This is a genomic window from Pseudomonas sp. 2848 (genome assembly GCF_003253945.1).
Taxonomy (GTDB): Bacteria; Pseudomonadota; Gammaproteobacteria; order Pseudomonadales; family Pseudomonadaceae; genus Aquipseudomonas.
The window spans coordinates 1-53,660 of the sequence record NZ_QKZD01000005.1 but is presented as its reverse complement, the minus strand read 5'-3'; the positions used below and the strand labels follow the sequence as shown (position 1 = coordinate 53,660).

The following is a 53,660-nucleotide window of genomic DNA, read 5'->3' as shown; positions in this document are numbered from 1 at the left end:
TCCGCTCCTACGGCAAGAAGGACCAGACCGACCTGATCAACAGCCTCGGCCAGGCCCTGGCGACCGCAGATGAGGAGAGCCGCTACATCATGCTGTCGTTCTTCTACAAGGCGGATGCGGACTACGGCACCGGCCTGGCCAAGGTGGCCAAGGCCGACCTCGAGCGGGTCCGGCAGTTGGCGGCGAAGCTGCAGGACTGAGCGGCCACTGCTGCCCAGATCCATTGACATGACATGAACCTGCGGGAACGGATTCATCGGGGCAGCCGGATCGCCGCGACCACCGGTAAATCCGTTCCCGCACGACGACCATGTTGTCCGGCGCGTCTTATTTTCTGGTGAGCTTGTCACCCGGCACATGCAGATACGACATCACGCTTTCGGTCAGCTCCGTGGCCAGTTTCACTGCCTCCTTGTTGCGCGCCATGACCCCGGCCACCAACCCTTCGATCAATGCCAGCACGGCGATGTTGGAGCTGGTCAGCACCGGATGATCGGCGGGCGCGTACAACACATGGTGGGCCATGGGCGCCAGCGGCGAGGCGGGTGAGTCGGTGATCGCCAGTACCGTTGCGTTGCGCTCATGGGCGAAACGCGACAGTTGCAGGGTGTCCTGCGAATAGCGTGGCAGGGCGATGGCCAGCAGCACGTCCTGCTCGGTGATCGCCGCCAGGCGGTAGGCGGCATTCTCGTTGCCACCTTCCATGCTGATTGCACAGGTGTCCCTGCAGAACGGCACCAGGGTCGAGGCGGCCAGCCCGGCCAGGTACACGCTGTTGCCGAAGCCCAGCACGTAGACCTTGCGCGCCGCGATCAGGCTGTCGACGAACGCCTCGAAGGCATCGGCCTGGTTGTTGCTGGCGGTGGTCGCCAGGTTGCTGGTGGCGCTCTGGATCTGCTCATGCAAGCCAAAGTCGCCGCCCGGGCGTTGGGCCAGCTCGTTACGCAGCTTGTCCACCGGCGAGACCATCTGTTGCAGGGTGCTCACCAGCTCGGCCTTCATGCCGCTGTAGCCGCCCAGGTCCAGGGCCTTGGCCAGGCGATTGACCGCCGCCGGCGAGGTCGCGGTAGCCTGGGCCATGTCCTCGATGGTCAGGGTCGCGGCCTTCAGCGGGTGGCGCAGGATGTACTCGGCGACCTTGCGCAACGACGGTGGCAGTTCGGCCAGGCTCTCCGACAGCTTGCGCATGACCGGCGCGGCGTAGACCGTGGTGTTCTTGGTATGGCTCGACATCCGGCGCAAGGCTCCCTGTGAATTGCCGGGTAGTGTATCCCAAGGCGCTCTGCGGCGGGCTGCCACAGCGCGCCACGGGGGTCACTTCAGGCTGCCGGCGAGGAACTGGCGCAGGCGCTCGGACTGCGGCCGCGCCAGCACCTCGCGCGGGTCGCCGCGTTCCTCGGCCAGGCCCTGGTGGAGGAATAGCAGCTGGCTGGACACCTCGCGGGCAAAGCCCATCTCGTGAGTGACCACGACCATGGTCCGGCCCTCCTGCGCCAGGTCCTGCATGACCTTGAGCACATCACCGACCAGTTCCGGATCGAGCGCCGAGGTCGGTTCGTCGAACAGCATCACCTCGGGCTCCATGGCCAGCGCCCGGGCAATGGCCACCCGTTGCTGCTCGCCACCGGACATGTGCGCCGGGTAGGCGTCGCGGCGATGGCTGACGCCGACCTTGGCCAGGTAGTGCTCGGCTTTCTCGCGGGCTTCCTTGCGGTTCACGCCGAGTACGTGCACCGGGGCTTCCATGACGTTGTCCAGGGCGCTCATGTGCGCCCACAGGTTGAAGTGCTGGAAGACCATGCTCAACCGCGCCCGCAGGCGCTGTAACTGGCGTGGGTCTGCCGCGCGCAGCCCGCCACGGGGGCACTCGCGCAGCTTGAGCTGTTCGCCGTTGACCAGGATCTGCCCGGCGTTGGGTTGCTCGAGCAGGTTGATGCAGCGCAGGAAAGTGCTCTTGCCCGATCCGCTGGAGCCGATGATGCTGATCACGTCGCCGGCATCGGCCTGCAACGAAACGCCCTTGAGCACCTGGTGGTTGCCGTAGCTTTTGTGCAACTCGTGGATATGCAGTTTGTTCATCAGACGGTACTCGCAGGGTTCAGTCGCTGAGCAGGCGACCTTGGCGGATGGAGGTGTTGCCGGCAACCTTGGCCAGCCACAGGCCGGGCTGGGCGAAGCGCAGGCGTTCACGGGCATAGAGGATGCCGTCGGTGGTGGCCCTGACCACGCTGTGGCGGTCGCTGAGCGGGTCGAGCACTTCGAACAGCGGATCACCCACGCGCACCTGCGCGCCCAGCGGCTGCAGGTAGCTGACCACGCCCGGGTGCTCGGCGTAGGCGTATTGCGCGCCAGCGAAGGGCGTGGCTTGGCAGCAGTGTTGCGGGGCAGCCGGCCAGGGGCCGCGGATCATGCCCTGGTCGGCGAGGTAGCCGAGGATCTGTTCGGCGCTGGCCTGGCATTGCTCACGCCCGGTGTCGGCCATGCCGCGCAACTCGATGGTGGTCGCAACGCAGGCCAGGGGGATCTCGGCATCAGGGTAGTACTCGCGCAGGTGCAGCCAGGGCGCGGCGCAGGCTTCGTCGAAGGCGTCGCCACCGGCGCCCTCGGCCAGCAGCGCCGCTTGCGCGCCCAGGCGGGCGGCCAGCGGACGCAACTGCGCCCAGTGGTGCGGCATGGCGTACAGCAGCATCACCGACTCGAAATCGCAGTGCAGGTCCAGCACCAGGTCGGCGTCGCAGGCGTGGCGCAGCAGCAGGCGGCGCAGGCCATCGAGCTCCGAGTGTGGCGCGGGCAGTTCATCAAGGAGCTCGAGCATGGCCCGGCGGATAGTCGTGACGTTAGCCTGGCCATCGCCGCCCAGGCGGCCTTCGAGGTGCGCGGCCAGCGCTTCGGTCAGTGCCGGGAAATCGCGATTGAAGTTCTTGCCGCTATTGAACTCGAAGCGGCCCTGGTGGGTGGCTTGGAACATCTGGCCGATACCGATCGGGTTGGCCAGGGGCACCAGTTCGATCACCGCGTCCAGCAGGCCCTGCGCCTCGAGCTCCAGCAACCTGCGCTTGAGTTCGATGGCCACGCGCATCCCGGGCAGTTCATCGGCGTGCAGCGAAGCCTGGATATAGGCCTTGCGCGGGCCGCTGCCAAAGCGCAGCACGCGCAGCGAACGCTCGGTGCCGCAGGCGCTCCAGGGCAGGGTATGGTCAATGTGCTGCATGAAAGCTCCTTAGTGCTTGCGCGGTGCCAGGTAGGCCAGCCAATGGCGCTCGGCCAGCTTGAACAGGCGCACCAGCATGAACGTCAGGGCCAGGTAGATCAGCCCGGCGGTGATGAAGGCCTCGAAAGGCAGGTAGTAGCGTGCGTTGAAGGTCTTCGCCGCCCCGGTGATGTCCACCAGGGTGACGATCGACGCCAGGCTGGTGGTCTGCAGCATCATCAGTACTTCGTTGCTGTACTGCGGCAGGGCGCGGCGCAAGGCCGAGGGCAGCAGGATGCGCCGGTACAGCGTCAACCGTGACATGCCCATGGCACGGGCAGCCTCGACCTCGCCCCGGGGCGTCGAGCGCAGGCTCCCGGCCAGCAGCTCGGCGCTGTAGGCGCTGGTGTTGAGGGCGAAGGCAAGGCAGGTGCAGAACGTCGCGCTGGAGAGGTAGGGCCACAACGGGCTCTGGCGCACGGCCTCGAACTGGGCCAGGCCGTAGTACACCAGGAACAGCTGCACCAGCATCGGCGTGCCGCGGATCACGTAGGTGTAGAGCCAGGCGGGGTAGCGCAGCAGGCACGTGCGCGAGACGCGCATCAGCGCCAGGGGGATCGCCAGCGCCAGGCCGCAGGCCAGCGAAATCAGCAGCACCTTGAGGGTCAGGGCAACGCCGTTCAGGTACAGCGGCAGGTTCTGCCAGATCAGTTGATAGTCGAGCGTCATCGGGCAGCTCCCCTAGAGTTCGGCGGCTTTGAAGCCGACCGAGTAACGTTGTTCAACACCGCGCAACAGCAGCAGCGACACGCTGGTCAGCAGCAGATACAGCGCGGCCACGGCGAGGAAGAAGGTGAACGGCTGGTGGGTGGCGTCGGCGGCGTTCTTGGCCTTGAACATCATGTCCTGCAGGCCGATCACCGAGATCAGCGCGGTGGACTTGGTCAGCACCAGCCAGTTGTTGGTGAAGCCCGGCAGGGCCAGGCGCACCACCTGCGGCAGGCTGATCCGCCAGAACACTTGCAGGCCGCTCATGCCGTAGGCGGCGCCAGCCTCGGCCTGGCCCTTGGGGATCGCCAGGAAGGCGCCGCGAAAGGTCTCCGAGAGGTAGGCGCCGAAGATGAAGCCCATGGTGCACACCCCGGCAACAAACGGGTTGATGTCGATGTACTGTTCGTAGCCCAGCGCCAGTGCCAGGCGGTTGACCAGGTCCTGGCCGCCGTAGAACACCAGCAGGATCAGCACCAGGTCGGGGATGCCGCGTACTACCGTGGCATAGACCTCGCCCAGTGCCGCCAGCCATCGCAACGGTGATAACCGGCAGGCCGCACCGAACAGGCCCAGGCCGATGGCCAAGGCCATCGCCAGCAGTGCCAGGCTGATGCTCAGCCAGGCGCCATCGAGAATGCTCGATCCATAGCCATGAAGCATGATGAAAACCCTCGTCGGCCGGCGTTACTGGCCGTAGATGTCGAACGGGAAGTACTTGCCCTGCACCTGCTGGTAGATGCCGTTGGCGCGGATCGCGGCGATGGCGGCGTTGAGCCGCGCGAGGTTGGCGGTGTCGCCCTTGCGCACGGCAATCCCGGCGCCGCGGCCAAAATAGTGCGGGTCGCCGATGTCCGGGCCGACCAGGGCGAAGCCTTGGCCCGCCGGGGTCTTGATGAAGCTTTCCTCGGTGTTGACGATATCGGCGAGGGTGGCGTCCAGGCGCCCGGAAACCAGGTCGAGGAAGGCTTCGTTCTGCGAGGCGTAGCGCACGATCTCGACGCCCGCCGGTTCCAGTTGTTCGGTGGCGAAGCGGTCATAGGTCGAGGCCCGCTGCACGCCCACTTTGCGGCCCTTCAGGTCCACCATCGGGGTGTCCAGGCGGCTGCCGGCCTTCATCGCGAACTTGCCGGGGGTGTGGTAGTACTTGTCGGTGAAATCGACCGATTTCAAGCGATCCTCGGTGATCGACATCGACGACAACACGGCGTCTATCTTGCGTACCTTCAGCGACGGGATCATGCCGTCGAACTCCTGGATCACCCACTGGCACTTGACCTGCATCTGCGCGCACAGCGCGTTGCCGATGTCGTAGTCAAAGCCGGCGAGCTCACCTTCTGGGGTGCGGTAGGAAAAGGGCGGGTAGGCGGCCTCGATGCCGATGCGCAGGCTGGCATCGTCGGCCTGGGCGAAGGCGCTGCAGGCACAGAGTGCCAGCGCGCCGAGAAGTCCGGTTTTATTCATGTTGTTGGCTCCGGTGGGGGCGTTACCAGCCATGGCCCGAAAGGAACCATGGGTTGGGTGCGGCCTGAAAATGACATGATTCATATCACAAATCAATATAGTGAAAATAAATGTGTCATGTCAGCGCTCGCCTTGAGGTCGCCGTCCTTCTTCCTGAGCTGCTCGATCTTGCGGATCACACCCAGCGTTCTGGCCTCCAGCCTGCCGGCGGTTTCCAGATACTGCTCGAGATCGATAGGACACATTGCGCTGAATTGGGGGCGGAATGCCTTCGGCTGATGCTACATGGTACGTACTGCAACTGCCTGAAAATGGCCTGAATCAGTCAATTGTTTCATGCTTGATACGTACTATTTGTGTACTGAACGGTTGGCTCGCCTGCACCACCAGATCGAGTGTGGGAATGGACAAGCATGGCGCCGGGTCGGGCAAATGAGCAGGGTCTTCTTATAAAGCGCGGGCCCGGCAGACAGCCCCCGGTATTGGGGCCGCCTCCCCAATATTCTCGGGTTGTTTGGCCAACCCGTTGATTTAAGGGCGTTTGTTTAATGGCATAACGCTTGCTTCCCCCTCCACAGAACCGTGATTCCTGTGGAGGTGCAGCATGACCATTCCCCTCGAAGGCGCTACCCCATGCGTGCCGGCATGAACCGCAAGCTGCGCCCTGCATACCTGGGCTTGCTGCTGGGCACCGCGCTGATCGGCCTCGGCGTGGCCTACGAAAAGCTCTGGTGCGACCCCCGCGAACTGCTGCAGGAGGCCGCCGATCCCCAGGCCCTGCACACGCTCAGCCGCGATGGCGTCACCGTTGAGTTCGAGGCGCGCCCTCTCAGCGGCGGTGAGCTGCGTGAGGGCGACTTTGCCAATATCCGCTTCAAGGTCAGCGACCAGACCAGCGGCCAGCCGCTGTCGGGCATGGCCCCCGGCGCCTGGCTCGACCCCGCGCAGTCGGCACCGGTTGGCGACCGCGACAGCAGTTGCAAGGCGCGCGTGGCGTTGTTTCTCAAAAGCAGCATCGGCGCTCGTCCTTTGCTCGATCTGAACAGCTACTTCCTGCTGGTGCTGAACAAGGACGCCAGCCTGACAGTGATCGACCCGACCGTGTCGGTGGGCGGGGTCACCAGCACGCTGGCGCGCATCGACCTTCCGGGGCGGCCCATGGACTGGGTGGCCACCGGCGATGACAAGCAGGTGTTCGTGTCCATGCCCGAACGCAACCAGGTGGCGTTGATCGACACCGAGACCTTCACCCGCGTGGCCACCCTGGAGGCCGGCGAGCAGCCGCTGCGGGTGGCGCTGCAACCCGACCAGCGCCTGCTGTGGGTGGGCAACAACAGCCATGACCCGGCCAAGGGCGGGGTGACGGTGATCGACGTGCCCAGCCGGGCCAAGCTCAAGTCGTTCGTCACCGGCTCCGGCCACCACGAGATCGCCTTCAGCGCCGATTCGCGCTTTGCCTTCGTCAGCAACCGCGACGGCGGCACCCTGAGCGTCATCGACACCGCCCAGATGCGCCTGGTGAAGACCCTCGAAGTCGGCCCGCATCCGTTGTCGGTGGCTTACTCGCCCTTGTCGCAGGCAGTGTACGTGGTCGATGGCCAGGAGGGCACGGTGCGGGTGATCGACGCCCGCAGCCACACCCTGCGCCACACGGTCAAGGCCGAGCAGGGCCTGGGGCCGATGCGCTTCAGCCAGGATGGTCGTTATGGCGTGGTGCTCAACACCCTGGAGAACCAGGCGCTGGTGATCGATGCCAGTACCGACCAGTTGCTCCATCGGATACCGGTGGCCGCCGAGCCGTACCAGCTGACCTTCACCAAGGCCTACGCCTACGTGCGTGGGCTGGCTTCGCCGAAGGTGAGCATGATCAACCTGGCAAGCCTCGGGCAGGGGCGCGAACCGATCGTCCAGGGCTTCGAGGCCGGCCCGGCGGCGCCGCGCCAGGCCGGCGACCTGCCGTTGGCCCAGGGGGTGAGCATTTCCCGCGACGACAATGCGGTGTTCGTGGTCAACCCGGTGGACAACACCACCTACTTCTACGCCGAGGGCATGAACGCGCCGATGTCGGGCTACAACAACCGCGGCCACCAGGCCCGCGCCGCGCGGGTCATCGACCGTAGTCTGCGCGAGCTGGCGCCCGGCGTGTACGGCTCGACGGTCAAGCTGCCGGCCGCCGGCACCTTCGACGTGGCGTTCCTGCTCAACCAGCCGCAGATCATCCACTGCTTCAGCACCGAGGTCGCGGCGTTGCCGCAGTCGGGCGTGCCCAAGCGTGCCCACGCCGAGTTCATCGGCACCGACCAGCCGCTGCTGCAGCACACCCCGTACCAGGCCCGGGTGCGCATTGTCGGCGAGGACGGCAAGCCGCGCCTGGGGCTTGGCGACCTGAGCTTGCGCTACTTCCTGGCGCCTTCGTCGCTGCCACGCAACGTGGCACTGGTCGAAGTGGGCGAGGGGCTCTACCAGGCGCCGCTGGAGCTGGCCGAGGCCGGCGCCTGGTACCTGCACGTACAGTCGCCGAGCCTCGGGCGTGCCTTCACCGAAGAAAACTACACCAGCCTGCGCGTCCTGCCGGCCGCCGAGGCGCCCACCGCTTCCCAAGGGGAACCCAGGAGTGTGCGATGAATCGTCTGCATGGTGGAAAACTGCTGGGCCTGAGCCTGCTGCTGGCCAGCAACCTGGCACTGGCCCACGCCGGCCACGATCACGGCGGCACGCCCGAGCAACCGCCGGCCGCTCACCAGGAGAAAGCCAGCGTGCGCTTCGCCGATGTGGCGCTGCTCGACCAGGACGGCATGCCGGTGCGCCTGGAGAAGGACCTGGTGGGCGATCACCTGGTGGTCATGGGGTTCATCTACACCAGCTGCACCACGGTGTGCCCGGTGGTGTCGTCGATCATGAGCAAGGTCCAGCAGCAGTTGGGTGGGCGGGTGGGTGAGGAGATTCGACTGGTGTCGATCAGCGTCGATCCACAGCGTGACGATTCCAGGCGCCTGGCCGGTTACGCCCGGGCATTCCAGCACGGGCCGGGGTGGAGCTGGCTGACCGGTTCACCCTATGCCATCAGCGAAACGCTCAAGGGGCTGGGCAGCTTCAGCGCCAACCTCAGCGAGCACCCGCCGTTGATCCTGGTGGGTGATGGGCGCAGCGGGCACTGGACGCGCTACTACGGCTTCACCGACCCCAATGTGCTGATCGGCGAGGTCAACCGCCTGAGCGCGCGTCGCGTGCACGCCAAGAGCACCGCCATCGCCGGCCAGGAGGTACAGCCATGAGCGCCCACACCTCCCGCCATGCCAGCATGCGCAGCCTTGACTGGCTGGTGCTCGGCGCCTGCCTGTGGATCCTCGCCTCGGTGGCGTTCGCCCACGAGGGCCACGCGCCGACGCCACAACCGGCGCCGCAGACCATGACCAGCGGCGGTGGCACCCGCGATGCGCAGACCTGGTTCACCGACACCGTGCTCAAGGACCAGGACGGCCGCGAGCTGCGTTTCTACAGCGATGTGCTCAAGGACAAGGTGGTGATGCTCAACGTGATCTTCACCCACTGCAACGATGCCTGCCCGCTGATCACCCGCAAATTGCGCGAGGTGCGCGAGGCCATGGGCCCGGCACTGGCGGCGCAGGTGACGTTCGTGTCGCTGAGCAGCGATCCTCTGAACGACACGCCAGAGGTACTCAAGGCGTTTGCGCAGAAGCAGGGGGTGGATGGTCCGAACTGGCTGTTCCTGACCGGCGACAAGGCCAGCGTCGACCTGGTGCTGGGGCGGTTGGGCCAGTTCCTGCCCAGCCCCGAGCAGCACTCGACGCAGTTGATTGCCGGTGACGTGGCAGGCAAGCGCTGGAGCAAGATCCGCCCGGACGCGCCGCCTGCAGCGATCGCCCAGCGCATGCAACTGCTGGCACAGCCGTTGGCGGGGCGCTGACATCATGGCCGCCGCTGCCAAGTGGGTCCTGCTCATGTTGTGGTGGTGCCTGTGCGGGGCAGTGCAACTGAGCGAGCAGGAACTCGCCGGCAAACGCCTCTACCGCGAAGGCGTCTCCAGCAGCGACGCCCAGTTGCTGGCCCGGGTCGGCCCCGGGGGCATGCGCGTGCCGGCCAGCGTGCTGCCCTGCGCCGGTTGCCATGGCAACGACGGGCGCGGCCGCAGTGAAGGCGGAGTGCGCCCGCCGAGCCTGGACTGGCAGCGCCTGGCCCTTGGCCCTGGCAACCGCGAGGCCAACAACCGGCGCTACCCGGCCTACACCGATGCCAGCCTGGCGCGGGTCATCCGCAGCGGCACCGACCCCGCCGGCAATCGCCTCGACCCGGCGATGCCACGCTTCGACCTGAGCCTGGCCGACCAACGCAATCTCACCGCCTACCTCAAGCGCCTGGGCGAGGACCGTGACCCCGGCGTGGAGGAGGGCACCTTGCGTCTGGGCACCTTGCTGCCCGAGCAGGGCCCGCTGGCCGAGGCCGGGCGAACGGTGCGGGCAGTGCTGGAGGATGGCGTCGCGCAGTTGAACCAACAGGGAGGCATCCATGGGCGACGCCTGCAACTGGTCACGCTGGACCCCGGGCAGGACCCGGCCAGCACCGCACAGGCACTGGACACGCTGACGCAACGAGAACGGGTGTTCGCCCTGGTCGCGCCCCTCGCACCACTGCTCGACAGCCGCCAGCTGGAGCAGGCCGGCCTGCCGCTGATAGGCGCCACGCCACGTAGCGGTGGCAGTGCGCAGGTGTTCGATCCCTTGCCGGGCGTGCCCGCGCAATTGCTCAGCGTGGCGCTGCATGCCCGTGATGCCCTTGGCCTGGCGCCCGCTGCCTTGCGGGTGGTGTATGCCGGCGCAGAGCAGGCCGGTGCGGCGCAGGTGCTGCAGCAGCGTTTGCTTCAACTGGGGGTCACTACCGCGCCGCCCCTTGCGTTCATGGGCCAGGCCCCGGACGGCGAGGGTATCCTCTTCCTCGGCCACGCCCAGGCGTTCACCGCGCTGGCGTCGAGCCTGGAAGCAAGCGGGCGCAACCCTTACCTGTTCGCCGCGTCGGGCCAGGTGGCTGGTGCCGTGCCGGGGTTGGCGCCGTCCTGGTCGCAGCGCGTGCTGCTGGCCTATCCCTTCGTACCCGGCGACTGGACCGCGCAAGGCCGGGCGACCCTTGCCGGGGTGCAGTTGCGCCAGGGGCTGGAGCCGCGCCAGGCATCGTTGCAGGTCACTACCCTGTGCGCCTGGCAGTTGTTGGTCGAAGCCTTGAAGCAGATCGGGCGCGACGCCAGCCGTGAGCAGTTGCTGGTCGCCCTGGAGCAGTTGCATGACATCGATACCGGCCTCACGCCTTTGCTGGGTTTCGGCCCCGGACGCCGCCAGGGCATGACAGGTGCCCATGTGGTGGAGGTAAGCCTGCCGGGCCCTGGTTTCATTGAAGTGGCACCGTACCGAGCGATGCCGGATAGCCCTTGAGATTCAGGAGAAGATCACCATGCGCACCCTGATTGCGTGCCTGTTGTCGCTGCTCGCCCTGGCCAGCCACGCCGACACCCCGGCGGCGCGGGTCAATGGCGTGGAGATCGGGGTGTTGCGCCTGGAGCGCTACTTCAGCGAATACCTCCAGGCCCAGGGGCGGGCGGTGGCGAGCATCCGCAACCCCAATCTTTACCAGCGCCTGCGCGCGCAGGCCCTGGATGAACTGATCGACAAGGAACTGCTCTGGCAGGAGGCCCAGCGCCAGGGCATAGACATCAGCGATGCGCAGGTGACGGCGCGGGTCAGCGAGGTTGAGGCGGCCTTCGGCAGCCCCGCGGTGTTCGAGCAGCGCCTGGCGCAAGCCGGCTTCGATCGGGCAGGCTTCGCTGACTACACTCGACATGAGATGGCCGCCCAGCAGGTTTTCGCCCGGCTGAGCGCGATCGAAGAACCCAGCAGCGCCGAAGTTGCGGCCTTCCATCAGGCCAACTGGCAAAGACTGCAAGGAATGCAGAACCAAAGTGATAATACTTCTGTCCTACCAGAACACGGCCTGCGCCTGGCCAGGGACGCGCTCGTCGCGCAACTCCAGGCCCAGGCCCGGCAAGCCGTACGCCAACGTTTGCGTGATTCCGCTACAGTGGAGCGCGTCGACTGAGGGGCGTGCAGGGCTTTCCCCATAGTTGGGGAAACCCTTCAGGGCAATGTGCCATCATCTTCCCCGGATATGGGGAACGGCCAGCCGCAAAGGTCTGGGGTGACCGACGAGCTTCAACGATATCAGCGACTTGAAAGCGGTAAGCAGTGAATTTTGATGCCTGGCACGAAGCATGCTCAAGCCTCTACAAGGCCGCACTTCGCAGACCGGGAGACCGGGCAGTTCATGGGAGTGGACCTTGGTGAACAGAGTATTGGTAGTCGATGACGAACAGACCCTTGCGCAGAACCTGCAAGCCTATCTGCAGGCGCAAGGCCTGGAGGTCCATCTCGCCCACGACGGTACCACGGGTATCGAAGAGGCCGAGAGACAGGCACCGGACGTGATCGTGCTGGATTACCGCTTGCCCGACATGGAGGGGTTTCAGGTCCTGGAGACCGTGCGCAGGAACAGGCAATGCCATTTCGTGCTGATCACCGCCCACCCGACCGCCGAGGTCCGTGAGCGGGCCGCCGAACTGGGCGTGACCCATGTCCTGTTCAAGCCGTTCCCGCTGATGGAACTGGCCCGCGCCGTCTTCGACCTGATGGGCATCGAGCGCCAGCGCAGAAGCACCGACCAGCCGGCCGAAGGGTACGTCGAACGACGCCAGAACAGGAACGAGTCGTTCCCCTTGCAGTTGTACGATGGCAGCTGGGTCCTGGCCGACCGCCGACGCAATGGCGACAAGCCTGCCAAACCTGACGACGAACAACTGCTCACCGGGGAATAGCGGCGCCCAAGGCCTCCAGGCCCGCGGCGCCGCCCCTGAGCGGAGTCGCAGGCCATGTCCCAGGCATTCGATAAAGGCCCACTGGACCCATCGCGGGGCTACCCCCGCGAACTCCTGGCCCAGGCCCGCCAGCAAGCCGGCCAAGAGCGTCTTCTGGCCTGCCTGGAACACCTGTCCAGCGACACCCCGGCCACCTTCACCCAGCGCCTGGCCATCACCCTGCATTACCCGGTGCTCGCCACCGAGGCCCTGTTCGCCTGCGCTCCGGCCTTCGACCGGGTCAGCCTGGCGCAGTGCCTGAAACACGAATTCGCCCTGGTCGAACACGAGGGCGAGCGGGTCGGTGTGTTCGCCGACCCCTTCGACAGCGCCCGCCTGGCCTGGATCGACGACTGCCTGCAGGGCGCGCCGCTGTACCTGGCCCACGCCGCCGACCTTGCCGCGTTCCTGGCCCGCCACGAGGAAAGCTTCCACGCTGTCGATGCCCTTGGCCACGAGGCTGAATCCGGCAGCGAGGCCGACCCGCTGCAGCGCCTGTCGCTGACCAGCATCAGCGAAGACCAGAGCCGTGTGGTCAAGCTGGTCAACTCCACCCTGTACGACGCGCTCAAGCTGCACGCCAGCGACATCCACCTAGGGATGACCGGCCAGGGCCTGACCATCAAGTACCGTATCGACGGCGTGCTCAACGGTGCCGGCAAGGCCAGCGGCAGCGCCTTCGCCGAGCAGGTGATCTCGCGGATCAAGGTAATGGCCGAGCTGGACATCGGCGAGAAGCGCGTGCCCCAGGACGGTCGCTTCAAGGTGGCCATCGGCGAGCGGCAGATCGATTTCCGCGTCTCGATCATGCCCAGCATCTTCGGCGAGGACGCGGTGCTGCGGGTGCTGGACAAGCAGGACCTGTCCGACCAGGTCAGCGGCGTGCAGCTGCAGGCCCTGGGGTTCGAGGCGCAGACCTTGCAGGCCCTGCGCCGGCTGGCCGCCGAGCCCTACGGCATGATCCTGGTCACCGGCCCCACCGGCAGCGGCAAGACCACCACCCTCTACGCCATGCTCAGCGAGATCAACCATGGCATGGACAAGATCATCACCATCGAGGATCCGGTCGAGTACCAGCTGCCCGGCGTGCTGCAGATCCCGGTCAACGAGAAGAAGGGCCTGACCTTCGCCCGCGGCCTGCGCTCGATCCTGCGCCACGACCCGGACAAGATCCTGGTCGGCGAGATCCGTGACCCGGACACCGCGCAGATTGCCGTGCAGTCGGCGCTGACCGGGCACCTGGTGTTCACCACCATCCACGCCAACAACGTGTTCGACGTGATCGGCCGCTTCAGCCAGATGCAGGTCGACCCCTACAGCTTCGTCTCGGCGCTCAATGCCGTGCTGGCCCAGCGCCTGGTGCGCCTGGCCTGCCCGCACTGCGCGCAGGCCTGCGACCCGGACGACGACTTGCTGGCCGCCTCGGGCCTGACCCGTGATGCGGTGGCCGGCTGGCGCTTCGTGCGCGCCCAGGGCTGCGGCCAGTGCCGTGGCAGCGGCTACCGCGGGCGCAGCGCGATTGCCGAACTGTTGCACCTGGACGACGACCTGCGGCAGATGATCGTCGAACGTCGCCCGCTCTCGCAGATCAAGCAGCTGGCCTGCCAACGCGGCCTGCGCCTGCTGCGCGCTTCGGCCGTGGACCTGGTCCGCGATGGCCGTACCACACTCGAGGAGATCAACCGTGTCACATTTATCGCCTGATCGGTATTGCGCGGTGCTGGGCGCCGAGGGTGTCGGCCTGGGCCAATGGCACGGCCGGCAGCATCAATGGCTGGGCAGCCGCGCGTTTGCCTGCGACGCCGCCCAGCCGACCTGGGCCCCGGCACTCCAGGCCCTGGCCGGGCTGCTGGGTGAGCATCCGGCACGCGGCGCGCAGTTGCGCGTGCTGCTCTCGGCCCGCTACAGCCGCTTCTGCCTGGTGCCCTGGAGCGATGCCATCGGTACCCCGCGCGAACTCGAGGCCTATGCCCGGGCCTGCTTCGAGAACCTTTACGGGCAGCCTCTGGACGACTGGCGCATCGTTCTTTCGCCGGAGCCGGCCGGCGCCGCGCGCATCGCCACGGCGCTGCCCGAGGCGCTGCTCCAGGGCCTGCAGGCACTGGGGCGGGAAAGCCGCCTGAGCCTGCGCTCGGTGCAGCCGTACCTGATGGCCGCCTACAACCGCTGCTCGGCGCAACTGGCCCAAGGCGACTTCCTCTTCGTGCTGGCCGAGCCGCGCCGCAGCGTGCTGCTGCTGGCTTCAGGCGGTGCCTGGCAGCAGGTGCTCGCCCAGGGCTGCGCCGACAACGACCAGGCCCTGCAGGCGCTGATCGAGCGTACCTGCGAACTGTATGGCGAGCAGTTGCCTCGGGTGTACCTGCACGCACCGGGGCGCACGGCAGCCTCGCAACTGGCCGCGGTGCAGCTGTGCGCCGCCAGCGCCGAAGCCGATCCGTTGTGCGCCATGTGGCGGGCGGTGGCCTGACATGCGCCGCCTCGACCTGGAATTCCAACCCCGCCACAGCAGCCCCCTGGCCTGGTCGTTGCTGGCCCTGGGCGGCGCCGTGCTGGCCGTGCTGGTGCTGGCCCAGCAGCAACTGGTGAGCGAGCAGGTGCACCTGGAAGGCCGCGTGCACCAACTCGAACTCAAGCTTGGCCGACGCCCGGCCACCGCCGCGGGGCAGAGCAGCGCGGTGATCCGCGAGCAGGCCGAGCGCCTGGCGCAGATGCGCAGCGTCTCGCAGCAGTTGCAGCGGCCATGGCAGCAGCTGTTCGCCATGCTCGAGGCGATGCCGCAGGAAGACGTGGCGCTGCTCAGCCTGACCCCCGATGCCCGCAAGGGCCAGGTACGCATCAGTGCCGAGGCGCGCAACCTCGAGGCCATGCTGCAGTACCACCAGCGCCTGGAGCGCAGCGCCGAGCTGTCGGACGTGTCGCTGCTCAACCACGAGGTGGTGGCCGGGCAGGTCGAGCATCCGGTGCGCTTCAACCTCACCGCCACCTGGGAGACCGGCCATGCGCGTCCGTAGCCTGATCGTCCATGAAGCGCTGCGGCGCCTGGGCCGGGCAGGGCTGGCTGCGGTGCTGGTCGGCGGCTTGGCCCTGGCGGTCGCCCTGGCCGGGGTGCTGCCCCAGTGGCAGGCAGTGCGCGAACTGCGTGCCAGCGAGGCCGATGCCAGTGCCCAGGTGCAGCGCCTGGCGCGTGGCGAGCTCAAGGTGCAGGCCAAGCCCGAGCAGCAGGCGCTGGACGACCTGCGCCAGCAGTTGCCCGGCCAGCCCCAGGCCAGCGAGCTGATCGAGCGCCTGTACCACCTGGCCAGTGCCGAGCGCATCAGCCTGGCCCGGGGCGAGTACGCCCTGGGCGTGGACCCGAAGACCCAACTGGCGCGCTACCAGATCGTCCTGCCGGTGCGCGGCAGCTACCCGCAGATCCGTGGCTTCCTCAAGGCGCTGCTCGGCCAGTTGCCGACGCTGGTGCTGGAAGACCTGGAACTGCAACGCAAGCGGATCGGTGACCGGGAACTGACCGGCCGTGTGCGCATGACCCTTTACCTGTCGAGGTCGTGATGAACACTCAGCGTGCGGTGATGTGGGCCGGGTTCCTGGGGTTGAGCGCGGCGCTGGCCTGGGCGCCGGGGCGCTGGTTCGGCGTGGTGGAGGATGAGCTGGCAGGCCCTGTCGCGGAGCAAACCCGCCCCCAAGCGACACCCACGAACGTGGCAGCGGGCTTGCCCCGCGATGAAGCCAAAAGCCCTTCACGCGACCTGTTCCCCAGCCAGCAATGGACCCCACCCCAGGCCCTGGCCACCGTCACCGAACAACCCGTGGTCACCACCCCGGAACCTGCCGCACCTACCGCCCCGACGCTGCCGTTTCGGTTCATCGGTCGCATGGGGGAGCGCGACGACCTGCAGATCTTCCTGCAGAGCGGCGAAAAGCTCTACGTCGTGCGCCAGGGCGATGTGATCGACGACACCTACCGTCTGGACCGCGTCTCGGCCACCGAGCTGAGCCTGGTCTACCTGCCACTGCATCAGCCACAGACCCTGTCTGTCGGGAGCGCACCATGAAACCGTCGAAGTTGTGCAAGCCTGCGCCGTTCGTGCTCCTGGCCCTGTGCGTGGCCATCGCCGGATGCGGCTCGAGCGCCGCGCGCAAGGACAGCCAGGAACTGATCAAGGAAGGCCAGTACGAGGCCGGCATCGCTCGCCTGGAAGAAGCCCTGCGCGAAGATCCGCGCGACACCGAGCTGAACATCGCCCTGGCCCACGGCCGCCAGGCCGCGGTCGAGGCACTGTTGACCCAGGCCGACAGCGACCGCGTGCGCCACGACTTCGCCGGCGCGCGCATGGGCTACGGTCGGGTGCTGACCATCGAGGCCAACAACCGCCGCGCCCAGGAGGGCATCCGTCAGCTGGAGCTGATCCGCACCCTCGACGACCGTGTCGCCCTTGGCCAGGCGGCGTTGCGCCAGGGTGATCTGTTCGGCGCCGAGCGCTACATGCGCGAGGTGCTGCGCCTCGACCCGCAGAACCAGAAGGGCCAGATGCTGCGCAGCGACATCGAGAACGTCCAGGCCCGTACCGCCACGCCTTACCCGCAACTGCGCAGCAAGCTGGAGCGCCCGGTCACCCTGGAGTTTCGCGATGCCGACCTGAAGACCATCTTCGAGGTGCTGGCCCAGGTCGCCGGGATCAACTTCATCTTCGACAAGGACCTGCGCCCGGACATGAAGGCCACCATCTTCGTGCGCGAGGTGCGCATCGAGGATGCCGTGGCCCTGCTGCTGGAGCAGAACCAGCTGCGCCAGAAGATCGTCAACGACAACACCTTGCTGCTCTACCCGGACTCGCCGCAGAAGACCAAGGACTACCAGGAACTGGTCATGCGCACCTTCTACCTGACCAGCATCGACGCCAACACCGCGCTGAACATGGTCAAGACCATGCTCAAGACCCGCGACGTGTTCGTCGACGAGCGCCTCAACACCCTGACCATGCGCGACACCCCCGACGCCGTGCGCATGGCCGAGAAGCTGCTGCAGTCCCAGGACCAGTCCAACCCCGAGGTGGTGCTGGAAGTGGAGGTGATGGAAGTGGCCACTTCGCGCATCCTCGACCTCGGCCTGCAATGGCCCAACACCTTCGGCGTGCTGACCAGCGACGGCAAGTCGGTGAGCGTGCTCGACCAGCTGCGCGGCATCGACTCCAGCCGCATCAGCATCTCGCCGGCGCCGCAGGCCAAGATCAATGCCCAGGACAAGGACATCAACACCCTGGCAAGCCCCGTGATCCGGGTCAGCAACCGCGAACAGGCGCGCATCCACATCGGTCAGCGGGTGCCGATCATCAGCGCCACCTCGGTGCCCTCGACCCAAGGCCCGGTGATCACCGAAAGCGTCACCTACCTGGATGTCGGCCTCAAGCTCGAAGTGCAGCCCACCGTGCACCTGAACAACGAGGTGGCGATCAAGGTGGCCCTGGAAGTGAGCAACGCCACGCCCCTGGAGGCCACGCGCCAGGGCACCATTCCGGTCCAGGTCGATACCCGCAACGCCCAGACCAGCCTGCGCCTGCACGATGGCGAGACCCAGGTACTGGCCGGCCTGGTGCGCAACGATCACAACGCCAGCGGCAACAAGATCCCGGGGCTGGGCGATATTCCCGGCCTGGGCCGGCTGTTCGGCAGCAACAAGGACGACATGAGCAAGTCCGAACTGGTGCTGGCGATCACCCCGCGCATCGTGCGCAACCTGCCGTACCAGAGCCCGTCTGACATGGAGTTCGCCACTGGCACAGAATCGGCCCTGCAGGTGCGCCAACTGGCGCAACCGGCGCCGGCCAGCGCACTGCCCGCCGACGCCCCGGCTGACGAGCCGGCCGCGGCGCCGCTGGTAGAGGGGCAGATGGCCGTGGTGCCTGCCGCCGCGAGGCCACGGCCATGACACGCCGCCAGCAGGGTTTCAGCCTGATCGAAGTGGTGCTGACCCTGGCGCTGCTCGGCTTGCTCGCCAGCATGGCCGCGCCCCTGACCGAGACGGTGGTACGCCGGGGCAAGGAGCAGCAGTTGCGCGAGGCGCTGTACCAGATCCGCGACGCCATCGACGCCTACAAGCGCGCCTTCGACGCCGGCTATATCGAGAAGCGCCTGAACGCCAGCGGTTATCCGCCGAACCTGCAGGTGCTGGTGGACGGCGTGCGCGATGTGCGCAGTGCCAAGGGTGCGAAGTTCTACTTCCTGCGTCGCATCCCCCACGACCCGCTGCGCGCCGCCAAGGATGACGACCTGGGTGGCTGGGGCCTGCGCGCCTACGACAGCGCGGCCGACAGCCCGCGTGAGGGCGAGGATGTGTTCGACGTGTATTCCAAGGCCAGCGGCAAGGGCCTGAACAACGTGCCCTACGGGCAATGGTGACGGCGATGAAAGCGAGCAGAGGCTTCACCCTCATCGAGCTGCTGGTGGTGATGGCGATCATCGCCACCCTGATGACCATCGCCATGCCGCGCTACTTCAACAGCCTGGAGGCCTCCCGCGAGGCCACCTTGCGCCAGAGCCTGGCGGTGCTGCGCGAGGCCCTGGATCACTACTACGGCGACACCGGGCACTACCCCGATTCGATCGACCAGTTGGTGGAGCAGCGCTACCTGCGCAACACCCCGGTCGATCCGATCACCGAACGGCGCGATGCCTGGCAGCTGGTGCCGCCGCCCGAGGGCGTTTCCGGCGCGGTGGCCGACATCAAGAGCGGAGCAACCGGGAGGGCGCGCGATGGCAGCCTCTATGCCGAATGGTGAAGCCGGCTTCACCTACCTGGGCGTGCTGCTGCTGATCGCCGTCAGCAGCATGGCCCTGGCGGCCACCGGCACCCTGTGGGCCACCAGCCAGCAGCGCGAGCACGAGCGCCAGCTGCTGTGGGTGGGCGGCCAGTACGCCCAGGCCCTGCGCAGCTACTACCGCGCCTCGCCGGGCCTGGCCCAGTATCCGCAGGACCTTGGGGAGCTGGTGGAAGACAACCGTTTCCCGTCGCCGCAGCGCCACCTGCGTCGGCTCTACCCGGACCCTGTCGGTGGCGGCGAAGAATGGGGCCTGTTGCGCGCGGTCGATGGCCGCATCACCGGGGTGTACAGCCGCTCCGACGCCGCGCCGCTCAAGCGCAGCGGTTTCGACGCCCAGTGGAGTGCCTTCGAGGGGCTGGAGCACTACAGCGACTGGCAGTTCGTCGCCGAGCAGGCCTTCGCCGAAAGCGCCGCAGGCGCCCGTCCACATGCCGGCCTGGGAGAGGCGCCATGAAACGCCTGGCCGCGCGGGTCTGCCTGTGCCTGGCCCTGTTGCATGGCCAGGCGCAGGCCGGGGCCGAGGACGAGATGATGGGTTTCATCGTCGACAACACCATCTCGCACATCGGCCACGACTTCTATCACGCCTTCAGCGACCGGCTGCGCGCCACCAGCCGGCTGGATTTCAACCTGGTGGTGCGCGAACGCCCGGATGCCCGCTGGGGCAGCCTGGTGACGGTGGAGTACGAACGCGAGGTGCTGTACAGGCGCTTCCTGCCGCCCAACACCACGCAATTGAACGACGAGGCCATCGCGGCCGCCGACCTGGTCAGGCAGCAGATCATCCAGCGCAAATTGCAACGGCTGCTGCAGGACACAACCGATCTGGAGAGGGACGAGCTATGAGCAACCACCTAGCACGACGCATCGCCGCCTGCCTGCTGGCCGCCGGCCTCGGTGGCCCGGCCCTGGCCACCGAGCTGGTGTACACCCCGGTCAACCCGTCCTTCGGCGGCAATCCGATCAATGGCGCCTGGCTGTTGAACAACGCCCAGGCGCAGAACGACTACGACGATCCCGACCTCAAGGACCGCAGCTCGGCATTCGCCGGCACCTCGGCCCTGGAACGCTTCAGCAACCAGCTCGAGTCGCGCCTGCTCGGGCAGTTGCTGGACAACATCAGCAACGGCAACACCGGCAGCATGTCCACCGACGCCTTCCTGATCGACGTGATCGACGATTCCGGGGCGCTGAGCATCAAGGTCACCGACCGGGCCACCGGGGAAGTCTCGATCATCGAGGTCAGCGGCCTGAACCCCTGAGAGGGACGGGTCTTTACTGGGGAGAGAACGCCATGAAACGCCTGCTGAGCACACTGCTGATCCTCACCGCCCTGGCTAGCCTGCAAGGTTGCGGCCTGCGCGAGCCGATGCCCGCCGAACAAGACCCTGAGACTCCGACGCTGACACCGCGGGCCTCGACCTACTACGACCTGGTCAACATGCCCCGGCCCCGTGGCCGGCTGATGGCGGTGGTATACGGCTTCCGCGACCAGACCGGGCAGTACAAGCCGACTCCGGCCAGCTCGTTCTCCACCAGTGTCACCCAGGGGGCGGCGAGCATGCTGATGGACGCCCTCAACGCCAGTGGCTGGTTCGTGGTGCTCGAGCGCGAGGGCCTGCAGAACCTGCTGACCGAGCGCAAGATCATCCGTGCCTCGCAGAAGAAGCCTGACGTCGCCGAGAACATCCAGGGCGAACTGCCGCCGTTGCAGGCGGCCAACCTGATGCTCGAGGGCGGCATCATCGCCTACGACACCAACGTGCGCAGCGGCGGCGAGGGCGCCCGCTACCTGGGCATCGGCCTGTCCCGCGAGTACCGGGTCGACCAGGTCACGGTCAACCTGCGGGCGGTGGACGTGCGCACCGGGCAGGTACTGGCCAACGTGATGACCAGCAAGACCATCTACTCGGTCGGGCAGAACGCCGGGGTGTTCAAGTTCATCGAGTTCAAGAAGCTGCTCGAAGCCGAGGTCGGCTACACCACCAACGAGCCGGCGCAGCTGTGCGTGTTGTCGGCCATCGAAGCCGCGGTGGGCCACCTGCTGGCCCAGGGCATCGAGCGGCGGCTGTGGCAGGTGGCCGGGGACGGGGCGGGGGACAAGGCGGTGCTGGACAAATACCTGAGTCAGTATCAGCAGCAGTGAGGGCATCAAATCATCAGATGCAACATTCTTGGTTGCCGCTCAGAGCAGGGCAGAACCTCTCGCAATGGGCCTCAGGCCAAGCGTACACGCTGTAGTTGACCTGCCATTTTTGCCAGTGGCGCGGTTTCTCCTCCAATGGATAAATCCTCTGCACGCAGGATTCATCCATTGGAGAAGCAACCGAGGTGTGCCATGAGAAAATTGCTTTGTCTGTTGCTACCCCTCATTGCCGGCTGTATGGCAGTGCCCGGCCCGACGAGCCCCCCTCTATCGCCCAGTGCCGCCTCGGCGGCGCTCGACAGCCGGGGCGAGCAGGCAGTCGTCGAGCTGCGGCGCTGGTACGACAGCGTCACCGATGACTGCGGTGGCGCGCAAAAGCCCGGCTATCTGTGCAGCGGCATTGCCCTACGTACCACCTCCAGCAGCGTCGGCTTCCTGCCCTGGGAGCCGACTGACAGCCAGATCAACAGCGGCAGTGTCGCGTTCTCGTGGATTCGGCGGGACAACAACTTTGGCAGCCCCTTCGGTAATCGGAACGGATTCATCCTCTATCCGCCCCAGGCCGCTCCACCAGGCAAGATCGCGGCTTTGAACGTGCTGTGCACCTTTCCCATCAATGCCAACACCAACCAGCGTCCAACATTGCAGGGATGCGGCCCTATCAGGGGTTACGAGCAGACCACCGACACCTGCCAGACCCTGGGTGTCGACACTGCCCGGCAGTGGCTGGAAAAGTACCCCCAGGCGGGCAACTTCCGGGTCTGCGGATGGGATCTGCGCGATGCGCGTGGCGCGGCCGCAAAGTCCTTCCAGACCGCCATCCAGGCGCGTACCGGCATGCCCGAGGCGCTCTGGCGCGTGAACAACGAGGTGCTGTTGCCGGTGTGGCGCAGGGACCAGGGCGGCGAGCTGCCGTTGCATTCGTTCTTCTATGTCGAAGGCCAGCAAGACGCATTGGCCAAGGCGCAGTTCGACCAGATCCGCTACGCACAGATGTACCAGCAGCTGATACCTGTGGTACGGGTGGCGTTTCCTGCGGACAAGGCGGGTAGCGTGGCGTTCGATTATGAGCCGCAGGACCAGGCAGTAGGCCATCCGACTCCCACGCCTTCGATCGACTTTGAAAACCTTGCCGTGGGCCAATCTGCCGAGGTCAGCTCCAACGGTGTGACGTTCTCGCTAGAGCGACACAACCGCGGTATCAGCAAAGAACCGCACGAGGCCAGCAAGGGGCAGATCAGCGGCAAGCACCTGGAAGTGGACACCACCACCCAGTTTGTCCTGACCGGCGCTGGGCGTCGTCTGGTGAGTTTCTCCTGGGGCTGCAATAGCTGGTGTGGGGTGCAGACGGCGATTGGCGAAGAGTACGTCGAGCTTTCCGAACACGGTCCGGGCGAGATGCATTACGGGACTCAGGAGTTGATCATCGACGGGCCGGAGGTGATCACGCTCAGCGTCGATACCGAAGAGCCAGGCAGCCTGTTGCTGCTCGATAACCTGGTGGTGCGCAAGTTGCCGGAGAAATAAGCGCGTTGTCCCGGCTGACATCGTCATCGGGCAATCGCTCTCAAGCATCTGGATCAAACTTTATGTTGCTGGTGGTTTCTCTGTTGCATACACGACGGAGAAACCACCATGTCAGACCCACGCCATCCTCGCCGCAACAACGTACCGACCGACCAGGGACCGCACTCCTCGGAGCACGCCAACGACCCCGACGACCTGGGATTCGATCCTGACTCGCCCGACCTCGATGACCCGCAGGTAGACCCGCAAGGCCCGGCGAAGCCACCCAGGGACATCGAGAAGGACGGTTGAGTCAGCCAGGGCGGGCGTCGTATTGCTGCCGGGCCTGAATGATCGCCGGCATGTTCGACTCCGCCCACTGCGCCAGCCGCTCCACCGTGCCGCCCAGTGTCGCGCCCAGCTCGGTGAGGGCGTATTCGACGGTGGGCGGCACGGTCGGATACACCTGGCGCTCCACCAGGCCGTCGCGTTCGAGCCGCTTCAGGGTTTGCGACAGCACCTTCTGCGAGACGCCGACGATATCCCTGTGCAACTGGTTGAAACGCACCCGCTCGCCGGCGCTGAGGCGGTCGATGAGCAACAGCACCCATTTGTCGGCGAGGCGATCGAGCACCAGGCGGGCCGGGCAATTCGGGGCGAATACGTCGTAGGCGGGGCATTCGCGGTAATGGGCCATGGGTTACTCCAAGGTAATCAGGTGAGTGAAAAGTGCCTTCTTGAGCGACTGGGCGGGACTGGTTAGGCTTTTATCCATGGTTCGCGGCCGCGCCATACCCACCCGTTGAACGCACTGAAGGAAACTGAGATGAACACCGAACCCAAGGCTTCGGCGCTGCGTGCTGGCCGCTGGATCACCCTGTTGCTGCTGAGCGCGGCGGCCAATCCGGGCAATGCCGGCGAGCTGGTGACTCCGGCCACCCTGGTCGTGGACCGGAGCCTGCCCAAGGCCCAGTTGGAGCAGCAGATCCTCGCCGCCCGCCGCTACGACACCTTCTGGAACACCGGCGACGAGGCCATGGCCCGCGCCGCGCTGGCCAGCGACTTTCGCGACAACACCCTGCCACCGGGACGGCCACAGGGCGTGGAAGGGCCATTGAGCGCTTCCAGGGCATTCCGCGCAGCGGTGCCGGACCTGCGCTGCGAGGTGCTGCAGATGATCGTTGCAGGTGACCGGGTCACCGCGGCGCTGCGTTTCACCGGACACTTCAGCGGCAAGCTGGGCAACCACCAGGGGCAGGGCCAGGCCATCGATTTTATTGCCATGGATATCTACCGTGTCGCCGAGGGCCGGATCGCCGAGGACTGGCATCTCGAGGACAACCTTGCGTTCATGCGGCAGGCGGGGTTGGTTGAGCGTTGAACAACTGGCCCCATCGCCGGCAAGACCGCTCCCACAGGTACAGTGCACGGCGTGACATTTGCGCGGTCGGTGTGGGAGCCGGCTTGCCGGCGAAAGGGCGCGAAGCGCCCCCGGTCAGTCAGTCGAACACACGTGGCGGATTGACCGGCGTATCGGCCTGGGCCAAGGCCCAACGGGCAATCTCGTCCTTGCGCATGAACGCCACGCCGGCATGGCCGCGGGCATAGGTGAAGAACTGGTCCAGCGCGCGCACCACGGTAGGTGTGCCGCCGATGCGGTCATGCGCCGACAGTGACATCAGCCGGCGTCGTTGGCGGCCTTCGGCATAAAGCACGTCGAACTCGTCCTTGAGCTCCTGCAACAGCGCGGCGCCGGTCATCGCCGTGGACCCGGCAATACGACCGATGTCGTTGTTGCGCAGGGTGTAGGGCACTACCGCGAAAGGCTTGCCGCGCACCGGGATGATCGAGGGTTCGTCGCGGGCCAGGTCGTCGATGTGGTAGAGAAAGCCGAGGTCCTGGAGGATGTTCAACGTTTCGCGGGAGTGACGCATCCAGAACGCGTTGAAACCTACCGGGCGTTGGCCGGTGACGCGCTCGATGATGGTGCTGGCCAGCTCGTACTGGCGACGCTCCTCTGCCGGCGTCAGGCTGTACTGCGGTGCCCAGTGCAGGCCGTGGCCGGCGGCTTCGTGGCCGCGCCTGACCACCTCGGCCGCCAGCTCCGGGTAAGCCTCCACAGCCTTGCCGACCATGTGCGAAGTGACCTTGATGCCATGCCGGTCGAACAGCGCGAGCAGGCGCGGCACGCCTTCCAGCGGGCCATAGCGGTACCAGCTGGGGGCGATGGTGTCGGGGTAGCGCGAATCCAGGGGCGGGAAGGGGCTTTCGGCGTGTTTCGGCTGGCCACCGGACTCGAATTGCAACGACACGGAAATCACCAGTTGCGCGCCATTGGGCCAGAACCCCTTGCCCTCGGCGCTATCGGGCGGCGCCCCGGTGCTGCCGCCTGGCTCTTTCGCCAGTACCGCGCCCGCCGCCACGGCGATGCCGCCGGCGAGGGTGCCTTTCATGAAATCTCTTCTGCTGGTCATCGGGTTGCTCCTGTACGGGTGTCGATGCCGGGCAGTGTAATTAGCGAGGAAATCACCAATAATCAGGCGAAAGTCAAAATCATATTTCGGAAAAATCGAAAAGCATGCTGGATAACCTGGCGTTGTTCCTGACCATCATCGAAAAAGGCAGCCTGTCGGCGGCAGGCCGCGAGCGCGGGTTGTCACCGGCCACGGTGTCCGAGCGCCTGGCGGCGCTGGAGGCACACTACGGGGTGGCGCTGCTGACCCGCAGCACCCGTTCGCTGAGCCTCACCGACGCCGGCCGGCAACTCGCCGAGGGCGCACGGCGCCTGCTGGCCGAGGCCGACGAGCTGGAAAGCCGTCTCAGAGACGGCCAGCAGAAGATCTCCGGGTTGGTGCGCCTGAGCGCGCCGGTGGACCTTGGCCAGCACTGCATCGTGCCGCTGCTCGACCGTTTCCTGGCCGAGCATCCGCAAGTCTCGATCGACCTGGACCTGACCGATGGCTACGTCGACCTGGTGGGGCAGGGCATCGACTTCGCCATCCGCTACGGCACCCTGGCCGACAGTTCCCTGCGCGCACGGCCCCTGGGCGACAACCGCCGGGTGGTGTGCGCCGCGCCCGACTACTTGCATCGCCACGGCACGCCACTGCACCCGGACGACCTGGCCCACCACGATTGCATCGTCATGCGTTTCGGTATCCACGCCGAACGGGTCTGGCCATTTCGCCTGGACGGCGCGGCTTACCCGGTCGGCGTGCGCGGCCGGCGGGTTGCCAACAGCGGCGAACAGGTGCGCCGCTGGGCGCTGGATGGGCACGGGCTGTGCCTGAAATCGCTTCGCGATGTGCGCGACGACCTCGACAATGGCCGATTGGTCGAAGTGCTGGAGGACTTCAGCGCCGGGCAGGTGGCGCTGCAGATCGTCTACGCGCCGACGCGGGTGCAGCCACGGCGGGTGCGGGCGTTGATGGAGGCAATCATCGAAGGCCTGCGCTAGCCCGCCCTGTGGCAGTTGGCCGAACCATTGCCACAGGGCGGACCAGCATCAGCCTTCGGCTTGCCTGGCGGCCTCGACACCGGCGGACGACAGTTTGATCGGGTAGTTGACGCTGAGCGCGTGTCCGGATTCGACATTCACGCTGCCATCATGGATCAAGCCTTGCTCCTGCAGGGTCTTGAGCATGCCGGCCACGGCTTTCTCGCCGCGGTAGTTGTCCAGCACTTCCTTGCCCAGCCCTTGTGGGTGGGCGTGCAACAGGCGGGTCAGGACTTCCGAACGCAGTGCATCATTGCTCATGGGAGCCTCGCTTTTTCAGTGGGGCGGGTTACTGGCCGTGCTTGGCCTGTAGTTCCTTGGCATGCTTCAAGTGCTCTTCGAGCTTGGGCAGGGTCTCGCCGGCGAAAGCCTTGAGCTCGGCCTTGTCGGACGAGGCGGCCTCCTTCCTGAACAGTTCCACGGCTTTCTCGTGGGCCTCGACCTGGTTGTTGACATAGGAGCGGTCGAACGACTCGTCACGCCACTCCAGGATCATCTTCTTGACCTTGTCGGTCAGTGCCGCTTCATCGGGCACGCTGATGTCGAGTTTGCGGGCGATGTCGCCGAGCTTCTGGTTGGCCTGGGTGTGATCGGTGACCATCTGCTGGGCGAAGGTCTTGATTTGCGGGTCCTTGCTCTTGTCCAGCGCCAGCTTGCCGGTCACCACCTCGGCGATGCCGGCCTCGGTGGCGGCGTCGACGAAGTCGTCCGACGAGGCGGCCATGGCCTGTAGCGACGCCATGCCCAGCACCATGGAAAACCCGACCCGCTTGAGGAACAGATTGCTCATCTGTGACTCCTTATCCGTTGGCGCGACGTCAGTGTCGCGTACGGTTGAGGGCCGGCGGCGGGCAAAGGTTTAATTTTTCTGCGCGCTTTGAACCGATGATGACAAGCAAGGCTCACACCTTCAAAGGTGCAGAGGAACCCGACCATGAGCATCGAACGCAGCATTCCCGAACTCGAGGCCTGGTACGCCCAGTACGACGATGCCAGCTATCGGCGCGAATCGCCCGACGCCTATCACCATGAATTGCTGCGCACGGCCGAGGCGCTGCGCGATGATGGCGCGATCGACTGGGACGACTGGCTCAAGCTCAAGGAGCTGGCCGACCAGGCCCACCTGGGGGCACTGCAAGACGCGGTGCAGGCCCGCGTGGACGACCCCGACGCATGAAAGCGCTGAAGATAGCCACGTTCAATGTCAACGGCATCCGCAGCCGGCTCGACAACCTGCTGGCCTGGCTGGCGCGTGAGCAGCCCGACATCGTCTGCCTGCAGGAACTCAAGGCCAGCGACGCGCAGTTTCCCGGTGAGGCCATCGAGGCTGCCGGCTACGGCTGCCTGCACTTCGGCCAGGCGTCATGGAACGGGGTCGCCATCCTCGCCCGCGGCAGCCAGCCCCTGGAGGTGCGCCGCGGCTTGCCGGGCATGGAGGATGACGGCCAGAGCCGTTATATCGAGGCGGCGGTGCACGGCGTGCAGGTGGCCTGCCTGTACCTGCCCAACGGCAACCCGCAACCGGGCCCGAAGTTTGCGTACAAGTTGCGCTGGTTCGAATGCCTGATCGCCCATGCCGACACGCTGCGCGGCGCCGATCACCCTGTGTTGCTGGCGGGGGACTTCAACGTGGTGCCCACCGACCAGGACATCTACAACCCGAAATCGTGGCTCAAGGACGCGCTGCTGCAGCCCGAGTCACGCGCATGCTACCAGCGTTTGCTGGAGCAGGGCTGGAGCGATGCGTTGCGGCAGTTGTACCCGCACGAGCGGGTCTACACCTTCTGGGACTATTTCCGTAACCACTGGCCGCGCAACGCCGGGCTGCGCATCGACCACCTGCTGCTCAACCCGGCCCTGGCGCCTTACCTGAAGGACGCCGGGGTCGACGCCTGGGTGCGCAACGAGGCGCACGCCAGCGACCACGCGCCGGTGTGGATCAGCCTCGGCACACGCAAGCGGCGCTGAACTATAGTCATTGGCGGCCAAGGGTCGATGACAAGGGACTTCAATGCGCGCAGTCAGGAAACAGACCGAGGACGGCCTCTTCCCGGTGACGGGCGAGGGGCGCGCCGTGTCGCTGTTCCGCCTGATGCTCAGTTTCATGGCGGTGGTGATGCTGGTTTTCGTGCTGGTCGAAGGCTGGCGGATCTGGCGCGACTACCGGCAGGTGTTCACCAATGCCGAAAACGCGGTCAGCAACCTGGCCCGGGCCACCGCCCAGCATGCCGAGGATGCCATCCGCCAGGTGGACGCGATCACCGCGGCCTTGGCCGAGCGCCTGGAGGGCGATGGCTTCGCCCATGTCGACCGCCCGCGCCTGCACGCGTTGCTCAAGCAGCAGGCGCAGATCATGCCGCAACTGCATGGCCTGTTCGTCTATGGCCCCGACGGCGGCTGGATCGTCACCGACAAGGATGACGTGCCAGCGGGTGCCAACAATGCCGACCGAGATTATTTCATCTATCACCGCACCCATCCCGACCGCCAGGTGCGTATCGGCACGGTGGTGCGCAGCCGCTCCACGGGCGACCTGATCATCCCCATCTCGCGGCGCCTGGACAATGCCGACGGCAGCTTTGCCGGGGTGTTGCTGGGGACGATCAAAGTCGACTGGTTCGTGCGCTACTACGGCGACTTCAAGATCGACGAGCGCGGCGCCCTGGTGCTGGCCAAGCGCGACGGCACCATCCTCGTGCGTCGGCCGTTCGTCGAGCAGGTGATCGGCCGCAGCCTGGCCAGCAGCGAGATCTTCCGTCTTTACCTGCCCTATGCCAGCGAGGGGGTGGCCGAGGCGGTGGCGGTGGTAGACGGCACGCCACGCCTGTATGCCTTCCGTTCACTGGGCAGTTACCCCCTGGTGGTGGAGGCGGGCTTGTCGCGCGAGTCGATCATCGCGCCGTGGCGCCACGACATGCTCAAGTCGGTGGCGGTGCTGGTCCTGGTATTGATCGGCCTGGCTGGGTTCGGCTGGATCGTCCTGCGCCAGTTGCGCGAGCGCATCGCCATCGAGCGTGCCCTGCACCAGGCCCACCAGACCCTAAAGGCGCTGGCCTTGACCGACAGCTTGACCGGGCTGGGCAACCGCAGGCGGCTGGATGCGGTGCTGGAACCGGAGATACGCCGGGCGCGGCGACAGGGCTATGCCCTGGCCCTGGTGATGCTCGACCTGGACTGCTTCAAGTCCTACAACGACCGCTACGGGCATCCGGCCGGCGACCAGTGCCTGCGCCGCTTCGGCGAGCTGTTGCGCCAGGCGCTGAAACGCCCGGGCGACCTGGCGGTGCGTTATGGTGGCGAAGAGTTTACCTTGCTGCTGCCCGATACCGATGCCGCGGGGGCCAGCCAGATCGTGCAGGAGATCCTGCAGTTGCTGCGCCGGCAGGCCATCGAGCACGGTGGCAGTCCGTTCGGCCATGTCACGGCCAGCGCCGGAATTGCGGTGGGTGCGCCGACGTTGGCGACGGTGACCCCGGAAAACCTGATGGCGGCGGCCGACGCGGCGCTCTACCAGGCCAAGCGGCAGGGGCGTGATCGCTACTGCCTGGCGGCCAGTGTGGAGCAGCATCCGGCGCATTGAAACCCAAGGATACGGCCCAAGTATCACCAGCGTTGCGCGGTCTGTCGTGGGAGCGGGCTTGCCCCGCGATAGCGTCCGATCAGGCAATGAAGGTGCCTGGTAAGGCCTCATCGCGGGGCAAGCCCGCTCCCACGATAGGTCCCCGGCCGGCGCTATTCCACCTCGACCAGCACCCCGTCACGGTCAACCCGGTAACGCGCCAGGTCCCGGGCCAGGGTCAGGTGCCCCTTGAAGTGCGCCAGCGCCTCATCGCGTACCTCCTCGATGGAACCGCCGCGCCCACCGCCCGACTGGTAGCGGGCGCTGAAGTGCGTCAGCACCAGGTTCTTCACCCCCACCATCTCGCCGAAGCGCGCCACCGCAGCGGCGGTGCTGTGGCCGAAGCTGGCCTGGGTGCGTTCGACCAACGGTTGGGTGAAGGTGGCTTCGTGGACCAGGACGTCAACGTTGGCGGCCAGTTCGCTCAACAATTCGGGGCGGTCGTTGTCACCACAGACGATGATGCGTTGCGCCGGGCGCGTCGGTTGCAGGTAGGCCTGCGGGTCGATCTGGCGACCTTCGTGCTCGACCGTTCGGCCACGGGCGATCTGCCCCCACAGCGGCCCGGCGGGGATGCCGTCGGCGCGCAGGCGCTCGGTGTCCAGGTGCGGTTGCGGGTCGCGCTCCTCGAACACGAAGCCGTAGGAGGGTACCCGGTGCGACAGCTCGACCACGCCGACCTGGATGTTACCGTGGCTCAAGCCACCAAAGGTCTCCAGCGCCTGCATCTGCAACTCGAAGGGCAGGTAGGTGTCGCTGACCTCCAGGCTCTGCCGGACCCAGGGGTGCAGGTCGGCCGGCAGGACCAGCACCAGTGGCTCCTTGCGCCCTGACATGCCGGCGCTGGCCAGCAGCCCCGGCAGGCCGAAGCAATGGTCGCCGTGTACATGGGTGATGAAGATGGCGCGCAGGTCGCGCACCGACAGCGGGCTGTGCAGCAGCTGATGCTGGGTGCCTTCGCCGCAATCGACCAGGAACCAACCGCTGCCGGTGGCCTCGATGACCGCGGTCGCGCTGACGTTGCGGGCCTTGGTGGGCACCCCGGAGGAGGTGCCCAGAAACTGCAGGTCCATTGCCTGACTCCTTGATTCGACGTTGTCGCGACCCCGCAGGGCGGGGCGCGCGGAGGCTAGCATGGTGCTGCCGGGCGGGCCAGCAGTGCTTCACCGGCTCGCCCCAACATCGAGCTTACGCGCTACAAGGCCAGGCTAGTAGACACCGCCCTGGGCGATGGCGGCGGCCCCTGCCTTGAACGTGCCCGCCAGCCCCTGCAAGCCGCGCATCAGCACCGTGGTGTCGACCCCCACCGCGACGAACGCCGCGCCCAGTTCGATGTAACGTCGGGCCAGCGTCGCGTCGGCGCTGAGAATACCTGCCGCCTTGCCGGCCCGCGCGATGCGCACGATGGCATCCTCGATGGCCGCCTGGACCTCAGGATGCCCCGGATTGCCCCGCTGGCCCATGGCGGCGCTGAGGTCGGCGGGGCCGATGAACACGCCGTCGACACCTTCGACGGCACAGATCGCGTCGAGGTTGGCCAGCCCTTCGCGGTTTTCCACCTGCAGCAGCAGGCACATCTGCTCGTCGGCCTGGTCCAGGTAGCCGGGGATGCTGTTCCAGCGCGACGCCCGCGCCAGCGCGCTGCCGACACCGCGCACGCCGTGGGGCGGGTAGCGCATCGCCCGCACCAGCTGACGTGCCTGCTCGGCGCTTTCGACCATGGGCACCAGCAGGGTCTGCACGCCGATATCGAGCAACTGCTTGATCAGCGCGGTATCGCCGATCACCGGGCGCACGATGGGCTGGGCCGGGTAGGGCGCCACCGCCTGCAACTGGCCGAGCAGGCTGCGCAGGTCGTTGGGCGCATGCTCGCCGTCGAGCAGCAGCCAGTCGAAGCCGGCGTTGGCCGCCAGCTCCGCGCAATATGGATCGGCCAGGCCGAGCCACAGGCCGATCTGAGCCTGGCCGTCGCGCAGGCGTTGCTTGAAGGTGTTGATGGGCATGTCCATGGGCGCTCCTCAGACGAAACGGCAGGCGATCGAGCCAAGCTGGTCGTAGTCGACGTGAAAGGTGTCGCCGGGACGGGCGGCCACCGGGCGGGTGAACGAGCCGCCGAGAATGAGCTGGCTGGCTTCCAGGCTCACGTCATGTGCCGCCAGCTTGTTGGCCAGCCAGGCCACGCCCTTGGCGGGGTGGTTGAGCACCGCCGCCGACACGCCGGATTCCTCGATCACGCCGTTGCGGTACAGCACCGCCGGGACCTTGCGCAGGTCGATATCGCCCGGGCGCACGGCGCGCCCGCCCATCACCACGCCAGCGTTGGCGGCGTTGTCGGAGATGGTGTCGAAGACCTTGCGGGTGGCGCCGCTGAGCGGGTCGACCTGCTGGATGCGCGCATCGATGATCTCCAGCGCCGGGATCACCCACTCGGTGGCGTCGAGCACCTCGAACAGGGTCACGTTCGGCCCCTTGAGCGGCTTGCCGAGGATGAACGCCAGTTCCACCTCGACCCGGGGCACGATGAAACGCTCGAAGGGAATGTCGCTGCCTTCCTCGAACAGCATGTCGTCGAGCAGCGCGCCGTAGTCTGGCTCGGTGATGTTCGAGGAGACCTGCATGGCCCGGGAGGTGAGGCCGATCTTGTGGCCGACCAGCTTGCGGCCATCCTTGATCTTCTGCGCCACCCAGGCACGCTGGATGGCGTAGGCGTCCTCGATGCCGATCGAGGGATGTTCCAGGGAAAACTGGCCGACCTGTTCGCGGGTGCGTTCGGCCTGGTCGAGGCGGGCGGCGGCTTGCTGGATGATGCGGGCGTCGAGCATGGAGACCTCAGGGCTGGCGGGTGAACAGAGGGTGCAGGCTGCTGTGCTTGGCGTCGTAAACCTGGGCCTGGCTTTCGTCGATCTGCAGGGTCACGCCGACCGGGCGACGTTCCAGCAGCGCGTCCAGGTGCCGGCGCAACACCGCCAGCAGCGCGTCACCGACCTGCTGGTGCACCGCGGCGCTGCGGCCAGCGCCCATGCGCAGGTTGGCGTAGACGAAACCGTAGGCACCGCGGCCATCGGCGATTGCCGCATGGGCGGCGGGGTAGGCCAGCACACGGGTGCCGCCGGTGGGGAACACCTGGCGATGGTGTTCGTCGCGCTGGGCGAGCATGCAGTCGGCCAGGGCGCGGCATAGGCCTGGCATATCGGCGTCGGCTTCGATATCCGGGCTGTAGAGCAGGACCAGATGGGGCATGGTGATGCTCCTTACAGGCGGCTTGTGGAGGTGACGCCGGCCCGGTTCGAGGCCTGGGCGGCAGGGATCGCGCTGCCATCCTGCGGGGTGACCGGGAAGATCGCGTTGATCTGGCCGGTGCCGGAGGAACCGAAGTACGGCGTCACCACCTCGGCCTTGCCGTCGTATTTCGACCAGCCGAGCGCGCCGAGCAACATGGCGGTGTCGTGCATGAAGCCTTCGCCGTGGCCCTTGACCGCGTACTCGGGCAGCATTGCGCAGAAGTCGGCCCAGTCGCCGTCCTGCCACAGGCGCACCACGCGGTGGTCGAGGGTTTCCAGGAACGGGCTCCAGACCTTGGTGGCAAAGTCCGGGGCCTGGCCGTTCTGGGCGAAACGGTGCGACAGCGAGCCGCTGGCCAGGAAGGCCACGGTGCCGTCGTAGTGTTCCTCGACCGCCTTGCGCATGGCCCAGCCCAGGCGCGCGCTGTCGTTGAGGTAGTGCGAGGTGCACAGCGCCGAGACCGAGATCACCTTGAAGTGCTGGTCGGTGTTCATGTAGCGCATCGGCACCAGGGTGCCGTACTCAGGCGCCAGCGTGGTGGCGTCGTGGGCCATGGTTTCCACGCCCAGGCGATTGCACTCGTCGGCGAGGATGCGTCCCAGCTCGGGGTTGCCGGGGAAGCCGTAGTTCATGTTGGCGATGAAGTGCGGCAGTTCGTTGCTGGTGTACAGGCCTTCGAAGTGCGCGGCGCAGTTGATGTGGTAGTTGGCGTTGACCAGCCAGTGGGTGTCGAACACGACGAGGGTGTCGACGCCCAGTTCGCGGCAGCGCCGGCCGATCTCGAGGTGGCCGTCGATGGCCGCCTGGCGAAAGCCCTGGCGCGGGCCCGGCAGTTCGGACAGGTACATCGACGGCACGTGGGTGATCTTGGCGGCGAGAGCGAGTGTGCCCATGGGAGTCTCCGGTAACGAGTTGTTGTTATGTATCCATGGCGAGGGCTTCGCCCTCGTTTCGCCGGCAAGCCGGCTCCTACAGTGTGCGGTGATCCCTGTGGGAGCCGGCTTGCCGGCGATGGGCTGCTCAGCAGCCCCGCGTTACACCCCCCAGCGCGGAATGTGGTGGCTACCCATGGATATACACACGTTCTTTATCTCGGCGAAGACCTCGAAGCTGTATTGCCCGCCTTCGCGACCGGTGCCCGAGCCCTTGACACCGCCGAACGGCTGGCGCAGGTCGCGCACGTTCTGGCTGTTGATGAACACCATCCCGGCCTCGATGCCACGGGCCAGGCGGTGGGCCTTGCCGATGTCCTGGGTCCAGATGTACGAGGCCAGGCCGTACTCGGTGTCGTTGGCCAGTTGCAGCGCCTCGGCCTCGTCCTTGAACGGGATCAGGCACACCACCGGGCCGAAGATCTCTTCCTGGGCGATGCGCATCTTGTTGTTCACATCGGCGAACACCGTCGGCTGGATGAACTGCCCCTTGGCCAGGTGCGCCGGCAATCCGGCCGGGCGTTCCAGGCCACCGGCCAGCAGGCGCGCGCCTTCTTCCAGGCCGATGCGGATGTAGCCGGTGACCTTGTCGTAGTGCTGCTGGGTGATCATCGAGCCGACCTGGGTCTTCGGGTCGGTCGGGTCACCGACGATGAGGCGCTTGGCACGGGCGGCGAACTCGGCGACGAACTGCGGGTACACGCTCTCCTGGATGAAGATGCGGCTGCCGGCGGTGCAGCGCTCGCCGTTGAGCGAGAAAATGGTGAACAAGGCAGCGTCCAGCGCACGCTCGAGGTCGGCGTCCTCGAAGATCAGTACCGGCGATTTGCCGCCCAGTTCCATCGAGTACTTTTTCAGGCCGGCCGTCTGCATGATCTTCCGGCCGGTGGCGGTGCCGCCGGTGAAGGAGATGGCGCGCACGTCCGGGTGACGCACCAGGGCATCGCCGGCGGTGGCGCCGTAGCCCTGGATGACGTTGAGCACGCCATTGGGGATGCCGGCCTCGACCGCCAGGCGCCCCAGCTCATTGGCGGTCAGCGGCGACAGTTCGCTCATCTTCAGCACCGCGGTATTGCCCAGCGCCAGGCACGGCGCGGTCTTCCAGGTGGAGGTCATGAACGGCACGTTCCAGGGCGACACCAGCGCGCACACTCCAACCGGCTGGTAGAGCGTGTAGTTGAGCATCTGGTCGTCCACCGGGTAGCTGTGGCCGTCCATACGTGTGCACACCTCGGCGAAGAAGTCGAAATTGTGCGAGGCGCGGGGGATCAGCACGTTGCGCGTCTGGTGGATCGGCAGGCCGGTGTCCAGGGTTTCCAGTTCGGCCAACTGCGGCACGTTCTGCTCGATCAGCTCACCCAGGCGGCGCATCAGGCGCGCGCGCTCCTTGGCCGGTGTATTGGCCCATTTCGGGAAGGCTTGCTTGGCCGCGGCCACGGCCAGGGCGACTTCCTCGGCGCCGCCGCTGGCGACTTCGCCGATGGCCTCGCCGGTGGCCGGGTTGTAGTTGACGAAGGTGTCGCGGCTCTCGACTTCGCGGCCATCGATCCAGTGCTTGATCATGCTGTTGCCTCTTGTGCGTTGCGGGCGAAGAACTCGGCTTCGCTGACGATCCGGTTGACCAGGCGGCCGACGCCTTCCACTTCCACCACCACCTCGTCGCCCGGGACCACGTCGGCCAGGCCTTCCGGGGTGCCGGTGGCGATCATGTCGCCGGGTTGCAGGGTCATGAAGCTGGAGAAGTATTCGATCAGGTAGGGAATGTCGAAGATCATGTCGGCCGTGGTGCCTTGCTGTTTCAGCTCGCCGTTGATCCAGGTGCGCAGGGTCAGGTTCGACGGATCCGGCACATCGGCGGTGTCGACGATCCAAGGGCCCACCGGGGTGGTGGCGTCACGGTTTTTCACCCGCAGGTTGGGGCGGTAGTAGTTCTCCAGGTAGTCGCGGATGGCGTAGTCGTTGCACACCGTGTAGCCGGCCAGGTAGTCGAGGGCATCCTCACGCTTGACGTTGCGCGCCGGCTTGCCGATCACCGCCACCAGTTCGCACTCGTAGTGCATGTACTTGACGTTGTCCGGGCGCCAGCTGACCTGGTTGTGCCCGGTGTAGGTGCCGGGCGACTTGACGAAGGCCAGCGGTTCGGTGGGCGGGGTGAAGGCCAGCTCGGCGGCATGGTCGGCGTAGTTCAGGCCCAGGGCGAACATGCTACCGCTGGCCGGCGGCAGCCAGGTGACCTGGTCGGCGTCGACCACACGGCCATCGGCCAGGCGCAGTCGCTGGTCGTTTTCGACGGTGACCGCGTGGACCTGGCCGTCGAACTGGATACGGGCGTGCTTCATGGGACGAGTCCTTGTTCGGCGACGATGGGGTTGGTCAGCTGGCCGAGGCCGTCGATCTCGACCGTCACCTGGTCGCCGGGCAGCACATCGACACGGCCTTCCGGGGTGCCGGTGATCAGCACGTCGCCGGCATGCAGGGTCATGAACTCGCTGATCTCGGCGATCAGCCGGGCCACGCCGCGCACGCAGTTGGCGGTGTTGTTCTGCTGGCGCAGCTCACCGTTGACCCACAGGCGAATGCCCAGCGCGTCGGGGTTGCCGACCTGCGTGGGCGGCACCAGTTGCGGGCCGAGCGGGCAGAAACCGTCGCGGCATTTGGCCTTGACCGCCGGGCGGTAGTAACTGTCTTCGGGCAGGCTGAACTCGTTGACGATGGTGTAGCCCGCCACGTGGTCCAGGGCGTTGTCCAGGCTGACGCGACTGGCGTCCTTGCCGATGACCACGCCCAGTGCAGGGCCCGCTTGCAGGCGTTCGACTGCCGAGGGGTAGGTCACTGGCTGGGCGTGACCGTTGCGGGTGTTGGGCGTCTTGATGAACAGCACCGGCTTGACCGGCGGTTGCTGGTACGGCGCTTCGTGGAAGGACGCCAGATGCTGTTGCAGCAGGCCCTGGTAGTTCAGGGCGACGCCGAACAGGCTGCCGCTGGCGACCTCGTGCAAGGCACGGCTCATGCATTTCTCCTGCGGTGGGCGAAGCGGACGGGACGCTTCTTGGTGTTTTTGTTAATGTGTTAACGTTATATTTAATATGTTAACGATCGTCAAGGCATTCGCCGCTGGTCGGTGGTGCTAGGATTATTCCCCCCGGCGCGTTTCACCGCTGCGAGAACAACAATGAAAGAACGACAGCCGATCCCCAACATCAACATCGGTCAGGTCTACGACCAGCGCTACAGCGACAGCGAGGTGCATTACGACCGGCTGGGCAACCTGGCCGGATTCTTCGGCCGCAACATGCCGGTGCACCGGCACGACCGTTTCTTCCAGGTGCACTACGTGAAGACCGGCAGCGTGCGGGTGTACCTGGACGAGCAGCGTTACCACGAGTCCGGTCCGATGTTCTTCCTCACCCCACCCACCATTCCCCATGCTTTCGTCACCGAGCCCGATGCCGACGGCCATGTGCTGACCGTGCGCCAGCAACTGGTCTGGCAACTGCTGCAGGCCGAGCCTGGGCTTGCGCTTGGCCCACGCCTGCAGCCGGCATGTGTCGCGCTCGGTCATCTGCGGGGGGCGGCGGCCGAGGAGGTGCAGCGCCTGGAGCAGCTGTTCGACCTGCTGGGCGGCGAACTGGGCCATGGCCAGGCCGGGCAGGGCACCGCCGTGCAGGACCTGGCCCGCCTGGTGATGATCAGCCTGTTGCGCCTGTGCGCCAATTCGCTGGAGGCCACGCCCGCGCGGCACGAGGACCTGCAGCTGTTCCACCGTTTCAACGAACTGATCGAGCGCCACTACCTCGACCACTGGACCCTGCCGGCCTACGCGGCAGCCCTGGGCGTGACCGAGGCGCGCCTGAACGACGTGTGCCGGCGCATGGCCGACCTGCCGTCCAAGCGCCTGGTGTTCGAGCGGCTGATGCAGGAGGCGCGGCGCTTGCTGCTGTACACCGGCGGCTCGGCCAACGAGATCTGCTACCGCCTGGGGTTCAAGGACCCGGCGTACTTCAGCCGCTTCTTCCAGCGCCATGCGCAGATGACGCCGGGTGAGTACCGCCAGCGCCAGGCGGGGTTGCGTTGACATGCGGCGACGGGTCCGGGCGGTGGGCTGTCGGCAGATCGTGCTACGGGGAAGGCATCGCGGGAATGGGTGATTGCCAGGAGCGCTGGTACTTTTCACAGGGCTGGACAGCCCGGGTGAAAATGTATTTCACTTTATTAATATCTTAATAAAACAGCCCTTGATCCTGATGACCCAACCAAGACCCTCCCTGACCTTGACCCTGCTGCAGGCCCGCGAAGCGACCATGGCGTTCTTCCGCCCGGCCCTGAATGCCCACGACCTGACCGAGCAGCAATGGCGGGTGATCCGTATCCTGCGCCAGCAGGGCGAGCTGGAAAGCCACCAGCTGGCCGACCAGGCCTGCATCCTCAAGCCGAGCATGAGCGGCGTGCTCAAGCGCCTGGAGCGCGACGGCCTGGTGGCGCGGCGCAAGTCGCCGGAAGACCAGCGGCGCATCTTCATCAGCCTGACCGTGCGCGGGCAGCAGGCGTTCCTGGCGATGAGCGAGGAGATGGAGCGCAACTACCAGGAGATCCAGCGCCAGTTCGGCGCGGACAAGCTGGAGCAGTTGATGGGGTTGTTGAACGAGCTGAAGAAGGTCAGGCCCTGAAATCAAGGGGGCCGCTGTGCGGCCCATCGCCGGCAAGCCGGCTCCCACAGGGTTGGCAGTTGGCGCGGACATTGTGGGAGCCGGCTTGCCGGCGAGGGGTTGCACAGCAACCCCATGGTTTACTGTCCAGCCAATTGCAGCGAATCATCGAGAATTTTCAGCAACGACGCTGCCCGCCGCGCATAAACCGCCGGGGGCGCGTACAGCAGCTCTACATGCAGGCTGTCGATGATTCCCAGGTACGCATCGCCGTACAGCTCCAGCTTGTTGCCATCGCTTTGGGCCCAGGCGTGGCGCTCGCGCAGGGCCTGGCAGAAGCCCAGGCGGATCCGCTCCAGGTACGCCTCGAAGCCGGTGGTGACAGTCGAGCGGATCGGCGCCGGCGGCAGGAATGCACTGCGCAGCACGAAGCGCAGGTTGGCCGACGCCGCGTAGCGCTCGGCCAGGTGCAGCGGATGCCAGTGCCCCGGCGCCTCGCGGCCTGCCGCTTCATGGCCGAAGCCCGCCTCGACGTAGGCGGTTTCGTCGGCCAGGGCCCGTTCGAAGGCGCACACGAATAACGCGTCCTTGTTGGCGAAGTGGGCGTACAGCGAGGCCTTGCGCATGCCTGCCAGGGCGGCGATCTCGTTCAGCGACGAGCCGTCGTAGCCGTGCTCGGCGAAATGCTCCACGGCATGCTCGCAGATGCGCGCGGCGGAAGGGGTCAGGGCTTTCAAGGCGGTCACTCCGGGTTGACGCAGCAGGGCGAGGCGCTGATTGTCTTTGCCACGGCGGCGCGGGTCAAACCGACGATGACCACGGCCGCCGCCGCCAGTAACCAGGCCCAGGCCAGCGGGCCCAGGGTGGCCAGGTGCCCGGCCAGGGGCGTGGCGCTGGACGAGATCACCAGTTGCAGCGCGCCGAGCAGGGCCGCCGTCGAGCCGACATCGCGCTGCTGCGATGACATCGCCAGGGCCATCAAGGTGGCCTCGCAAACCCCCAGGCCGAACAGCGCCAGCACCACGCCCGCCAGCAGCAGCGGCAGGCCTGCGCCAGACAGGCCGGCAATCACCGCCAGTGCTGCGCCGGCCCCCATGCACAGCGCCCCCCACCAGGCCACCTGGGCCACGCCGTGCCGGCTGACGCAATAGCCGGACAGCGCCGCGCCGAGCAGGATGGCAACGCCGCAGCCGCCGAACAGCAGGCCGAAGTGCGTGCTGGAGAGGCCGAAGTGCTGCTGGTACACATAGGCCGAGCCGGCGATGTAGGCGAACAGGAAGAAGAACACCGCCGACAGGGCCAGGGCCGGGCGCAGGAAAGCGCCGTCGGCGGCTATGCGGCCATAAGTACGCCATACCGTTGCCGGTGCCAGGCGTACTCGATGCGTCGGCGGCAGGGTTTCACCGAGTGTCACGGCCGAATTGACCAAGGTCAGCAGACCGAGGCCGGCCAGTACCAGCATGATCGCCCGCCAGCCGTACGCAGCGTCGATCACCCCGCCCAGCGCCGGGGCGAGGATCGGCGCCAGGCCCTCGATGGTCATCAGCAGGGCGAAGATCTGTGCCGCCCGTGCGCCATCGGCGCTGTCGCGGACCATGCTCATGATCACCACCAACGTCAGCGCGCTGGCCAGGCCCTGCACCAGGCGCGCCACCAGCAGCGCGTCCAGCGACGGCGCGGCCGCCGCGGCCAGGGAGGCGATGCAGAACACCAGCAGGCCGGCGAGCAGCGGGCGACGCCGCCCCAAGGCATCCACCAGTGGCCCGAACAGCAGTTGCCCGGCGCCCATGGCCAGCAGGAACACGGTCAGCGTCAGCTGAACCTGGGTATAGCCGGTGGCGAAGTCGCGGGCCATCTCCGGCAGGCTGGCCAGGTACATATCGATGGCAGACGGGCCAAGAGCGCCGATCAGGGCGAGGGAGGCGGCGAAGCGCAAATGTGAAGCGGGCATGAGCGAAAGTCCGTGCAAGCAAAATAGTAACCTACCGACCGGTAGGTTGGCGAAGTATGCCAGATATCTGCCGGGGGTCAACGCAATGTCTGCCCACCGGGGATCCGCTTGCGCCCCAAATACACCGTCGCCGCTTGTTTAGCGCCACCGGTCCGATCCGCTCGGAATAATCCGAATCCCTCTTTATCGCCGTACTCCCAATCCATGTACGGCACCTCGCCGTGCAACCCTTAGCCACACGAGGTTTTTGCAACCATGGCCAACAAAGACAGCAACATGACCGGTCGCCAGGACACCAACAAGCAGGACGCCAACAAGACCGGCAGCCAGGGTGGAACGAAGAACCCAGGCAATTTCGCCAATGACCGCGAAAAAGCGTCCGAAGCCGGTCGCAAGGGCGGGCAGAGCTCCGGCGGCGGCAATCGCCAGAGCGAGTCCGGCCACAAGGGCGGCCGCTCGTAAGTGAGGGCACGCGGTGCCGGGTTCGCCTGGCACCGCGCACACCCCACCAGGAGGTTCCCATGCGTATCGCACCTCTGATTTGCCTGTTGGGTAGCCTGGGCCTGCTGGCTGGCTGCTTCGACCGCGACAATGACCATCCGGCGAAAGACGCCGACCCGAGCAAGCCCTCGCTGCAGATGCAGCAACCCGATTCCCCGACCAGCAACCCGTCCCCCGAAACCAAGCCCCAGAATCCATAACGCGAGGTGACCGGCATGGTGGCGATGATCCGTGACGGCGTGCGTTCGCAAGCCAGGCACGACATGACTGATGAGGTAGCGCATCGCTACCAGGCGTTGCTGGCGGGACGCGATGCCACCGCCGAGGACTGGCTGGAAACACAACTGCGCCGTGTTCGTACCAGGGAAGACGACCTGCCGGAAGAGCCGCACCTGTTGCCCCAATGGGCCGAACACCATGCCGCCCAGGTCGCCCACGACCATGCGCATTACCTGCGGCAGCGGCGTGAAGGAGCGCCCCGGCGCTATTTCGCCACCCGCGCCCAGGCCTTGTGGTTCCTGCAGCAGGTCGCGCCGACCAAGGCGGTCGACGGTGCCTGGTTGCACGGTACCCTGCGGCATTGGCGCGACCCGCGTTACCACGGGTTGATCCGCACCTTTCTCGAAGAACTGGGCGACGGCGACCCACGCTGCAACCATGTGCTGATCTACCAGCGCCTGCTCAGCCGCCTGGGGTGCTTGCAAGGGCTGCCACTTGAGCCTTCGCGCTTCGTGCAAGGCGCCGTGCAATTGGCCCTCGGCCAGTACTGCGAGCGCTTCCTGCCCGAGGTGATCGGCTACAACCTGGGATATGAGCAGCCACCGCTGCACCTGCTGATCACCACTCATGAGCTGGCCGAACTGGGTATCGACGCCCATTACTTCCAGTTGCACGTGACCATCGACAATGCCGCCAGCGGCCATGCCCGGCGTTCGCTGGAGAGCCTGCGGATGTTGGCGCCAGCGGGCGATGAAGATTTCTATGCGCGTGTCAGGCACGGCTACCGGCTCAACGACCTGGGTCTCGACACACCTTCGCTGATCGCCAGCTTCGACCTGCAGGGCGAACTGCTCGCCGCGCTGGAGCGCAAGCGCGTGTTCGGCCAGTTCATGCATTCCGATCGCTGCCGCCTGCAAGGGCGGACCATCAACCAGTGGCTTGCCGAGCCGGGGGCGATGGCCGGGTTCCTGGAGGCCCTGCAAGCCCAGGGCTGGATCAAGCGTGACAGCGACCCGATGCAGAGCCGCTTCTGGTCACTGATCGACGGCCCCGGCGCGGCAATGTTCGGCGTGTTCAGCGCCTACGAGAAACAGCTGTGGCATGACTGGATCGCCGGTAGCTGGCAAGGGGCCGGGCCTCGCCGTGTGCCGCCCGGGCAGTGGGAGCAGGCGTTGGCCCTGCAGGCGGAGGCGCCCGGCCGGGCCCAAGCCTCGGAGATCGCCACGCTGATCGAGGCCATGGCCGGTAACCGGCACGCAGAACCCACGGGCCTGCGTGCCACACGCGACTACATCGCTGCCACCGGGCTGTTCCAGGGAGGGCCGCGGTGATGCAACTTGACCAGAAGCAAATCCGTGCCGACGAGGCTTTGTTGCAACTGGGCCGCAGGCTGCATGCCGACGGCTACCGTTTCACCTGCGTCACCCCGGCGACCCAGGCGCGGGTCAATGCCCGACCTCAGGCCCAGCGCGCGTGCACGCTGCGAGATGTATTCGGCTGGAGCCGGCCGTTCCCGGCTTCGCTGATCAGTGCCGACGAGCTGGAACAACTGGGCACGGCCGGCGTGCTGGAGGCGCACGGCGAGCTGTGGCGCAGCCGAGTGCGCTGGTCGAGCCTGGATGACCTGTTGCTGGTGCATTCGGCCTGGCCGACGGAGAGCAGCGACGCGGTGTTCTTCGGGCCGGACAGCTACCGCTTCGCCCAGTTGATCGAGGATCACCTGCGGCGCAGCCCCCGGCGCGTGCAGCACGCCGTCGATATCGGCTGCGGCAGCGGCATCGGCGCTTTGCTGATTGCCCGGGCCGCACGCCATGCGCAGGTCAGCGCGCTGGACATCAATCCGCTGGCGCTGCGCTACACCGCCGTCAACGCCGCCCTGGCCGGGCTGGCCAATGTGTCGGTCGAGCCCAGCGACCTGCTCACGGGCATCACCGGCACCTTCGACCTGATCGTCGCCAACCCGCCCTATATGCTCGATGCCAGCCAGCGCGTCTACCGCCACGGCGGCGGGGCGCTCGGCGCCGACCTGTCGCTGCGTATCGTCGAACAGGCCTGTGAGCGCCTGACACCGGGCGGCACATTGCTGCTGTACACCGGGGTGGCGATCGTCGAAGGGCGCGATGCGTTGCTCGAAGCGGTCCGCCTGCGCCTGGCCGGCCCTGACTTGAGCTGGCACTACCGGGAGCTGGATCCGGACGTGTTCGGCGAGCAGTTGCTCGAGCCCGGCTATGAACAGGTCGAGCGCATTGCCGCCGTGGCCCTGACCGTCACCCGTCGCGGCGGATGAACGCATGGGGCGGCCCTGCACGTTCGGCATCGAGGAGGAGTACCTGCTGGTGGCGCTGGACAGTGGCCGGGTGCTGTCCTCGCCGTCGACGGCACTGATCCGTCTGTGCCGTGAGGTGCTGGGGCCGTGTTTCGCCGAAGAGATGTTCCGCAGCCAGATCGAGCTGGCCTCGCCGGTGTTCGAGACGCTGCACCAGGCCCGCACCTTCTTTACCGAGCAACGCCAGCGCCTGAGCCAGGCGCTGGCCGCCGAGGGGGCTGGTCTGTACTGTGCGGCAAGCCACCCCAGCGCCCACTGGCTGCGCCAGCATCCACGCGCAACGCCGCACTTTCGGCAGTTGTTCGACGACTACCGGCTGGTGGCCCGGCGTAGCCTGTTGAACGGCCTGCACGTGCATGTCGGGGTGCCACCGGGCCTGGATCGCATGCAGGTGATCAACCGGGTCCTGTGCTGGCTGCCCTTGCTGTTGTCGCTCAGCACCTCATCTCCCTACTGGTGCGGCCAGGACACCGGCTACATGAGCTACCGCCGCGTGGTGTGCGGAGAGTGGCCGCACATGGGCCTGCCGGAACCGCTGCCGGACTGGAGCGCCTACGAGCGTTATCGCGCGCTGTTGCAACGCAGCGGCACGTTGGCCGAGGACGGCGACTTCTGGTGGGCGATCAGACCTTCGCGGCGTTTTCCGACCGTCGAATTGCGCATCTGCGACGGCTGTCCGCGGCTGGAGGAAGCCTTGGCCATCGCCGGCCTGTTTCGCCATCTCGTCGAGCATGCGCTGCGGCGGCACGCTGGCGCCGCCAGCCGTGAAATGCGCTGGATCACCCAGGAGAACTACTGGCGCGCCATGCGTCATGGCCGTCTTGCCACCTTCATTGGTGTTCATGACCAGCAGCCGGTGAATGCCGAAGTCTGGCTGACGCAGTTACAGACGCAATGCCCGGCCGACACTGCCGATGCCGAGCGTTCTTTCCTGCACGCCCGGCGCATTCTGCGCGACGGCAGCAGTGCCGATCGCCAGCGCCAGGCCTATGGGTTGGCCCGCGAGCAAGGCCTGGATGAGCGTTTGGCAATGCGCAACGTGCTCAGGCAGGTGATGGACGACCATCTGTCGGCGCCGGGCCCAGCTTGAGCAAACCATCCATCAGCCGGTTGCCTCGAAACTTGTGTGGTCCTCGTGCGGTGCCAGACCGCTTCCACGTGACGAACAGCACCTGTATGCGGGCTTGCCCCGCGCCAGACCTTACCCAGCCATTACCCGAAGGAGTCCAGCCGATGCCCCGCAAGCCCCAGGACCAGTTCACCTTGCAGAACCCCCTGACCCAGTATCCGCATCCGCCATTCCCCGCCCAGCATCAACCGGCCCCAGGCCTGGATGCGCACATGCAACCCAAGCCCGACCACGGCGAAACCACCTACAAGGGCTTCGGCCGCCTGGCCGGCCGGCGCGCCCTGATCACCGGCGCCGATTCGGGTATCGGCCGGGCCGTGGCCATTGCTTTCGCCCGGGAGGGCGCCGACATCGCCCTCAATTATTTGCCGACCGAGGAGCGCGACGCCCGCGAAGTGGTGCAGCTTATCGAGGCCGAGGGGCGCAAGGCCGTGGCGTTGCCCGGCGACCTGAAGGATCCGCGCTTCTGCGGCCAGCTGGTCGACCAGGCTCACGAACGGCTCGGCGGGCTCGACATCCTGGTGAATGTCGCCGGCAAGCAGGAAGCACGCAAGGATATCGGGCAGATCACCCACGAGCAGTTCGACCATACGCTGAAGACCAACGTCTACGCGCTGTTCTGGCTGTGTCAGGCCGCCGTGCCGCTGATGCCGGCCGGGGCGACCATCATCAACACCGCGTCGATCCAGTCCTACCAGCCATCGGCCACGCTGCTCGACTATGCCACCACCAAGGCCGCCATCGTCGCCTTCACCAAGGCCCTGGCCAAGCAGGTGATCGAGCGCGGCATCCGGGTCAACGCGGTGGCCCCCGGGCCGATCTGGACCGTGCTGCAGCCCAGTGGCGGGCAGCCACCGGAGAAGATCCCCGACTTCGGCGGGCACACGCCGATGAAACGCCCGGGCCAGCCCGCCGAGTGCGCGCCGTTGTACGTGCTGCTGGCCAGCCAGGAGTCGAGCTACATCACCGGCGAGATTTTCGGCGTCACCGGGGGCAATCCGCTGCCGTAGGGCAAAGCCGAATAAACCTTCCGCGCGCCGCGCAGTCAGTCCTTGTAAGCGCCCCGTCGATGTGGGCCAAGGAGGTGGCTGATGAAACTCGTCTGCCTGCTGCGTGGCTGCCAATGGCGCAGCCTGTTGATCCACGAAGTCGCCGGGCTGCAATGCCACTGCTGCGAACGCTGCGGTGCGTTGCGTTACAGCCAGCCCGGCCTGACCCCGAACACTTAGGAGCCAACCATGGCCAGGGCGATCTGGAAAGGCGCGATCAGTTTCGGTCTGGTGCACATCCCGGTGTCCCTCAACACCGCGGTGCGCAGCGAGCGGGTGGATTTCGACTGGCTGGACAAGCGCAGCATGGAGCCAGTTGGCTACAAGCGGGTGAACAAGGTCACCGGCAAGGAAATCGACAAGGAAAACATCGTCAAGGGCGTGGAGTACGAGAAGGGCCGCTACGTGGTGATCAGCGAGGAGGAAATCCGCAAGGCCCGGCCAGAGGCGACCCAGACCATCGATATCTTCTCGTTCGTCGAAGCCGGGGAAATCCCCCTGCAACAGTTCGACACGCCGTATTACCTGAGCCCGGACCGCCGGGGCGGCAAGGTCTACGCGTTGCTGCGCGAGACTCTGGCCAGCACCGGCAAGGTGGCCCTGGCCACGGTGGTGCTGCACACCCGCCAGCACTTGGCGCTGCTGCGCCCGCTCGACGAGGCGCTGGTGATGATCACCTTGCGCTGGCCGGAGGAAGTGCGGGGCCTGGAGACACTGGAACTGGACAAGAGCGTGACCGACAGCAAGGTCGACAAGCGCGAGCTGGACATGGCCAAACGCCTGGTCGAGGACATGAGCGGGCCGTGGAAGCCCGATGACTACCACGACGCGTTCCGCCAGACCATCCTCGACCTGGTGGAGGAGAAGGCCAGCAAGGGCAAGATCGAGACAGTGGAGAAAGGCGAGGGCGCCACGGCGGAGAAGGGCGCGGACATCATCGACCTTACCGAGCTGCTCAAGCGCAGCCTGGGTGGCAAGAGCAAGGCGAAGAAGCCTGCGGCCAAGCGCCCACGCAAGGCATCGTGATCCGAGCGCCGGTCTACGGGATCTGGCCTTCCAATCCGCTGAGGTAATCGCCGAATCCCTGCCGCGCCCGGCTGTCCCGACGGCTGCTGGTCGCCACGCTGTGCCTGGCGGTCCAGACAATCTGCGCGCCGATGGCTTCCAGTGCCAGTACCAGTTGCACATCCTCGTGGGCCGGCAGCGGCTGGAAACCGCCGACCTTGGCATAGGCCTTGGCGCACACCCCAAGGTTGGCACCGTGTATATGCCGGTGGCCTTCCGTTGCCTGGTAGCGGCTGTGGTAAAGCTGGCGCAAGGCGGCACCCTGCCAGGGTTGCCAGCGCTCGATATGCACTGTGCCGCACACCGCGTCGGCATGCCATTGCAGCTGCGACAGCAGCCAGTGGCCAGGCACGCGGCTGTCGGCATCGGTGAATGCCAGCCACTGGGCGCCGCGCTCGATCATCCACGCCGCCCCCAGGCGCCGGGCAATGCCGACATTGCCGGCCTCCAGCGCCAGCGTGTGCACGCCATGGCGCCTGGCGATGCGCGCGCTGGCATCGGTACAGCGATCGAGCACCACCAGCACCTCGACCTCCAGGCCCGCGGCTTCGGCCCGCGCAGCTGCCACCCCCACGGCCTTCAGGCAGTGTCCGAGGCGCCGGGCCTCGTTATGGGCGGGAATGATCACCGCGATCATGGGCAAGTCTCGTCCAGGTCGACCACCCGGGGCTGGCACGACCAGTACTCGAGCAGGAAGTCCGCCTCCTCATGGCGCAACTGCGGATACAGCGGCAGGTGCCTGGCCAGCAGGGCGTGCACTTGGCCGCCGTCCTGGGGGCAGCCGTCAATCGGATGGCGCCAGTGGCAGGCCAGCAATCCGCCGTCGCCAGCCAGGCAGGCCACGGACTGTTCAATCACCTGCAACCAGTCGGTGGGGTCGAGGTAGTAGCCGATCTCGCTGAGCACGATCAGGTCGAACTGCCCGCCCGGCCAATCGCCCGGCAGGTGTCCCTGTTCGACGCGGGCATGATCGACCCCTGCCAGGCGTTGCCGGGCCAGCCTGACGGCAGTGGCGTCGATGTCCTGGCACAGCAGGCTGGCGCAGCGCTCGGCCAGCAGCACGCTCAGCTCGCCGTTGGCGCAGGCCGGCTCGAACACCCGGCCGTAGCACTGGCTGGGCAGGCTGGCCATCGCCAGGTCGCGCTTGCGACGTTCGTACCAGCGGGTGCGAAAGGCCCAGGGATCGTCGTTGCCGGCATACAGGTCGGCGAAATACTGCGCGTCGAGGCTCATGGCGACTCCATTACAGGAAGACCAGTTCGAAAGGCTGCAACAGGCAGGTCTGCAGGGTGACGGGCAGCACCGGAGGATGCTCCCCGTCTGGCTGCAACTGGCTGGCGTGGGCGGCCAAGGCCTGGCGTTTGCGCGCCAGGCGGGTGTCGTCGAGCTGTACCCGATGGGCCTGGGGCCAGGGCAGGCGCGGGTCATCGGGCGTGGCCCAATGCCACGCCCACACCGGGACCTCGGCCAGTTGTACCCGGCGTGCCTGGGCCGCCTGGGCAGCAGCGCGGCCGGCCGCCTCGTGGTCGCAGTGGCCGTCACCGCGCCAGGTGGTCAGCAGCAGGTCGTCCGGTTCGAGCAGTTGCTCCAGGTAGTTGGCCAGGAACGCTTCATCGCGGGGCAGGGCGCCGTCCTTGAGGTTCAGGCGCCGCCAGTCCAGGCGGTTGAGGTCCAGATCAAGCTGTTGCAGGGCGTGCCGGCTTTCCTGGGGGCGCTGGTGGCGCAGACGGTGCTCGGTCCAGTGGGCGGAATGGGGATGGCTGCCTTCGCCGTTGGTGGCGGAAATCAGCACCAGGTCCTGCTCGCGCCCGTGGAAACCGGCCAGCAGTCCGCCGGCCATGAGGATTTCATCGTCCGGGTGGGGGGCCAGCAACACCAGGCGCCGGCCGGACGGACAGACCTGTTCGGGCTTGAGCCACTTGGCGCGGGCCAGGTGCGCGGATTGCTGCCAGTCGCGCCAAGGGGTGCCGGCAGCCGCCTGGATACGGTTCTCGCTCATAGCTGCCAGGCTCCCGCCGGCATGCCGGTCACTTGCCTGCCCAGTTCGGCCAGGTCGCGTTCGGCATGGCTCTGGCGCAGGTAGACCGGCAGGTCGGCGCTGAGCCGGGCGAAATGACTGCTGCGACAGAAGGGCGTGGCACCCAGCGCCCTGCCGACATGGCGGATCACCTGCTCGACCGCCTGTTCGACCTGGGCGCGGGCGCGGCGCACTTCGAAGCTGGCGTCGGCATGGGGCTGCTGGTCGATCCAGGCGGCGCATTCGCGAAGCGCGGCGCGGGCGCCGTACAAGGCAGCATCCACCGCTCCCAGATGGGCATCGGCGTGCGGATCGGGCCGAGGCATGCGGCAATGCTCGCGCAGGTAGTCGGCCAGTGCCTCGGCCGCGCCGTACCAGCACGCGGCGATGCCGGCGCCGCCATGCCAGAAACCAGGACGTGCCAGGTACTGGCCGGGCAGGCCGACGGCCAGCCCGGGCGTGTCGTCGAATTCGATGCTGACGCTGGTGGTGGTGGCCATGCCCACCGCCTGCCACTGGTCGGCCTGGATGCGCTGGCTGGGGTGCGACAACTCGATGGCCACCAGCTGCGGCTGGTCATTCTCCCATGCAGTTATCAGTGCCCGGTCGATCTGCAGCGCGCCCGAGCACCAGGCCTTGCGCCCTTGCAGACGTACCTGCCCGTCGTGCCGCTCGACGATACGGGCACGGGCATCCGGCGGCTCTGCGGCCCACACGCCCCAGATCCCGTCCTGGGCGTGGTGGGCGGCACCGCATTCGGCCAGGATCGCCAAGGCATCGGTATGGCCTTCATAGAGCTTGGCCAGGGTCAGGTCGCAACCGGCTACCCGCGCGAGCGTCTGCCAGCGCTTGAGGGTCTGGCCCTGGCCGGGCAGGGGCAACAGGTCGAGGTGGTCGGCCTGCATGGCCTGCAGCAGCTCCGGCAGCAAGGTGTCGAGGTCGATGGCCTGCGGTCGGGCGCCGAAGCGGCGCAGCAGGCGGTCGAGGTTGGTCAGGTCGAAGTCCTGGATGATGCTCATGAATACGTTCCCCTTGGCCTCAGTCGATGCCCAGCTGTTTGCGCATGCGCACGGTGATGGACTGCCGGGTCTTGGCCATGTCCGCCCAAGGGTCGTCCACCTCGGCCAGCCGCGCCTGCAGATTGCCGATGTGCCACTGGTTGGCGCCTTTGAGCTGGGTCAGCTCTTCGCGCCAGATCGGCACCGACACCGGCAGCCCCTCGCGGGCACGCAGCGAATACGCCGCGACCGTGGTGGCGCCCTTGCCGTTGCGCAGGTAGTCGATGAAGATCCGCCCGACCCGGTTACGGGGCCCGGAGACGGCGCTGAGCCGATCCGGGAACAGGCCCGCCATATGCTCGACGAGGGCATGGCTGAAGTCCTTCACCTCGTCCCAACCGGCGCGGCGGGTCAGCGGCACCACCAGGTGCATGCCCTTGCCGCCACTGGTCTTGAGGAACACCTTCAGGCCCAGCTCATCGAGCAGGGTGAGGGTCAGTTGGGTCGCTTCGAGCATGGCTTTCCAGGGCAGTGCCGGATCGGGGTCGAGGTCGAGGACGAAGCGATCGGGCTTGTCGAAATCCTTGTCGGTGGCATTCCAGGTGTGCAGTTCGAGCATGTTCATCTGCACCGCGCCCAACAGGCTGTCGGCGCGGTTGAGCACCATCGCCGCCTGGCCGGCCTGCGCCTTGCTGTAGCTGCGCACAGCCGGGATGTGCAGCTGGCCGGCATTCTTCTGGAAGAACAGTTCGCCACCCAGTCCGTCCGGTGCGCGCACCAGCGCCACGGGACGGTCCTTGAGCTGCGGCAGCAGCCAGTCGGCGACCTGGGCGTAGTACTCGGCGACCTGGCGCTTGGTGGTGCCGGTGCTGGCGTCGACCACGCGGTCGGGGTGGGTCAGGCGCAGGCTGCCGTGGGGCTCGGCGGGTGGCTGCGCGGCGCGCTTGGCGGGCATGGCTCGCTCCAGGTCGATGGCGGTGGCGGGTTTGTCGTCGCGCAGGCCGTGGAACACCGAGTGGCGCACGATGCCTTCGCGGGTCATCTGGGCGTAGGCGACTTCGGCCAGCAGTTGCGGCTTGAGCCAGTGCACGCCACGGGTGTCGGCGCCGCGGGGCGGCTTGGGCAAGGCCGGCTTGTCGACTTCCAGGGGTTTGAGGCGCGCATGCAGGCTGTCCAGCGTGGTGGCGCTGAATCCGGTGCCGACCTTGCCGGCATAGCGCAACTGGCCGCTGTCGGTGTCGTGCAGGGCCAGCAGCAGGGCGCCGAAGGCGTTGCGGCCGCCTTTGGGGTCGGTGTAGCCGACGATCACGAACTCCTGGCGCTGCTTGCACTTGAGCTTGACCCAATCACCGCTGCGCCGGCCCACGTAGGGGCTGTCGGCGCGCTTGCCGATCAGGCCTTCGAGCTTGAGGCGGCAGGCGCTGTCGAGCAGCGAGTCGACAGGCTCGGTGAAGTCGGCGGAGAACTTGAGGAGGTCCGACGGCGTGCTTTCCAGCAGTCGGGCCAGGGTGGCACGTCGCGCCTGCAGGGGTAGCGGGCGAAGGTCCTCGCCACCCAAGTACGGCAGGTCGAACAGGTAATAGGTGATGCGTTCGTCGTGCTCGGTGTCGAAGGCGTTCTGCAAAGCCTGGAAGTCGGCCACACCCTGTTCGTCGACCACCACCATCTCGCCATCGAGCCAGGCCGAATCAAGCCCTAGCGCTTTCAAGGCCTCGACCTGACGCGGCATCTTCGCACTCCAGTCGTGGCCATTGCGGGTGAACAGGCGCACATCCTCGCCTTCGATGCGGGCGAGGATGCGGTAGCCGTCGAACTTGACTTCGTAGTGCCAGTCACCGCTGGGCGGCGAATCGACCAGGGTGGCGAGTTGCGGCTGGAGCTTGTCCGGCAGGGCGACGGGGTTGGCCTTGGCCTTGCGTTTGTTGGCAGTGGCTGTTTTCGCCGGCTGGCGCGGCAGCAGTGTACGGTCGCTCAGCACACTGTCCGGCAAGGCTTCGACAATGCTGTAGTCGGTTTCGCTGCGGGCCTGGCCGTCGTGGGACTTGACCAGCATCCACTGCTCCTTCTTGCCGGCCAGGTGGGTGCGGAACAGGTTCCAGACGCCCGACAGTTTCTCGCCCTGCAGACGAAAGCGCAGCTTGCCCTTGGCGTAGGCCTGGCGTGGATCGCCCTCGGGCTCCCAGATACCGCGATCCCAGACGATCACGTCACCGGCGCCGTAGTGGCCTTCGGGGATATTGCCTTCGAAGTCGGCGTAGTCCAGCGGGTGATCCTCCACATGCACCGCCAGGCGGCGGACCTTGGGGTCGAGCGAGGGGCCCTTGGGAATGGCCCAGCTTTTCAGGGTGCCATCGAGTTCCAGGCGAAAGTCGTAGTGCAGGTGGCTGGCGTCGTGTTTCTGGATGCAGAACTGCAAGGCATGGGCCTTGCCCGTGCGGCCGCGCTTGCCGGCAGGCTCGGGCGTGGCGTTGAAGTCGCGCTTGCGCTGGTACTCCAGCAGGGGCTTGGCCATGGCGGGCTCCGAAACGGTTCGCGGGGTCTCTAGGTTGGGAGGCGAGGGGGCTGGGCGGAGTTCAAAAAAAGCGTGGGCAGGTGCTGCCTGCAGAAACTCTGAATCATTGACTGGCAGGGGGAGTCGACCGAATGAGCCCACAAATCGGAGAGCGATCATGCCCATTCCCAGAGACCCTAAACCGGCAGTCGAGATCGACGACACGCAAGACCGCATGGGCAGTGTCCATGAACTGGATTTCAGCGAGCGCCGCGATGAGCGCCAGGGCCGGATTGGCGACGAACGACCGGCGCGGGAGGTGGAAGAGGAGTATCCACCCAGACGCGTTGCCGAAAGTGGCATGACCGGTGGCGAGGCGCTGAGTGACAGCCTGCACGAGGACAATGTCACCCTCGACGACCTGAGCCCTGACACGCTGCTGGACGAGACCGGTGCGCGCGATCCGCATGAGCCGGGTACGGCAGGCGGCCCGGCGGACCAGACCCTGCGTCATGTCGAGGCGCACGAGATCGGTGGCGGCATCGGCCTGGACGAGGCCGAACTGGCCCGCTCGGCGCCGTTGGACGGCGAGCCATGGACCGACGAGCTCACCCCTGAAGACGAGCGGAGAGAACGCTGATGAACGAGCAACGTTGTTCCTGCAACCACTGTTCCTGCACCGTGGATGCCAATGCCGTGGTCCAGGATGGCAAGGCGTACTGCTGCGAAGCGTGTGCGACGGGGCACCGTAATGGTGAGCCTTGTCGCATGGGGGATTGCAAATGTGGGGAGGTGAGTCAGCCGAAAGAGAGTAATGTCGATAACGCGTTGGATGAGACTTTTCCGGCGAGCGATCCTATTTCACCTTGATATTCAATATACAGCAGCCCTGTCATTAATTAATTCGACGATAGGGCTGCTGGCCACTACAATCACATACCTTCACCACACTAAAGCCTTCAATTCTTGCTCTTGCTCTTGCTCTTGCTCTTGCTCTTGCTCTTGCTTCTAAGTGCGCGATAGTTCAGGCAACACAAATTGCGACTTCAGGAGGCCGAACGGAGGTCTTGCGGAGGGAGGTGACGGGCATGGATGCCCGTCAAGCGCTGCGCCCCAGGATGGGGCGTTCAG

Annotated in this window: 62 protein-coding genes and 1 pseudogene (1 of these 63 running past the window's edge); 38 read left to right on the top strand and 25 right to left on the bottom strand. The window is 66.5% G+C overall.

From position 1 onward, the window contains the following. Nucleotides 1-200 carry the 3' portion of a catalase KatB gene (gene katB / locus DFS21_RS11445; protein ID WP_110699181.1) on the top strand. The gene continues 1,342 nt to the left of window position 1, outside the view, so 200 of the gene's 1,542 nt are visible here — the last part of the coding sequence; its start codon lies beyond the left edge, outside the window; it ends in the stop codon at nt 198-200. A 127-nt stretch (nt 201-327) separates the two neighbouring features. Here katB and DFS21_RS11440 read toward each other — a convergent pair whose 3' ends face one another. From DFS21_RS11440 to DFS21_RS11415, 6 genes are all read right to left on the bottom strand, one after another. Then, complete coding sequence (locus DFS21_RS11440; protein ID WP_102685257.1) at nt 328-1,233, bottom strand: MurR/RpiR family transcriptional regulator; 906 nt, start codon at nt 1,231-1,233, stop codon at nt 328-330. Between the two features lie 81 nt (nt 1,234-1,314). Further along, on the bottom strand, nt 1,315-2,079 hold the full coding sequence (locus tag DFS21_RS11435; RefSeq protein WP_111532341.1) for an ABC transporter ATP-binding protein: 765 nt from the start codon (nt 2,077-2,079) through the stop codon (nt 1,315-1,317). Between the two features lie 19 nt (nt 2,080-2,098). Beyond that, nucleotides 2,099-3,211, bottom strand: a complete 1,113-nt coding sequence (locus DFS21_RS11430) for a succinylglutamate desuccinylase/aspartoacylase family protein (protein ID WP_110699177.1) — start codon at nt 3,209-3,211, stop codon at nt 2,099-2,101. 9 nt (nt 3,212-3,220) lie between these two features. Beyond that, complete coding sequence (locus DFS21_RS11425) at nt 3,221-3,919, bottom strand: ABC transporter permease (RefSeq protein WP_110699176.1); 699 nt, start codon at nt 3,917-3,919, stop codon at nt 3,221-3,223. Nucleotides 3,920-3,931: 12 nt separating this feature from the next. After that, entirely contained in the window at nt 3,932-4,621 is a 690-nt protein-coding gene (locus DFS21_RS11420; RefSeq protein ID WP_110699174.1) for an ABC transporter permease, read from the bottom strand. A 24-nt stretch (nt 4,622-4,645) separates the two neighbouring features. Continuing rightward, nucleotides 4,646-5,422 (bottom strand): ABC transporter substrate-binding protein, encoded by a 777-nt coding sequence (locus DFS21_RS11415; RefSeq protein WP_102685262.1) that lies wholly within the window; start codon nt 5,420-5,422, stop codon nt 4,646-4,648. Nucleotides 5,423-6,067: 645 nt separating this feature from the next. Between DFS21_RS11415 and DFS21_RS11410 the strand changes: the two genes are divergently transcribed. The 20 genes from DFS21_RS11410 to DFS21_RS11315 all read left to right on the top strand — a co-directional run bounded on the left by DFS21_RS11410 (nt 6,068) and on the right by DFS21_RS11315 (nt 23,120). Further along, nucleotides 6,068-8,047, top strand: coding sequence for a cytochrome D1 domain-containing protein (locus tag DFS21_RS11410; RefSeq protein WP_111532459.1), 1,980 nt, complete (start codon nt 6,068-6,070; stop codon nt 8,045-8,047). After that, nucleotides 8,044-8,697: an SCO family protein gene (locus tag DFS21_RS11405; protein ID WP_111532340.1), complete on the top strand. Its 654-nt coding sequence runs from the start codon at nt 8,044-8,046 to the stop codon at nt 8,695-8,697. Before DFS21_RS11410 ends, DFS21_RS11405 begins: the two co-directional genes overlap by 4 nt. After that, nucleotides 8,694-9,350 carry an SCO family protein gene (locus DFS21_RS11400; protein WP_110704228.1) on the top strand — a complete coding sequence of 219 codons (657 nt, stop codon included), beginning with the start codon at nt 8,694-8,696 and terminating at the stop codon, nt 9,348-9,350. The genes DFS21_RS11405 and DFS21_RS11400 overlap by 4 nt, the downstream gene beginning before the upstream one ends. A gap of 34 nt (nt 9,351-9,384) precedes the next feature. Continuing rightward, nucleotides 9,385-10,866 (top strand): ABC transporter substrate-binding protein, encoded by a 1,482-nt coding sequence (locus tag DFS21_RS11395; RefSeq protein WP_371926829.1) that lies wholly within the window; start codon nt 9,385-9,387, stop codon nt 10,864-10,866. 19 nt (nt 10,867-10,885) lie between these two features. Further along, nucleotides 10,886-11,527, top strand: coding sequence for a SurA N-terminal domain-containing protein (locus DFS21_RS11390; protein WP_110704232.1), 642 nt, complete (start codon nt 10,886-10,888; stop codon nt 11,525-11,527). A gap of 238 nt (nt 11,528-11,765) precedes the next feature. Further along, a complete protein-coding gene (locus tag DFS21_RS11385) occupies nt 11,766-12,299 on the top strand; it encodes a response regulator (RefSeq protein ID WP_178082013.1) in 534 nt (177 codons plus the stop codon). 54 nt (nt 12,300-12,353) lie between these two features. Further along, complete coding sequence (locus DFS21_RS11380; protein ID WP_111532338.1) at nt 12,354-14,042, top strand: GspE/PulE family protein; 1,689 nt, start codon at nt 12,354-12,356, stop codon at nt 14,040-14,042. Further along, nucleotides 14,023-14,805, top strand: a complete 783-nt coding sequence (locus DFS21_RS11375; protein ID WP_111532337.1) for a hypothetical protein — start codon at nt 14,023-14,025, stop codon at nt 14,803-14,805. Before DFS21_RS11380 ends, DFS21_RS11375 begins: the two co-directional genes overlap by 20 nt. 1 nt (nt 14,806) lies before the next feature. Continuing rightward, the gene (locus DFS21_RS11370; RefSeq protein ID WP_110704238.1) at nt 14,807-15,349 is read left to right on the top strand and encodes a pilus assembly protein; all 543 of its coding nucleotides are present in this window, start codon (nt 14,807-14,809) and stop codon (nt 15,347-15,349) included. Beyond that, entirely contained in the window at nt 15,336-15,887 is a 552-nt protein-coding gene (pilO, locus tag DFS21_RS11365; RefSeq protein WP_046855692.1) for a type 4a pilus biogenesis protein PilO, read from the top strand. Before DFS21_RS11370 ends, pilO begins: the two co-directional genes overlap by 14 nt. Next, entirely contained in the window at nt 15,887-16,390 is a 504-nt protein-coding gene (locus DFS21_RS11360) for a hypothetical protein (protein ID WP_102685108.1), read from the top strand. The genes pilO and DFS21_RS11360 overlap by 1 nt, the downstream gene beginning before the upstream one ends. Further along, nucleotides 16,387-18,264, top strand: a complete 1,878-nt coding sequence (locus DFS21_RS11355; protein WP_046855690.1) for a secretin N-terminal domain-containing protein — start codon at nt 16,387-16,389, stop codon at nt 18,262-18,264. Before DFS21_RS11360 ends, DFS21_RS11355 begins: the two co-directional genes overlap by 4 nt. Next, nucleotides 18,261-18,734 carry a type II secretion system protein gene (locus tag DFS21_RS11350; protein WP_110704240.1) on the top strand — a complete coding sequence of 158 codons (474 nt, stop codon included), beginning with the start codon at nt 18,261-18,263 and terminating at the stop codon, nt 18,732-18,734. The genes DFS21_RS11355 and DFS21_RS11350 overlap by 4 nt, the downstream gene beginning before the upstream one ends. A 5-nt stretch (nt 18,735-18,739) precedes the next feature. Next, nucleotides 18,740-19,114, top strand: a complete 375-nt coding sequence (locus tag DFS21_RS11345; protein WP_102685110.1) for a type II secretion system protein — start codon at nt 18,740-18,742, stop codon at nt 19,112-19,114. Next, a complete protein-coding gene (locus tag DFS21_RS11340) occupies nt 19,089-19,610 on the top strand; it encodes a type II secretion system protein (RefSeq protein ID WP_111532336.1) in 522 nt (173 codons plus the stop codon). Before DFS21_RS11345 ends, DFS21_RS11340 begins: the two co-directional genes overlap by 26 nt. Beyond that, a complete protein-coding gene (csgE, locus tag DFS21_RS11335) occupies nt 19,607-20,002 on the top strand; it encodes a curli production assembly/transport protein CsgE (protein WP_102685112.1) in 396 nt (131 codons plus the stop codon). The genes DFS21_RS11340 and csgE overlap by 4 nt, the downstream gene beginning before the upstream one ends. Continuing rightward, complete coding sequence (locus DFS21_RS11330; RefSeq protein WP_110704244.1) at nt 19,999-20,418, top strand: curli assembly protein CsgF; 420 nt, start codon at nt 19,999-20,001, stop codon at nt 20,416-20,418. Before csgE ends, DFS21_RS11330 begins: the two co-directional genes overlap by 4 nt. 32 nt (nt 20,419-20,450) lie before the next feature. Beyond that, entirely contained in the window at nt 20,451-21,302 is an 852-nt protein-coding gene (locus DFS21_RS11325) for a CsgG/HfaB family protein (RefSeq protein WP_110704246.1), read from the top strand. Nucleotides 21,303-21,470: 168 nt separating this feature from the next. Further along, a complete protein-coding gene (locus DFS21_RS11320; protein WP_146603141.1) occupies nt 21,471-22,829 on the top strand; it encodes a hypothetical protein in 1,359 nt (452 codons plus the stop codon). Nucleotides 22,830-22,937: 108 nt separating this feature from the next. Then, nucleotides 22,938-23,120: a DUF6021 family protein gene (locus DFS21_RS11315; protein ID WP_110704250.1), complete on the top strand. Its 183-nt coding sequence runs from the start codon at nt 22,938-22,940 to the stop codon at nt 23,118-23,120. A 1-nt stretch (nt 23,121) separates the two neighbouring features. On the opposite strand, the gene DFS21_RS11310 is transcribed toward DFS21_RS11315, so the two are convergent. Then, the gene (locus DFS21_RS11310; RefSeq protein ID WP_110704252.1) at nt 23,122-23,505 is read right to left on the bottom strand and encodes a helix-turn-helix domain-containing protein; all 384 of its coding nucleotides are present in this window, start codon (nt 23,503-23,505) and stop codon (nt 23,122-23,124) included. Nucleotides 23,506-23,634: 129 nt separating this feature from the next. Between DFS21_RS11310 and DFS21_RS11305 the strand changes: the two genes are divergently transcribed. Further along, complete coding sequence (locus DFS21_RS11305) at nt 23,635-24,189, top strand: ester cyclase (protein ID WP_110704254.1); 555 nt, start codon at nt 23,635-23,637, stop codon at nt 24,187-24,189. Between the two features lie 118 nt (nt 24,190-24,307). Here DFS21_RS11305 and DFS21_RS11295 read toward each other — a convergent pair whose 3' ends face one another. Beyond that, entirely contained in the window at nt 24,308-25,282 is a 975-nt protein-coding gene (locus DFS21_RS11295) for a polysaccharide deacetylase family protein (RefSeq protein ID WP_110704260.1), read from the bottom strand. A 104-nt stretch (nt 25,283-25,386) separates the two neighbouring features. Here DFS21_RS11295 and DFS21_RS11290 point away from each other — a divergent pair, with 104 nt between their 5' ends. Beyond that, nucleotides 25,387-26,265, top strand: a complete 879-nt coding sequence (locus DFS21_RS11290) for a LysR family transcriptional regulator (RefSeq protein WP_102685117.1) — start codon at nt 25,387-25,389, stop codon at nt 26,263-26,265. Nucleotides 26,266-26,313: 48 nt separating this feature from the next. Here the strand turns inward: DFS21_RS11290 and DFS21_RS11285 are convergent, their stop codons facing one another. Together DFS21_RS11285 and DFS21_RS11280 are read right to left on the bottom strand one after the other, a co-directional pair. Next, nucleotides 26,314-26,565, bottom strand: coding sequence for a hypothetical protein (locus DFS21_RS11285; protein ID WP_102685118.1), 252 nt, complete (start codon nt 26,563-26,565; stop codon nt 26,314-26,316). Between the two features lie 28 nt (nt 26,566-26,593). Continuing rightward, nucleotides 26,594-27,094, bottom strand: a complete 501-nt coding sequence (locus DFS21_RS11280) for a DUF4142 domain-containing protein (RefSeq protein ID WP_023631357.1) — start codon at nt 27,092-27,094, stop codon at nt 26,594-26,596. 144 nt (nt 27,095-27,238) lie between these two features. Here DFS21_RS11280 and DFS21_RS11275 point away from each other — a divergent pair, with 144 nt between their 5' ends. Genes DFS21_RS11275 through DFS21_RS11265 form a run of 3 tightly spaced genes read left to right on the top strand, consistent with a single transcriptional unit; the run spans nt 27,239 to nt 29,884 of the window. After that, entirely contained in the window at nt 27,239-27,481 is a 243-nt protein-coding gene (locus DFS21_RS11275) for a hypothetical protein (protein ID WP_102685119.1), read from the top strand. After that, the gene (xth, locus tag DFS21_RS11270) at nt 27,478-28,272 is read left to right on the top strand and encodes an exodeoxyribonuclease III (protein ID WP_110704265.1); all 795 of its coding nucleotides are present in this window, start codon (nt 27,478-27,480) and stop codon (nt 28,270-28,272) included. The genes DFS21_RS11275 and xth overlap by 4 nt, the downstream gene beginning before the upstream one ends. Nucleotides 28,273-28,315: 43 nt before the next feature. Further along, entirely contained in the window at nt 28,316-29,884 is a 1,569-nt protein-coding gene (locus DFS21_RS11265) for a sensor domain-containing diguanylate cyclase (protein WP_110704267.1), read from the top strand. A gap of 152 nt (nt 29,885-30,036) precedes the next feature. Here DFS21_RS11265 and DFS21_RS11260 read toward each other — a convergent pair whose 3' ends face one another. The 8 genes from DFS21_RS11260 to DFS21_RS11225 form a co-directional block, all read right to left on the bottom strand. Beyond that, nucleotides 30,037-30,996, bottom strand: coding sequence for a ribonuclease Z (locus tag DFS21_RS11260; protein WP_111532335.1), 960 nt, complete (start codon nt 30,994-30,996; stop codon nt 30,037-30,039). Nucleotides 30,997-31,131: 135 nt separating this feature from the next. Then, complete coding sequence (gene hpaI, locus DFS21_RS11255; RefSeq protein WP_110704271.1) at nt 31,132-31,932, bottom strand: 4-hydroxy-2-oxoheptanedioate aldolase; 801 nt, start codon at nt 31,930-31,932, stop codon at nt 31,132-31,134. A 9-nt stretch (nt 31,933-31,941) separates the two neighbouring features. Then, the gene (hpaH, locus tag DFS21_RS11250; protein WP_111532334.1) at nt 31,942-32,745 is read right to left on the bottom strand and encodes a 2-oxo-hept-4-ene-1,7-dioate hydratase; all 804 of its coding nucleotides are present in this window, start codon (nt 32,743-32,745) and stop codon (nt 31,942-31,944) included. A 7-nt stretch (nt 32,746-32,752) separates the two neighbouring features. Beyond that, a complete protein-coding gene (locus DFS21_RS11245) occupies nt 32,753-33,163 on the bottom strand; it encodes a 5-carboxymethyl-2-hydroxymuconate Delta-isomerase (RefSeq protein WP_102685125.1) in 411 nt (136 codons plus the stop codon). Between the two features lie 11 nt (nt 33,164-33,174). After that, nucleotides 33,175-34,098 carry a 3,4-dihydroxyphenylacetate 2,3-dioxygenase gene (gene hpaD, locus DFS21_RS11240; protein ID WP_102685126.1) on the bottom strand — a complete coding sequence of 308 codons (924 nt, stop codon included), beginning with the start codon at nt 34,096-34,098 and terminating at the stop codon, nt 33,175-33,177. Between the two features lie 141 nt (nt 34,099-34,239). Then, entirely contained in the window at nt 34,240-35,700 is a 1,461-nt protein-coding gene (gene hpaE, locus DFS21_RS11235) for a 5-carboxymethyl-2-hydroxymuconate semialdehyde dehydrogenase (protein WP_111532333.1), read from the bottom strand. After that, nucleotides 35,697-36,476 carry a fumarylacetoacetate hydrolase family protein gene (locus tag DFS21_RS11230; protein ID WP_111532332.1) on the bottom strand — a complete coding sequence of 260 codons (780 nt, stop codon included), beginning with the start codon at nt 36,474-36,476 and terminating at the stop codon, nt 35,697-35,699. Before DFS21_RS11230 ends, hpaE begins: the two co-directional genes overlap by 4 nt. Then, complete coding sequence (locus DFS21_RS11225; RefSeq protein WP_111532331.1) at nt 36,473-37,147, bottom strand: fumarylacetoacetate hydrolase family protein; 675 nt, start codon at nt 37,145-37,147, stop codon at nt 36,473-36,475. The genes DFS21_RS11230 and DFS21_RS11225 overlap by 4 nt, the downstream gene beginning before the upstream one ends. Nucleotides 37,148-37,309: 162 nt before the next feature. On the opposite strand from DFS21_RS11225, the gene hpaA reads away from it, so the two are divergent. After that, nucleotides 37,310-38,212 (top strand): 4-hydroxyphenylacetate catabolism regulatory protein HpaA, encoded by a 903-nt coding sequence (hpaA, locus tag DFS21_RS11220; RefSeq protein ID WP_102685341.1) that lies wholly within the window; start codon nt 37,310-37,312, stop codon nt 38,210-38,212. Nucleotides 38,213-38,381: 169 nt separating this feature from the next. Continuing rightward, nucleotides 38,382-38,804 carry a homoprotocatechuate degradation operon regulator HpaR gene (hpaR, locus tag DFS21_RS11215; RefSeq protein WP_023632900.1) on the top strand — a complete coding sequence of 141 codons (423 nt, stop codon included), beginning with the start codon at nt 38,382-38,384 and terminating at the stop codon, nt 38,802-38,804. A 119-nt stretch (nt 38,805-38,923) separates the two neighbouring features. On the opposite strand, the gene DFS21_RS11210 is transcribed toward hpaR, so the two are convergent. Further along, nucleotides 38,924-39,520, bottom strand: a complete 597-nt coding sequence (locus tag DFS21_RS11210) for a TetR/AcrR family transcriptional regulator (protein WP_173862483.1) — start codon at nt 39,518-39,520, stop codon at nt 38,924-38,926. 5 nt (nt 39,521-39,525) lie between these two features. Beyond that, nucleotides 39,526-40,734 (bottom strand): multidrug effflux MFS transporter, encoded by a 1,209-nt coding sequence (locus tag DFS21_RS11205; protein WP_111532330.1) that lies wholly within the window; start codon nt 40,732-40,734, stop codon nt 39,526-39,528. A 339-nt stretch (nt 40,735-41,073) separates the two neighbouring features. On the opposite strand from DFS21_RS11205, the pseudogene DFS21_RS27255 reads away from it, so the two are divergent. The 8 genes and pseudogenes from DFS21_RS27255 to DFS21_RS11170 form a co-directional block, all read left to right on the top strand. After that, nucleotides 41,074-41,196: pseudogene (locus DFS21_RS27255) on the top strand (general stress protein); the annotation flags it as partial. 59 nt (nt 41,197-41,255) lie between these two features. After that, entirely contained in the window at nt 41,256-41,435 is a 180-nt protein-coding gene (locus DFS21_RS11195) for a hypothetical protein (RefSeq protein ID WP_110704285.1), read from the top strand. Between the two features lie 15 nt (nt 41,436-41,450). Continuing rightward, a complete protein-coding gene (locus DFS21_RS11190; RefSeq protein WP_111532329.1) occupies nt 41,451-42,785 on the top strand; it encodes an iron-containing redox enzyme family protein in 1,335 nt (444 codons plus the stop codon). Continuing rightward, the gene (locus DFS21_RS11185) at nt 42,785-43,741 is read left to right on the top strand and encodes a class I SAM-dependent methyltransferase (protein ID WP_110704289.1); all 957 of its coding nucleotides are present in this window, start codon (nt 42,785-42,787) and stop codon (nt 43,739-43,741) included. The genes DFS21_RS11190 and DFS21_RS11185 overlap by 1 nt, the downstream gene beginning before the upstream one ends. A 4-nt stretch (nt 43,742-43,745) precedes the next feature. Continuing rightward, entirely contained in the window at nt 43,746-44,870 is a 1,125-nt protein-coding gene (locus DFS21_RS11180) for a carboxylate-amine ligase (RefSeq protein ID WP_111532328.1), read from the top strand. Nucleotides 44,871-45,013: 143 nt separating this feature from the next. Then, nucleotides 45,014-45,919, top strand: coding sequence for an SDR family oxidoreductase (locus tag DFS21_RS11175; protein ID WP_111532327.1), 906 nt, complete (start codon nt 45,014-45,016; stop codon nt 45,917-45,919). Nucleotides 45,920-46,000: 81 nt separating this feature from the next. Further along, nucleotides 46,001-46,138, top strand: a complete 138-nt coding sequence (locus tag DFS21_RS26735; RefSeq protein WP_178082012.1) for a PSPA7_2676 family Cys-rich small protein — start codon at nt 46,001-46,003, stop codon at nt 46,136-46,138. Between the two features lie 9 nt (nt 46,139-46,147). Further along, nucleotides 46,148-46,984, top strand: a complete 837-nt coding sequence (locus tag DFS21_RS11170) for a Ku protein (protein ID WP_110704295.1) — start codon at nt 46,148-46,150, stop codon at nt 46,982-46,984. Between the two features lie 13 nt (nt 46,985-46,997). On the opposite strand, the gene DFS21_RS11165 is transcribed toward DFS21_RS11170, so the two are convergent. Genes DFS21_RS11165 through ligD form a run of 5 tightly spaced genes read right to left on the bottom strand, consistent with a single transcriptional unit; the run spans nt 46,998 to nt 52,550 of the window. Then, the gene (locus DFS21_RS11165; RefSeq protein WP_111532326.1) at nt 46,998-47,660 is read right to left on the bottom strand and encodes a glycosyltransferase; all 663 of its coding nucleotides are present in this window, start codon (nt 47,658-47,660) and stop codon (nt 46,998-47,000) included. Beyond that, on the bottom strand, nt 47,657-48,256 hold the full coding sequence (locus tag DFS21_RS11160; protein ID WP_111532325.1) for a bifunctional 2-polyprenyl-6-hydroxyphenol methylase/3-demethylubiquinol 3-O-methyltransferase UbiG: 600 nt from the start codon (nt 48,254-48,256) through the stop codon (nt 47,657-47,659). Before DFS21_RS11160 ends, DFS21_RS11165 begins: the two co-directional genes overlap by 4 nt. 10 nt (nt 48,257-48,266) lie before the next feature. Then, nucleotides 48,267-49,022 carry a PIG-L deacetylase family protein gene (locus tag DFS21_RS11155; RefSeq protein ID WP_111532324.1) on the bottom strand — a complete coding sequence of 252 codons (756 nt, stop codon included), beginning with the start codon at nt 49,020-49,022 and terminating at the stop codon, nt 48,267-48,269. After that, on the bottom strand, nt 49,019-50,059 hold the full coding sequence (locus DFS21_RS11150) for an acyl-CoA dehydrogenase (protein ID WP_110704300.1): 1,041 nt from the start codon (nt 50,057-50,059) through the stop codon (nt 49,019-49,021). Before DFS21_RS11150 ends, DFS21_RS11155 begins: the two co-directional genes overlap by 4 nt. A gap of 19 nt (nt 50,060-50,078) precedes the next feature. Beyond that, entirely contained in the window at nt 50,079-52,550 is a 2,472-nt protein-coding gene (gene ligD, locus DFS21_RS11145; protein ID WP_111532323.1) for a DNA ligase D, read from the bottom strand. A 157-nt stretch (nt 52,551-52,707) separates the two neighbouring features. Here ligD and DFS21_RS11140 point away from each other — a divergent pair, with 157 nt between their 5' ends. After that, on the top strand, nt 52,708-53,169 hold the full coding sequence (locus DFS21_RS11140) for a phosphotransferase system, HPr-related protein (protein WP_110704305.1): 462 nt from the start codon (nt 52,708-52,710) through the stop codon (nt 53,167-53,169). Further along, on the top strand, nt 53,169-53,399 hold the full coding sequence (locus tag DFS21_RS11135) for a metallothionein (RefSeq protein ID WP_081941252.1): 231 nt from the start codon (nt 53,169-53,171) through the stop codon (nt 53,397-53,399). Before DFS21_RS11140 ends, DFS21_RS11135 begins: the two co-directional genes overlap by 1 nt. The last annotated feature ends 261 nt before the right edge of the window (nt 53,400-53,660 follow it).

Excerpts from the sequence above, each read along its gene's own strand:
- DFS21_RS11440 (WP_102685257.1), bottom strand. The coding sequence starts at position 1,233 with ATGTCGAGCCATACCAAGAACACCACGGTCTACGCCGCGCCGGTCATG.
- DFS21_RS11435 (WP_111532341.1), bottom strand. The coding sequence starts at position 2,079 with ATGAACAAACTGCATATCCACGAGTTGCACAAAAGCTACGGCAACCAC.
- DFS21_RS11430 (WP_110699177.1), bottom strand. The coding sequence starts at position 3,211 with ATGCAGCACATTGACCATACCCTGCCCTGGAGCGCCTGCGGCACCGAG.
- DFS21_RS11425 (WP_110699176.1), bottom strand. The coding sequence starts at position 3,919 with ATGACGCTCGACTATCAACTGATCTGGCAGAACCTGCCGCTGTACCTG.
- DFS21_RS11420 (WP_110699174.1), bottom strand. The coding sequence starts at position 4,621 with ATGCTTCATGGCTATGGATCGAGCATTCTCGATGGCGCCTGGCTGAGC.
- DFS21_RS11415 (WP_102685262.1), bottom strand. The coding sequence starts at position 5,422 with ATGAATAAAACCGGACTTCTCGGCGCGCTGGCACTCTGTGCCTGCAGC.
- DFS21_RS11410 (WP_111532459.1), top strand. The coding sequence starts at position 6,068 with ATGAACCGCAAGCTGCGCCCTGCATACCTGGGCTTGCTGCTGGGCACC.
- DFS21_RS11405 (WP_111532340.1), top strand. The coding sequence starts at position 8,044 with ATGAATCGTCTGCATGGTGGAAAACTGCTGGGCCTGAGCCTGCTGCTG.
- DFS21_RS11400 (WP_110704228.1), top strand. The coding sequence starts at position 8,694 with ATGAGCGCCCACACCTCCCGCCATGCCAGCATGCGCAGCCTTGACTGG.
- DFS21_RS11395 (WP_371926829.1), top strand. The coding sequence starts at position 9,385 with ATGTTGTGGTGGTGCCTGTGCGGGGCAGTGCAACTGAGCGAGCAGGAA.
- DFS21_RS11390 (WP_110704232.1), top strand. The coding sequence starts at position 10,886 with ATGCGCACCCTGATTGCGTGCCTGTTGTCGCTGCTCGCCCTGGCCAGC.
- DFS21_RS11380 (WP_111532338.1), top strand. The coding sequence starts at position 12,354 with ATGTCCCAGGCATTCGATAAAGGCCCACTGGACCCATCGCGGGGCTAC.
- DFS21_RS11370 (WP_110704238.1), top strand. The coding sequence starts at position 14,807 with ATGCGCCGCCTCGACCTGGAATTCCAACCCCGCCACAGCAGCCCCCTG.
- pilO (WP_046855692.1), top strand. The coding sequence starts at position 15,336 with ATGCGCGTCCGTAGCCTGATCGTCCATGAAGCGCTGCGGCGCCTGGGC.
- DFS21_RS11360 (WP_102685108.1), top strand. The coding sequence starts at position 15,887 with ATGAACACTCAGCGTGCGGTGATGTGGGCCGGGTTCCTGGGGTTGAGC.
- DFS21_RS11355 (WP_046855690.1), top strand. The coding sequence starts at position 16,387 with ATGAAACCGTCGAAGTTGTGCAAGCCTGCGCCGTTCGTGCTCCTGGCC.
- DFS21_RS11350 (WP_110704240.1), top strand. The coding sequence starts at position 18,261 with ATGACACGCCGCCAGCAGGGTTTCAGCCTGATCGAAGTGGTGCTGACC.
- DFS21_RS11345 (WP_102685110.1), top strand. The coding sequence starts at position 18,740 with ATGAAAGCGAGCAGAGGCTTCACCCTCATCGAGCTGCTGGTGGTGATG.
- DFS21_RS11340 (WP_111532336.1), top strand. The coding sequence starts at position 19,089 with ATGGCAGCCTCTATGCCGAATGGTGAAGCCGGCTTCACCTACCTGGGC.
- csgE (WP_102685112.1), top strand. The coding sequence starts at position 19,607 with ATGAAACGCCTGGCCGCGCGGGTCTGCCTGTGCCTGGCCCTGTTGCAT.
- DFS21_RS11330 (WP_110704244.1), top strand. The coding sequence starts at position 19,999 with ATGAGCAACCACCTAGCACGACGCATCGCCGCCTGCCTGCTGGCCGCC.
- DFS21_RS11325 (WP_110704246.1), top strand. The coding sequence starts at position 20,451 with ATGAAACGCCTGCTGAGCACACTGCTGATCCTCACCGCCCTGGCTAGC.
- DFS21_RS11315 (WP_110704250.1), top strand. The coding sequence starts at position 22,938 with ATGTCAGACCCACGCCATCCTCGCCGCAACAACGTACCGACCGACCAG.
- DFS21_RS11310 (WP_110704252.1), bottom strand. The coding sequence starts at position 23,505 with ATGGCCCATTACCGCGAATGCCCCGCCTACGACGTATTCGCCCCGAAT.
- DFS21_RS11305 (WP_110704254.1), top strand. The coding sequence starts at position 23,635 with ATGAACACCGAACCCAAGGCTTCGGCGCTGCGTGCTGGCCGCTGGATC.
- DFS21_RS11295 (WP_110704260.1), bottom strand. The coding sequence starts at position 25,282 with ATGACCAGCAGAAGAGATTTCATGAAAGGCACCCTCGCCGGCGGCATC.
- DFS21_RS11290 (WP_102685117.1), top strand. The coding sequence starts at position 25,387 with ATGCTGGATAACCTGGCGTTGTTCCTGACCATCATCGAAAAAGGCAGC.
- DFS21_RS11285 (WP_102685118.1), bottom strand. The coding sequence starts at position 26,565 with ATGAGCAATGATGCACTGCGTTCGGAAGTCCTGACCCGCCTGTTGCAC.
- DFS21_RS11280 (WP_023631357.1), bottom strand. The coding sequence starts at position 27,094 with ATGAGCAATCTGTTCCTCAAGCGGGTCGGGTTTTCCATGGTGCTGGGC.
- DFS21_RS11275 (WP_102685119.1), top strand. The coding sequence starts at position 27,239 with ATGAGCATCGAACGCAGCATTCCCGAACTCGAGGCCTGGTACGCCCAG.
- xth (WP_110704265.1), top strand. The coding sequence starts at position 27,478 with ATGAAAGCGCTGAAGATAGCCACGTTCAATGTCAACGGCATCCGCAGC.
- DFS21_RS11265 (WP_110704267.1), top strand. The coding sequence starts at position 28,316 with ATGCGCGCAGTCAGGAAACAGACCGAGGACGGCCTCTTCCCGGTGACG.
- DFS21_RS11260 (WP_111532335.1), bottom strand. The coding sequence starts at position 30,996 with ATGGACCTGCAGTTTCTGGGCACCTCCTCCGGGGTGCCCACCAAGGCC.
- hpaI (WP_110704271.1), bottom strand. The coding sequence starts at position 31,932 with ATGGACATGCCCATCAACACCTTCAAGCAACGCCTGCGCGACGGCCAG.
- hpaH (WP_111532334.1), bottom strand. The coding sequence starts at position 32,745 with ATGCTCGACGCCCGCATCATCCAGCAAGCCGCCGCCCGCCTCGACCAG.
- DFS21_RS11245 (WP_102685125.1), bottom strand. The coding sequence starts at position 33,163 with ATGCCCCATCTGGTCCTGCTCTACAGCCCGGATATCGAAGCCGACGCC.
- hpaD (WP_102685126.1), bottom strand. The coding sequence starts at position 34,098 with ATGGGCACACTCGCTCTCGCCGCCAAGATCACCCACGTGCCGTCGATG.
- hpaE (WP_111532333.1), bottom strand. The coding sequence starts at position 35,700 with ATGATCAAGCACTGGATCGATGGCCGCGAAGTCGAGAGCCGCGACACC.
- DFS21_RS11230 (WP_111532332.1), bottom strand. The coding sequence starts at position 36,476 with ATGAAGCACGCCCGTATCCAGTTCGACGGCCAGGTCCACGCGGTCACC.
- DFS21_RS11225 (WP_111532331.1), bottom strand. The coding sequence starts at position 37,147 with ATGAGCCGTGCCTTGCACGAGGTCGCCAGCGGCAGCCTGTTCGGCGTC.
- hpaA (WP_102685341.1), top strand. The coding sequence starts at position 37,310 with ATGAAAGAACGACAGCCGATCCCCAACATCAACATCGGTCAGGTCTAC.
- hpaR (WP_023632900.1), top strand. The coding sequence starts at position 38,382 with ATGACCCAACCAAGACCCTCCCTGACCTTGACCCTGCTGCAGGCCCGC.
- DFS21_RS11205 (WP_111532330.1), bottom strand. The coding sequence starts at position 40,734 with ATGCCCGCTTCACATTTGCGCTTCGCCGCCTCCCTCGCCCTGATCGGC.
- DFS21_RS11195 (WP_110704285.1), top strand. The coding sequence starts at position 41,256 with ATGCGTATCGCACCTCTGATTTGCCTGTTGGGTAGCCTGGGCCTGCTG.
- DFS21_RS11190 (WP_111532329.1), top strand. The coding sequence starts at position 41,451 with ATGGTGGCGATGATCCGTGACGGCGTGCGTTCGCAAGCCAGGCACGAC.
- DFS21_RS11185 (WP_110704289.1), top strand. The coding sequence starts at position 42,785 with ATGCAACTTGACCAGAAGCAAATCCGTGCCGACGAGGCTTTGTTGCAA.
- DFS21_RS11180 (WP_111532328.1), top strand. The coding sequence starts at position 43,746 with ATGGGGCGGCCCTGCACGTTCGGCATCGAGGAGGAGTACCTGCTGGTG.
- DFS21_RS11175 (WP_111532327.1), top strand. The coding sequence starts at position 45,014 with ATGCCCCGCAAGCCCCAGGACCAGTTCACCTTGCAGAACCCCCTGACC.
- DFS21_RS26735 (WP_178082012.1), top strand. The coding sequence starts at position 46,001 with ATGAAACTCGTCTGCCTGCTGCGTGGCTGCCAATGGCGCAGCCTGTTG.
- DFS21_RS11170 (WP_110704295.1), top strand. The coding sequence starts at position 46,148 with ATGGCCAGGGCGATCTGGAAAGGCGCGATCAGTTTCGGTCTGGTGCAC.
- DFS21_RS11165 (WP_111532326.1), bottom strand. The coding sequence starts at position 47,660 with ATGATCGCGGTGATCATTCCCGCCCATAACGAGGCCCGGCGCCTCGGA.
- DFS21_RS11160 (WP_111532325.1), bottom strand. The coding sequence starts at position 48,256 with ATGAGCCTCGACGCGCAGTATTTCGCCGACCTGTATGCCGGCAACGAC.
- DFS21_RS11155 (WP_111532324.1), bottom strand. The coding sequence starts at position 49,022 with ATGAGCGAGAACCGTATCCAGGCGGCTGCCGGCACCCCTTGGCGCGAC.
- DFS21_RS11150 (WP_110704300.1), bottom strand. The coding sequence starts at position 50,059 with ATGAGCATCATCCAGGACTTCGACCTGACCAACCTCGACCGCCTGCTG.
- ligD (WP_111532323.1), bottom strand. The coding sequence starts at position 52,550 with ATGGCCAAGCCCCTGCTGGAGTACCAGCGCAAGCGCGACTTCAACGCC.
- DFS21_RS11140 (WP_110704305.1), top strand. The coding sequence starts at position 52,708 with ATGCCCATTCCCAGAGACCCTAAACCGGCAGTCGAGATCGACGACACG.
- DFS21_RS11135 (WP_081941252.1), top strand. The coding sequence starts at position 53,169 with ATGAACGAGCAACGTTGTTCCTGCAACCACTGTTCCTGCACCGTGGAT.